We start from the raw sequence: 55,600 nt of genomic DNA on the forward strand, positions 1-55,600 counted from the left end.
CCCCCCCCCCCCCCCCCCCGACACGGAAACAGGAACAGGATCAACGCCATGACCGATACGCAGACCGAACCGTTCGACGCCGCCGGCACCGTCTGGGCGGTGTTCGGGCACCGCTTCGCCCTCGACGGGGCCGGGGGGCGGATCCTGGCGGATCTCGGCCCGAAGGGCGCCGCCGGGATCGTCCTGGCGGCCGGCGACCGGGTCTCGCTGCGGGGCACGCGCAAGCCCTCCGAGATCAAGGTCACCCGCCTTACGCTTGCGGACGGCTCGACCCGCACGATCGACTGGCCCGAAAAGGACGCCTCCAAGAAGGACGCCCGCAAGACGGGCGCCGCCAAGACGGAGGGTCACGGCCATCCGGTGGCCGATCCCGCCCTGGCGGTCCGGGCCGCGGAGGCCGCGGGCTACGCGGTCGCCGGCGCGCCGGAGCGGAAGCCCAGGCATTTCGAGCTGCAGGGCGCAAAGGACGGCGTGCGCCACACGGTCCACGTCGCGCTCGACGGGACGATCCGGAAGGCCGTGGCGCTGGCCGCGTAAAGGTCGGCGGACGCGCGGGCGCGGGTCCGGGCGCCCGCCAGAAGCCCGTCAGGCACTTGTGCCCGGCGCCTTGATCAGGCGGCAGCCGGTGATGCGCCACGTCCCATCGGCGTCCCGGGCGAGGCTGTACTCGGCGGTCCAGTCGACGCCGTACTCGTCCTGGATCGCCACCGACTGCACCACGCCCGCCTCCCCGGTGTCCCGGCCCTCGCCGAACACGAAGCTGCGGTGGCGGTAGACCGGGCGGTACTGGTTGCGCACCATGCCGATGAACAGGTCGGCGTTCGGGAACATCTCCCGGATCGCCGGGGCCGCCTGGGCGTAGGCGGTCGGCGCGTCGTCGCGCCCGAGCGCCTCGACCTGCCGGGTGATCACCGCCCGCGCCTCCGTCCGGGCGCCGTCATCGGCCGCCGCCGGCCCCGCGACGCCGGGGAGCACCAGGAGGGGGAGCAGCAGGAGGGCGAGCCACGCGCGCATCGACGGTCACTCCGATCGGGCGCCTCCCACGAGACCCCTGAGCCGACAGAACATCTAGACGGGCCCCGGCGGTCGGCAAGCACCGCGCGCGCAGGATGTGCAGATATCGCGCGCTGGTTGTGCAAGCCGCTGGAAAGAGAGGCATTTTCCGCCTCATCCCGGCGCACGGGTTTGCTTCTGTGCCCAGGTTTTGCGAGCGTCCGCTCGACCGACTCAAGCCCTGCGGGGCTCGGCCGAGCGAAGGAGAGGGCGATGGTGCAGAGCCAGGTGGACGCCGAGACCGTTCCCGTGCCTCTTCCCGACACCGTGCCGGCCGGGGACGTCGCCCCGATGAGCGTCGGGGTGTTCATCCCGATCGGCAACAACGGCTGGCTGCTGTCGGAGAACGCCCCGCAATACCGGCCGAGCTTCGCGCTCAACAAGCAGGTCACCCTCAAGGCGGAGGCGCACGGCCTGGATTTCGCCCTGTCGATGATCAAGCTGCGCGGCTTCGGCGGCAAGACCGAGTTCTGGGACCACAACCTCGAGTCGTTCACCCTGATGGCGGGGCTGGCCGCGATCACCACCCGGATCAAGCTGTTCGCCACGGCGGCGACCCTGTGCATGCCGCCGGCGATCACCGCCCGCATGGCCGCGACGATCGATTCGATCTCGGACGGCCGCTTCGGCCTGAACCTCGTCACCGGCTGGCAGAAGCCGGAATACGACCAGATGGGCCTGTGGCCCGGCGAGGCGTATTTCGCGAAACGATACGACTACTTGGCAGAGTATGCTCAGGTTCTGCGCGAGCTGTGGGAGACGGGTGCCAGCGACCTCAAGGGCACGTATTTCCAGATGAACGATTGCCGCCTGAGCCCCCGCCCGCAGGCGCCGATGAAGATCATCTGCGCCGGCCAGAGCGGGGCCGGCCTGGATTTCACGGCCCGCTACGCCGACTACAATTTCTGCTTGGGGAAAGGCCTCAACACGCCCACCGCGTTCGCCCCCGTGGTGGAGCGGCTGGCCGAGGCCAGCGCCAGGACCGGGCGGCGCGTGACCGCCTACGCGCTGTTCATGATCATCGCCGACGAGACCGACGCCGCCGCGATGGCGACCTGGGCGCATTACAAGGCCGGCGCCGATACCGAGGCGATCGCCTGGCTCGGCCTCCAGGGCGCGGCCGACACCAAATCCGGCAGCGACACGAACGTCCGCCAGCTCGCCGACCCGACCTCCGCGGTGAACCTCAACATGGGCACCCTGGTGGGCAGCTACGCCCAGGTGGCCGCGATGCTGGACACGATCATGACGATCGACGGCGTCGAGGGCGTGCTGCTGGTGTTCGACGACTTCCTGACCGGCCTCGACGCGTTCGGGACCCGGATCCAGCCGCTGATGCGGTCCCGCCGGCACGTGGTGCCGGCACCGCTCCGAGACGTGGCGTGACGAGAGAAGTGGCGTGATGGATTTGCAAGCCGGATTCCACGATCCCCAGGGCCGCCACGGCGGCGTGATCCTGCCGGCCCGGCCCGAGCCGATCGCCTTCGACCCGGCCGCGACCGCGCTGATCGTCGTGGACGTGCAGAACGCCTACGCGAGCCCGGGCGGCTATCTCGACCTCGCGGGCTTCGACGTGTCGGGCACCGGCCCGGTCATCGCCCGGATCGCCCGGGCGGTGGCCGCCGCCCGGGCGGCGGGCATCCGGATCCTGTGGTTCCAGAACGGCTGGGACCCGGACTATGTCGAGGCCGGCGGCCCGGGCTCGCCGAACTGGCACAAGTCCAACGCCCTCAAGACCATGCGGCGGCGGCCCGAGATGAACGCGCAGCTCCTGGCCAAGGGCTCGTGGGACTACGCCCTGGTCGATGCCCTGAAGCCGGAGCCCGGCGACATCGTGCTGGGCAAGCCGCGCTACAGCGGCTTCTACAACACGCCGCTCGACAGCATGCTGCGGGCCCGGGGGGTGAACACGCTGGTCTTCACCGGCATCGCCACCAATGTCTGCGTCGAGTCGACCCTGCGGGACGGCTACCACCGGGAGTATTTTGGAATTGTGCTCGCCGACGCCACCCACCAGGCAGGCCCGCGGAGCCTGCACGAGGGGGCGCTCGCCAACATCGAGACCTTCTTCGGATGGGTCTCGGACGTGGCTTCGTTCGAGACGGCGCTGAGCGCGCAGACACGCGCCGCCGCCGAATAGACCGCCCGCAATCCCCGAACCCGCACCGCGAAAGTCCCGAAACAATGCCGAAGCAGGTCGTCATCCCGCCGGGGTCGGGCAAGCCGCTCGCCCCCTACGTGCCCGGCACCCTGGCCGACGGGGTGCTGTACGTCTCGGGCACGCTGCCGCTCGATGCCGACGCCAACGTCGTCCATGTCGGCGACGCGGGCGCCCAGGCCCGGCACGTGCTGGAAACGATCAAGGGCGTGGTCGAGGCCGCGGGCGGCACGATGGACGACGTGACCTTCAACCACGTCTTCCTCAAGGACTGGGCCGATTACGCGGCGATCAACGCGGTCTACGCGGCGTATTTCCCGGGCGAGAAGCCGGCGCGCTACTGCATCCAGTGCGGCCTGGTGAAACCCGACGCCCTCGTGGAGATCGCCTCGGTGGCCCATATCGGCCGCTGATCAACGACCCCGAAGAAGCTGCGGCGCGAGGCCGGGCAGGGCGGCGGCCAAAAGTCCGGCCGCGCGCAGCACCTCCGCGGCCTCTTGCGGCGAGCGGCGGGCAAGAGCCAGGAGAAGCCGCAGCGGCACCTGCGCGCCAAAACTCGCCAGCGTGAGGGCGAGGGCCGCGACACGGCCGTGATGCTTGTGCGCATACAGGATCTGGCTGCGCAGGACGTAGAACAGCCGGCGGGCCCGCACCTGCCGGGTCGTGCCCTGGCCGACATGGTGGGCGACCGCACCGGCCACGTGCCGCACCGCGAAGCCGGCGGCGCGGGCGCGGGTGCAGAGGTCGGCATCCTCCCAGTAGACGAAGAAGCGGGGGTCGAAGCCGCCGAGCGCCGCGAACAGGTCCCGGCGGATCATCAGGAACGCACCCATCACCTGCCCGACGGCGCGGTCGTCGGCATGGTCCCATTCGACCAGAAAATGCGGCCGCACGAGTCCCAGCCGGTCGAGTGCGAGGGCGCGGCCGAGCAGGCCGAGACCCGTGGGCGCCCGGGCGCAGGAGCGCGCAGTCCGGCCGTCCGGATCGACCAGCCGGGCGCCGACGATCCCGGTGCGCGGGTCGGCCGACAGGGCGTCCAGGGCCACCCGGAGCGCGTCGGGGGCGACCTGCGTGTCCGGGTTGAGGAACAGGATCGCGGGGGCCTCCCCGGCGGCGGCGCCCTGGTCGCAGGCCCGGCCGAAGCCGCGATTCTCGGCGTTGCGGATCAGCCGGAGCGGGCGGGGCAGGGCGGGCAGGTCGTCCGCCGAGCCGTCCCGGGAGGCGTTGTCCACCACGATGACCTGCACGGCGGCGGCCTCCTGGACGGCCGCAAGGCTCGCCAGGCAGGCGCCGAGCAGGGCGCCGCCGTTCCAGTTGACGATCACCACGTCGAGGATCGGGCGCTGTGTCATACGCGATCCCGCGGGGGCCCGAGACGCCCGAGGGCGCCGTCGCGGGCGGCTCCGAGCAGCCGCAGCAGCACGGCGGGCCGCCAGCCCGAATCCGCCCAATACAGCCCGGCCTGGAGCGGCAGGTAGGCGGCCTGCGCGAGCTTCCAGCGCAGGGGCACGTGCGGCAGGCGCCAGGCATAGACCGCGTTGCGCAGGTAGGTCGCCATCCGGAACAGGGGCTGGCGCGGCATCGCGATCCCGAGGCCGCGGATCACCCCGCCGCCGACCCGGTGGGGGATCGCGACGTCCCGGGCGAGGTAGCAGCCCCAGCCCAGGCTCCAGGCGCGAAAGCACCATTCCAGCTCGACGCCGTCGATGAAGAAGTCGGCGCGGAACGGCCCGACCCGGGCGAGGGCGTCGAGGTCGATGAGCGAGCCGGAGGTCGCCAGGAACTGCACCGGAGCGAGGGCGCCGCAGGCTGGAGGGAGGGTGCCGCAGGCCGGCGCGCCGGGGCGGGCCGGGTAGGACGGCGCCTTGTGGCCGGCGGCCGGCGCGGGGGCCGGCCCCACGACGGCGACCGGAATCGCGGCCTCCCGGAGCCGGTCGCGGGCGGCGAGCAGCGCCGCGGCCAGCCCGGCGGGCGGCTCGGCATCCTGGTCGAGCAGCAGCAGGGCCTCGGCGCCGCCCGCCCGGGCCGATGCGGCGATCCGGTTGAGCGCCTCGGCGATACCGACATTGCGCCCCGCCGACAGCACGGCGACGCCGGCCCGGGCCAGGCGCTCCGCGTCCGCATCCGCCAGGCCGCCATCGTCGAAGGCGATCACCCGGGTGGATCCCAACGCGGCGTGCGCCAGCACCCGGTCCACCTGGTCCCGGCTCGGCCGGAACAGGGTGATGCCGAGCGCGAGGCGGTCCAGTCCTGGATCAGGCACGGGCCGGGCTCCGGCCGCGCACGCCCGCTCCACTGCGAAGGTCTGCCCGGCGTCGAGGGCCCCGCGGGTCGGCATTGATCGAGCGGGGGGGCCGGACTGGAAAGCCGGCGAGGCGGCGCATGGCGTCGATCCGGTCTCGAGAGAGCGCGCGCCGCCGACGTGGAGACCGGTACGGCATCAGCGAGCGCGTTGGATCAAGGGCCGCTTCGATATCGCGGACCCCGGTCCCCGACAAGCGGCCAGGCCGGATCACGCGGCCGCGCAGGCCGAGGACGGGCCGGCCCATGGTTTACGGACTCGGCCGGTTCCGTTAGTTCGACGGGCGAAGAATGCGCGGCCCGCCTCCGCGCCTCGCACGCCCCCGACGCTGCCGACCATGATCCGATCCGAGACCAGCGCCTCGACCGCGTCGACCCCGAAGGCGGCCGACGGATGCCGCGCCTCGTGACGGCGCGCGGCGACCATACCCCCGCAGAGCCCTGAGATGCGCCTCGGTTTGCCCCCGACCCTCGGGCGGTTCAAGCGCCGCCTCGGCCGGCCGGTCGCGCGCGGCGTCACGGAGTCCGCGCGCGTCCTGCGCCTCGGCTGGCGCCAGATCAGCGACCCGCTGGGCCGGCCCGGCGCGCTGCAGGCCCGCTGGGCCGACGCCGAGGCCGGAGCCGGCGACACCCTCGAGACGCGCCTGGTCGCGGCGCTGGAGCCGCATGTCGATACGGGCTTCTACGCGAGCTGGTACGGCATCACGGTCGATCCCGTGCGCGACTACTTCACGGTCGGCTGGCGCGCGGGCCGGGATCCGCGGCCCGACTTCTCGACCGACGACTACCTCGCCGCGCGGCCGTATCTGGCCGCCGCCGGCATCAACCCGTTCCTGCACTGGGTGACGGCGCAGCGCGCTAAAGGCGGCGCCCTGCCCAGGCCCGACACCGGGCAGGCCGAGCGCCTGGCCCGCCGCCTTGTGGACAGCGCGTTCTACCTCGCCAACAACCCCGACCTGCAGGCCGCCGGCGTCGATCCGGCCGGCCACTACATGGCGTCCGGCTGGCGCGAGGGCCGCGAGCCGTCGCCGCATTTCGACACCCTGGCCTACTGCCTAACCCGAAACATCTCCTACGCGACCCAGAACCCGCTGGTGCACTACGTCCTGCACGGCGGCCCGGCCCGGCTCGAGCCCAAGGATCTTTTCGCGCTTCAGGCCGAGGCGCTCGCGCCCTACTTCGACGCCGCCTATTTTCGCCAAGGGCTGGACGAGCCGGAGGAGGGCTCCGACGCGGAGCTGATGCGGGCCTACGTGGCCGGCGGCTGGCGTGCGCTGCGCAGCCCGCGCCAGGATTTCGACCCAGCCGGCTTCGTGCAGGCGCGCGCCGGCAGCCGGGCAGTGATCGGCGACCCGTTCTTCCGGTACGTGGCCGAGACCCGGCTCGCGGGGAAAAAGCCGTTCGCGGGCCCGGACAGGTTGAACGTCCCGGCCGTGGACGAGGCCTGGTACCGGGCGACCTACGCGGATGTGGGGGAGGCCGGCCCCTACCTCCACTTCGCCACAAGCGGCTGGCGGGAGCTGCGCGATCCCGGCCCGGGCCGGTCGACGCTCGACGCGCTGCTGCGCGTCTGCGGCCTGCGCCCGGCGCGTCCGCCCGTGGAGGACACGCTCTGGCTCGGCGCGGTCAGCCGGAAGCCCCTGGACCGGCCGGCGTCCCTGGACCGGAGGGCGTCCCTGGACCTGCAGGCCGGGCTGGCGGCGCTCCATTTCGACCATGCCTTCTACCGGCAGCGCTACGGCCTGGCGGAGGACGCCGACGCGATCCGCGATTATTGCGACGCCGGCTGGCGGGACGGCCGCAACCCGCGCGCCGACTTCAACGGCCAGGCCTATCTCGACGCGCATCCCTGGGTGCGGGAGACCGGGATCGCGCCCCTCGTCCACCACCTCGCCACGGCGCTGCTGCACGGCGTCGACATCGCGGCCGGGACATTCGATCCGCATTACGGCCCGGCGCCCTCCGAGGCGGACGCCCTGGCGGAACAGGCCCGGCTGATCGAGCCCTTCTTCGACGCCGCGTTCTACGCGAAGCGCAATCCCGATGTCGCCGGCGCGGCGGGCGGCCCACTCGCCCATTTCGTCGCCTACGGCCAGCACGAGGGCCGCGACCCCAGCAAGGCCTTCTCGATCGCCTTCTACGCGGAGACCTACGGCCACCTGTTCGCGCCGGGCGAACCGCCGTTCCTGCACTACGTCCGCACCGGCCGGGCCGCCGGGCTGATGGGCTGCCCGGAGGATCTCGGCAGCTGGCCGGCCATGGAGGCGCCCGAGCCGCGGGACTGGGACGGCCTGCCCCGCGCGCTCACCTTCGCCCAGGCCCGGGTCGTCGTGATCATGCCGGTCTACAAGGGCCGCGGCGAGACCCTGCGCGCCATCCACGCCTGCCTCTCGGCTCCGCAAAAAACCCCGTTCACCCTGCTCGCGGTCAACGACCGGTCCCCCGATCCGCAGCTGACCGCGGAGCTCGCCGAGCTGGCCGGCCGCGGCCTGTTCCACCTCGTCGAAAACCCAGACAACCTCGGCTTCGTGCGCTCGGTCAACCGCGGGCTGTCCCTGCGCCAGGGCCGCGCCGTGGTCCTGCTCAACTCCGATGCCGAGGTGTTCGGCGACTGGCTCGACCGGCTGGTCGCCCACGCCGAGGCCGCCGAGACGGAGGGCCGCCCGCCGGTCGGCAGCGTCACGCCGCTGTCCAGCAACGCCACGATCTGCAGCTACCCGAAGTTCAACGCCAACAACGCCATGGCGCTGGAGATCTCCCGGCCCGAGCTCGACCAGGCCGCCAAGGCGCTCAACCGCGGCCGCTCGGTCGAGGTGCCCACCGGGGTCGGCTTCTGCCTATACATGACCGCCGCCGCGCTCGATGCCGTCGGCACCCTCGATGCGGTCGCCTTCGGCAAGGGCTACGGCGAGGAGAACGACTGGTGCATGCGCGCCCGCAAGGCGGGGTTCTCCAACCTGCTGGCCGAGGACGTGTACGTCTACCATGCCGGGCAGATCTCGTTCGGGCTCGATCCGGGCGGCGAGTACGACCAGGGCCAGGCGGCCTTGCTCGCCAAGCACCCGGACTACCCGGCTTTGGTCGGCCAGTTCGTCCAGGCCGATCCGGGCCGGCGCGGCCGGGCGCGGCTCGACCTGTACCGGCTGGCCCGGCACTTCCGCGGCCGGGCGGTGCTGTTCGTGACCCACAGCTGGGGTGGCGGCATCCAGCGGCACATCGACGACATGATCGCCCGGCTGAAAGCCGAGGGCGTGGCCGTGGTGCTGCTCTCGGTCGACCGGGCCCGCAACATCCAGGTCAACGTCTCGTACCGCAGCCGGGAGTTCGTGTACCTGCCGAACCTGGACAGCCTGTACCTGCCCCGCGACGCCGAGGCGGTCTCCGCCTTCGTGGAGCAGCTGGCGCCGCTCTTGATCCACGTGCACTCGCTGGCGGGCCTGCGCTGGAATGCAGCGCGCCCCCTGATGGATCTGGTCGCCGGCTCGGGGCGGCCCTACGCCTGGACGCTGCACGACTTCTCGCCGGTCTGCCACCGCAACCACCTGGTGATGCCGGACGGGCGCTATTGCGGCCTGGCGCCGGTGCCCGTGTGCCGGGACTGCCTGGCCTCGGACGCGGACGGCTACGAGGAGCCCGATCCTGCGGAGCGCCGGGCCGTGTTCGGGCGGTTCCTGGCCGGGGCGGCGCGGGTGTTCGCGCCATCGGCCGACACGGCGGGGCGGATCGGGGCGGTGTATCCGGAGCTGGCGATCACGGTGCGGCCGCATGTCGAGCACGACCGGAGCGTGCGCTCCACCGCCCTGCGCCGGCCGGGCCGCGTGCGCCGGGTCGCGGTGCTCGGCGCGATCAGCGCCACCAAGGGCGGCCTGTTCCTCCAGGCGCTGGCGACCGACGCGCAGGACCGCAAGCTGCCGCTGCGCTTCGCGATCGTGGGCTACACCGATCCCGCGCTCACGGGCGGCCTGGAGCGGGCCGGGGTGACCCAGACCGGCCGCTATGCCGGCGACGCCGAGGCGCTGGATCTCGTCGGGCGGGTTGCGGCCGACCTGATCCTGCTGCCGGCGATCTGGCCGGAGACCTACTCGTACGCCCTGACGCTCGGGCTGCGGACCGGCCTGCCGGTGGCGGCCTTCGACCTCGGCGCCCAGGGCGACCGGCTGCGCGCCTACCCGAACGGCCATGGCCTGCCCTACGCCTTGGCTAACGATCCGGGCGCCTTCAACGACCGGCTGCTGGCGATCGACGTCTCCCCCGGCGGAGAGCTTTCGGTGCCGATCCAGGCGGCCGAATACGACGACCTGATGCGCGACTACTACGTCCTGGACCTGAATCCGGCCGGGGCGCAAAACCCACTCGACGAGGACGCCGCATGATCTCCGTCAACGAGGACATGAAGCAGGAGATGCTGCGGCGCGGCATCTCGGTGCTGCATCCGGCTCCGTTCGGCCTGCCGGAGGATTGTACCTTCGAGCCGCCGTGCAGCATCAAGTGGATGGGGATCGATTACTGCCTCACCATGGGGGCGTTCTCGTACGCGGTGAGCGGCTACTATTTCGGCGCCGACATCGCCCGCTACTGCTCGATCGGCGAGAGCGTCCAGGTCGGGCGCGGCAGCCACCCGGTGCATTGCGGCTCGACCTCGCCGCTGTTCTACACGCACCATTCGGCGGTGTTCGACCACCACGATCCGCGCGCCGAGGATTACGAGATCTGCGGGCCCTACCTGTGGCCCAAGCGCGTGCGCATCGGCAACGACGTCTATATCGGCCACGGCGCCTTCCTGATGCCCGACATCACCATCGGCGACGGGGCGATCATCGGCGCCATGGCGGTGGTGACCAAGGACGTGCCGCCCTACGCGATCGTGGCCGGCAGCCCGGCCCGGGTGGTGAAGATGCGCTTCCCCGACGCGCTGATCGAGCGCTACCTGGCGGTGCGCTGGTGGCGCTACGCCTTCTGGGACCTGCGCCAGTGCTCGATCACCGACCCCGAGAAATTCCTCGACGCCGTGGAAGAACGGATCGCCGGCGGGATGCAGGAATACCGCCCGGACCTGATCCCGATCCAGTCGCTGATCCCGGGCGCCTGAGGCTCACGCTTCCGCGTCGGCGAACCGCTGTGCGAACGCCGCCACCAGCGCGTCGGCGGCCGGCTCGCTCAGGTCGCTGAAGCAGAGCCCGTCGCCGACGAACACGGTCCACACCCCGTCATAGGTCGCTTCCTTGCGAATCCGCATGGCCGCCCTCCGGCATCGATGCGGGTCAACGGTTGGGCGCGGGGAGCGTTGCTTCGATGGTGGAGGGCCGACGCTGGCCGGCCCTCGCTCCGCCACAAGCGCCCGACGAGGACGCGGCGCTTGTCGCCGTCCTGCGCGACAGCAGCCTCACCCCGCCAGCACCCGCGCCGCCGCCGCGCCGAGCGCGCGCACGCCAAAGGCCAGGTCCGCGTCGCTGGTATCCTCCGCCCAATGATGGCTGATGCCGCCGATCGACGGGACGAACAGCATCGCGGCCGGGAGGATCCGGGCGATGTTCTGGGCGTCGTGGCCGGCGCCCGAGGGCATCACCTGCCAGTGGCCGGGACAGACCTGCTCGGCAGCCTCGGAGAGGGCCCGCATCAGGCCCGGGTCGCAGGGGGCGGGAACGGCCTTGGACAGGACCGTGAGCGTGGCGGGGCAGCGCTCGCGCCGGTTGGATTCGCGCACCAGTGCCTCGAGGCAGGCTTCCATCCGCTCCAGCACCGGCATCGATACGTCGCGGAACTGGAACGCCACCTCGGCCCGGCCCGGGATGATGCTGTAGCCGCCGGGATCCAGGGTGATCCGCCCCGTGGTCCAGGTGCTGCGCGGGCCGCAGAGTTTCGGGAATTCCCGGTCGATCGCCGCGAGCAGGCGTATCGCCGAGAGCCCCGCATCCCGGCGCTCGGCCATGGTGGTGCCGCCGGCATGGTCCTGGTTGCCGTCGAACACGATCCGGAATTGCCAGATCGCCACGATACCGCTGACCACGCCGAGATGCAGGCCGGCGGATTCGAGCTGCGTCCCCTGCTCGATATGCAGTTCCAGGAAGCCCCGGTAGCGGGCCGGGTCGATCCGCAGCCGCGGCAATCCGGCGAGCCCGGCGGCTTCGAGGGCCGCGCGGAGCGGCGTGCCGTCGGTGCGGTTGTAGGCGGCGTCGATCTCGGCCTCGGCGAGGTCGCCGATCGCCGAGCGGCTGCCCAGGAAGCCGCCGGAGAAGTGCCCCTCCTCGTCCGCGAAGGCGACAACGTCGACGGGCAGCCCGGCCCGGGCCAGGGCCAACCCGGCGACCACGCCCAGCGCCCCGTCGAGCCAACCGGCCTCGTTCTGGGTCTCGATGTGGCTGCCGACCAGGAGGTGGGGTCCGGGCCCGCGATGGCGCCCGAGCACGTTGCCGATCCCGTCGATCGACGCCTCCAGCCCGCAGGCCTCCAGACGGGCCATCAGCCAGCGGCGCGAGTCCATGTCCTGGGGCGAGAAGGTCGGCCGGTGGACGCCGGTGCGGAACCGGCCGATCGCGCGCAGGGCGTAGAGGTCGGCCAGGAAGGTTTCGGTATCGATCTCGGTCATGCGGTCCCCGGGGCTGAACGCACGGGCGGTGCAAGCGCCATGCGCGCCTGTGGGTTTCCAAAGGGCGAGCCCTTTGGCGGGGTGTCGGGGCGGAGCCCGACAGCAGGGCTCTGCCCTGCACCCGCGAAAGGTCACAGACCTTTCGAAACCATGACGTGCCGCGCTACTCGGCCGCCGCCAGCCGCCAATCCGCCACGGGGGCGCCGGCCATCCAGGCGGCGAGGTCGGCCCGGGCGCGGTCGGTGAGCGCCCGCTTCTTCAGCACGGCTTTCTCCGGGCCGCGCAGGCGGCGGCCGGTCTCGTTGCGGGGGGCCTGGGCGAGCGGCGGGAACAGGCCGAAATTGACGTTCATCGGCTGGAACGAGCGCGGCGCGTTGACCTCGCCGTCGGCCCCGACATGGCCGCCGGTGATGTGGGCGATGAGGGCGCCGAGCGCCGTGGTCTGGGGCAGGGGGCTGAGCGGCCGGCCCGCCGCCTCGGCCACCGCGAAGCGCCCCGCCATCAGCCCGACCGAGGCACTCTCGACATAGCCCTCGCAGCCGGTGATCTGGCCGGCGAAGCGCAAGGCCGGCCGGGCCTTCAGCCGGAGGGTGGCGTCCAAGAGGCGCGGACTGTCGAGATAGGTGTTGCGGTGCAGGCCGCCGAGCCGGGCGAACTCGGCCCGCTCCAGGCCGGGAATCGTGCGGAAGATCCGGACCTGCTCGGCATAGGTCAGCTTCGTCTGGAAGCCGACCATGTTGTAGAGGGTGCCCAGCGCGTTGTCCTGGCGCAGCTGCACGATCGCGCAGGCCTTGACCTGCGGGTCGCGCGGGTTGGTGAGCCCCACGGGCTTCATCGGGCCGTGCCGCAGGGTCTCGGGGCCGCGCTCGGCCATCACCTCGATCGGCAGGCAGCCGTCGAAATACGGCGTCCCCTCCCACTGCTGGAACCCGATCTTGTCCCCCGCCACCAGGGCGGCCACGAAGGCGTCGTACTGCGCCCGGTCCATCGGGCAGTTGAGATAGTCGGCCCCGGTGCCGCCGGGACCGGGCTTGTCGTAGCGGGACTGGAACCACGCCACGTCCATGTCGATCGAGTCGCGGTGCACGATCGGCGCGATGGCGTCGAAGAAGGCGAGCGACTCGGCGCCGGTGAGCGCCCGGATGCCCTCGGCCAGCGCCGGGGCGGTCAGCGGGCCGGTGGCGACGATGCAGGGCCCCCACTCCTCCGGCGGCAGGCCCTCGACCTCGCCGCGCGCGATCGTGACGTTGGGATGCTCCTCGAGGGCCCGGGTCACCGTGGCGGAGAAGCCTTCGCGATCCACCGCCAGGGCGCCCCCTGCCGGCACCTGGTTCGCGTCGGCCGCCCGCATGATCAGCGAGCTCAAGGAGCGCATCTCCTGATGGAGCAGCCCGACGGCGTTGCTCTCCGGGTCGTCCGACCGGAACGAGTTCGAGCAGACGAGCTCGGCCAGGCCGTCGGTCTGGTGGGCCTCGGTGCCGCGGACCGGCCGCATCTCGTGGATCACGGCGCGATGGCCGGCCTCGGCCACCTGCCAGGCCGCCTCGGATCCCGCCAGGCCGCCGCCGACGATGTGTAGGGTCTGTGTCATATCCCAGAATAGCGAAGGACCGTCGCCCGGATCAACGGGCGGCGGTCCTTTGAATCGAATCGCGATGGTTCAGGAGATCAGACGCGGGCGATGCCGTGGATCTCGCTACGGTTGATGCCGAGATCGGCAAGGTCGCGATCCGAGAGGCGGGACAGCTGGGAGACGGTGTCGCGGTACCGGAGATAGGCGCGGACGCGACCCAGGACGCTACGAGCGGCGGACATGGAGTGTATTGACCTCTGTTCGGGCAGTGAGTGGCGCGCCGTTGCGCATCGCTGCCTCTTGTTGGTGCAACGCACATATAAACCTCCCGCGGCGCAGCAGGAGTCGAAAGGCCAAGGATCTGGTCTGCGTGGGCCGCATACGCGGATTAAGAAACCGGCAACCTTCCCGGCTGGTCATTCTTTGTGCGCATGCGGAGACCCGGTCTGAACGCGCGAAGGGCGCCCCGCCGGCCGGCGGGGCGCCCTTCGCAGCGCAAAACGGAGGCGGCGCTCAGTAGAACGGGCGCGGGCCGTAGAAGCCGTTGGGCCGGTAGAACGGGCGGCCATAGGGGCGGTAGAAGGGACGCGGGCGGACGTAGCCGCCATAATAGACCGGCCGGCGCCCGTAATAGGGGCGGGGACCCCAGTTCGGGCGGCAGAGGCCCCAGGGATTCGGGTGGAAGCCCGGGCCGCAGCCGCCCGCCGCCTGGGCGGAGCCCGCGAGCCCGAGGCCGCCGGCGATCGCGGCGGCCACAACGAGTGCCTTCGCGCGCGATGCGCTCAGAATCGCCATGACAGATCTCCTCGAAACGTCCGGCGGATCGGTGCCGGTCGGGGGAGACTCGGCCGCGCCGCCTGAACGGATGCTGAGCCTGTGGTTGTATCCGGTGCAGGCTCCGCGCCCGGGAAACGCGGCCCCGGCGGAGACGGTTTCCCGCACCGCGCCTTCAGTGCAGCGAGGGCGTGCGCAGGAACCGCTCCCGGTCGGCCGAGACCAGGGCGAGCTTCACGCTGCGCCCGTCGCGGCGCACGGTGAGCGGGACGCGGACGCCGGCCTCGCCCAGCGCCCAGATGCTGCGGAACAGGGCGGCGAGGTCCGGGATCGGCTCGCCGGCCACCGCCTCGATCACGTCGCCGCCGCGCAGGCCTCCGGTCTCGGCCGGGCCGCCGTCGGCGAGGCCCATGACCACGATGCCCTCCTCGCTCTCGGTGGCGTAGAGGCCGAGCCAGGGCCGCGGCGGCCGGTTGGCGCGCCCGCGCGTGGCCAGGTCGTCGAGGATCGGCGGCAGCAGGTCGATCGGCACCACCATGTTGATCGGGCGGGCATTGCTGCTGCCGCCCTGCTGCAATTGCAGGGAGCCGATGCCGAGCAGCTCGCCCTGCGCGCCGATCAGCGCGGTGCCGCCCCAATGGGGGTGGGCCGGGGCGGTGAACAGGGCCTCGTCGAGGACATACTCCCAGTACCCGGCGAATTCCTGCCGGGCGACGACCTCGACGGCGACGCAGCGCTGGCGCCCGCCCGCCCCCGCCACCACGGCCCGGTCGCCGGTCTTCAGGCCGGCCGACTGGCCGAGCGGCAGGGCCGGGACGCCGAGATCGCCCAGGGCCTGGACCAGGCCGAAGCCGGTGGCGGCATCGAAGCCGAGCACGTGGCCCTGCACGGAGCGGCCCTCCCGGGTGGTGAGCCAGACGCTCTCCGCCTCCGTGACGAGGTAGCCGACCGTGAGCACCAGCCCGTCTTCCCGGATCACCACGCCGTTGCCGGCGCGCTCGGTGCCGAGGGTCTCGGCCGTGAAGGCGCTCTCGGGCACCCGCGCCGAGAGGGCGAGCACCGACGAGAGCGCCCGATCGAGATCGTAGCCGTAATCCGCAGGCCTGGGCTGGGCCTGCGCGGGGATCTTCCACTCGCCCTGCGTCGCCATGAGATTCCTTCGACTCGTTCGCTCTGCTCCGGCACCGCCGGATGCGCGAAATCAGACTAAGATAGGCTGTCGCCACGGCCTGCGACACCCGTGGCGCGGCGCCGCGCGCGGATCGGCAGCCGACGACACGTCCGCGATCCGGTGCGGGCCGGCGATGTGACAGGACACGCGGGGGCGCTTAGAGCTATCTTACGGGAGCGCGACCGGCAGGGGAACGGCGCGCGGACGCAGGAACGGATCTTGGCCGGACCGATCTTTGCCGCGGGGGCGACTCAGGACCGGGTGCCGCCGGGCCTTCATGGCGCCGACGATGCGCGGCTGCGCCGGCTGCTGTTCGAGATCGGGCGCGGCGAGGCGGCCGCCCTGGCCGAACTCTACGACCTGACCAGCCCGAAACTCTTCGGCGTGATCCTGCGTATCCAACGCGATCGGTCGCTCGCCGAGGACGTCCTGCAAGACGCGTATCTGCGGATCTGGCAGGCGGCCGGGAGCTACGACCCCGAGGCCGGACGCCCGCTCGCATGGCTGTGCACGATCGCCCGGAACCGGGCGATCGACGGCCTGCGCCGGAAGGGGGCCGCCGAGGTTCAGGGACCGGTGCGGGATGACGGAGAGGATTGGGTGGCGCGGTTGATGGACCCGCACGACGACGCCGCGGCGTTCCTGGACCGGGACGCGCTCGGGGCCTGCCTCGGCCGGCTGGAGCCGGCGCACCGGGATTGCGTGGTGCTGGCCTATTGCGAGGGCCGCTCCCGCGACGAGCTGGCCGAGCGCTACGACCGGCCGGTCAACACGATCAAGACCTGGCTGCACCGGGCGCTCGCATCGCTGAAGACCTGCCTGGAGGCGGTCACGTGACCGGCGGGCCAGGCGACCTGACCGCGGATCCCGGCTCGGATCCGGACCTGCGCGCGGCCGAGTACGTGCTCGGCACCCTCGACCGCGAAGAGCGGGCCGCGATGGCGCTCGCGCTCGCCACCGATACCGCCGCTGTCGCCCGGGTGCAGGCCTGGGAGCGGCGATTCTCGCCCCTGCTCGGTGCCATCCCGCCGGTGATGCCGTCGCCGCGGGTGCGGGCGGCGCTGCTGCGCGCGCTCCCGGTTGGGCCCGGCGGATCGACCGCTCCGCAGGGGGGCAATCCCCTCGCCGGCGATCCCGTCACTCAAGATCCCCGTCTGCGCGATCCCCTCGCCCATCTGCGGCGGCAGGTCCGGCGCTGGCGCATCGCCACCGCGGGGGCCGGGCTGCTGGCGGCCGGGCTGGCGCTGTTCGTGGCGGTGGGCCTGCGGCCGGAGCCGGAGGGCGGCCGCTACCTCGCGGTGGTGCAGGGCGGCGGCGCGCTCCCGGCGCTGATCGTGCGCGTCGACACCCGCACCGGCACCGCCCAGGTCCGGCCGGTCGGGGCCGAGGCGCCCGCGGGCCGGAGCTTGGAGCTGTGGTATGTCGGCGCCGAGGGCCCGAAGCCGCTCGGCCTCGTCGGGGGCGGTGCGACCCGGGTGACCCTGCCGCAGGGCGCCGCGCCGGACGGGGTGCTGGCGGTCTCCGTGGAGCCTCCGGGCGGCTCGCCGAGCGGCCAGCCCACGGGACCGGTGGTCTATACCGGCAAGCTGATCGCCGAGTAGCAACAGTGAGGAACCCGCAGCGCCGGAGCGGCGCCGCGGGTGGGTCGGATCACGGAATCCGGATCAGGGGGTCAGCACGGCGTTGATCACGTGGATCACGCCGTTCGACTGCATCACGTTCGGGATCGTCACCGTGGCGGTGTTGCCCTTCACGTCGGTGATCAGGACCTTCTTGCCCTGCACCGCCACGGCGAGCGGCTCGCCCTCGACCGTGGTGAGCTGGCCCTGGCCGCCGCCCTTCTTGACCAAAGCCACCAGGTCCTGCGCGGTGTAGACGCCCGGGACGACGTGGTAGGTCAGGATCTTGGTCAGCGTGGGCTTGTTCTGGGGCTGCACCAGGCTCTCGACGGTGCCCGGCGGCAGCTTGGCGAAGGCGGCGTTCGTGGGCGCGAACACCGTGAACGGGCCGGGGCCGCTCAGCGTCTCGACGAGGCCGGCGGCCTTCACGGCGGCGACCAGGGTGGTGTGGTCCTTGGAGTTGACCGCGTTCTCGACGATCGTCTTGCTGGCATACATCGGCGCGCCGCCGACCATCGGGTTCTTGGCGTAGGCCGCGCCGGTCGCACCGAGGCCGAGGGTCAGAGCGAGGGCGACCGCCCGGGCCGCGCGCCGGCCTCCGATAACGTTGAGCATCCTGGTGTTTCCTTCCCTGAGGTATCCCGGGATCGAGCGAGGACCGGGATTACGTCGCCGCTTACGGGTCCTCGGGCGGAAAGGTTTCGCAGGATCTGAATATCCGCCCGGGTCCAGGGGCATGGTCCGGCCGGGCATGAAAAAACCGCCCGGCGGTGGCCGGGCGGTTCGCCGTCCTGGCGGACGGGATGGCGGAGATCCGGGCTCCCCACCGCCTGCGCGGTGGGAACCCGGATCTCGGTTCGATCAGGACTTGTCGATCAGTACTTGCGGACCAGGGCGGTCGGGACCGGCGAGACCGGGGCCGGCGAGTACAGCGGCACGATCAGGCGGAGCCAGCCGTCCGTGGAGTAGTTGCTGCGGGTGCGGCCGAATGCGGTGGTGTACTGATCTCCGGTCACGACGTCGCGGGCGACGTAGGCCTGCACGGTGAAGACCTTGAAGTCGTAGCCGATCAGGCCGCCGATGGCGAAGCGACCGCGGTTACCGGCCGCCGCGCTGTACTGGCCGATGTCGAAATTGTAGGTGCCGTAGGCGACGGGACCGATCTCGAAGTTACCGAACTTCTTCGTCGCGGTGAGGTCGAAGTTCAGGGCGTCGGACAGGTAGAACGCGCCAAGGGTGGAGCCAACACGACCGCCGAAACGGCCGGGCGAGTCATAGATGTTGGCGGTCAGGTTACCGGTGATGTTCCAGCCGTCGCCGGTGTAACTGGCAGCGACGCCCATGCGGTAGGTGTTAGAGGAGAGCTGCGGCAGCACCGGGGTGCCAATCGGGCTGACGCCCGTCCGAGAAGTGGGGTTGGCTTGGAAACCGCCGGCGAAGAGCGAGCCGCGATCACCGTTGAGGTCGTTCAGGTACGCGCCGCCGAGCAAGCTGACGCCGAAGTTGTTGCCGAGGTCGAACGCCCAGATGCCGCCGACGAAGGTGCCGACGTTGATCGAGATGTCCTTGTTGCGCACGCCAGCCGGGTTGCGGGTGAAGGCGAACACGGTCGGGGGGGCGACGAGCAGCTCGATGCGGCCGCCGAGCGGCACCAGCGGGGTCGACCAGACCAGCACCGGGATGTTGACGGCCGTGTCAGCCGAGAACTGATTGTCCTGGCGGCGGAAGGTGAAGGTGTTGAGCGCGTAGATACCCTCGGGCAACGGCGCGCCGGTGGCAAGGCCGACCTGCTCGCCCGGAATGGTCGTGGTCTGCGCCTGAGCGATCGTCGAGGTCATGCCGACCGTGAGCGCGACCGCGCCGGCCGCGAGCCAGTTCTTCATCATTGTTTCTGTCCTTCCCAAGGTCTCAAGGCTTCCGTCCCGCATTCGGCACTACCCTGCCGGTCTGCTCGCTATTGGCGGCTGCCGACTTCCGGTGTGCCGAGCGCCCCCACGGAGCCCGCCCGTCTCAACGCCAATGACTATTCTACAGAGACCTGCGGAATGACAGTGGAATGCCGGTCGAAGCGGCAAAACCGGCCGAACCGTTGCGCAAAAGACGCATTTTTGCGGCGATGCAACACAGTCCCCAGGATTGAATAGCGGGCGGGCGGCCGGCAAAATATCGTTGAATGGTCAAGCTGTTGCCCGGGACCTCCCGGCACTTTGGCGGGAGAATCCGGCAAGCAGGGGTGGGTGAACGGGCATTCGTCCCAGCCGGGCGCCGAACCCGGAAACCCCGCTCCGGACGGCCGATCCCCGGCCGAAGACGGGCGGGAGCCGACCGAATCACGGGGCGCTGAGGCGGTCCCGAGCGGATTTTCGGGCCGCACCGGGCAGAATCTGCCGCCTCGAGCCCGGCCGGCGCCTATTCGGCGGCGGTGCGGCGGCCGGATTGCGGGGCCGGGCGACGGGCCAGCACCTCGCGCAGGAACCGGCCGGTATGGCTCGCCTTCGAGCGGGCGATCTCCTCCGGGGTGCCGAGCGCCACCACCCGGCCACCGCCGTCCCCGCCCTCGGGCCCCATGTCGATCACCCAGTCGGCGGTCTTGATCACTTCGAGATTGTGCTCGATCACCACCACCGTGTTGCCCTGGTCCACCAGCTCGTGGAGCACCTCCATGAGCTTGGCCACGTCGTGGAAGTGCAGCCCGGTGGTCGGCTCGTCGAGGATGTAGAGCGTGCGGCCCGTGGCGCGCTTCGACAGTTCCTTGGACAGCTTCACCCGCTGCGCCTCGCCCCCCGACAGGGTGGTGGCCTGCTGGCCGACATGGACGTAGTGCAGGCCGACCCGCTTCAGGGTCTCGAGCTTCTCGCGGATCGCCGGGACCGCCTTGAACAGCTCGGCCGCCTCCTCGACGGTGGAATCGAGCACGTCGGCGATGGACTTGCCGCGGTACTTCACCTCCAGGGTCTCGCGGTCGTAGCGCTTGCCCTTGCACACGTCGCAGGTGACGTAGACGTCCGGCAGGAAGTGCATCTCGATCTTGATGACGCCGTCGCCCGAGCAGGCCTCGCAGCGCCCGCCCTTCACGTTGAACGAGAAGCGCCCCGGCTGGTAGCCCCGGGCCTTGGCCTCGGGCAGGCCCGCGAACCAGTCGCGGATCGGCGTGAAGGCGCCGATATAGGTGGCGGGGTTCGAGCGCGGCGTCCGGCCGATCGGCGACTGGTCGATGTCGATGACCTTGTCGAGATGCTCCAGCCCCTCGAGTCTGTCGTACGGGGCCGGGTGCTCCAGCGCCCCGTTCAGCTTCTTTGCGACGGCCTTGTACAGGGTGTCGATCACCAGGGTGGACTTGCCGCCGCCCGAGACGCCGGTGATGCACGTGAAGGTGCCGAGCGGCACCTCGATATCCACGTCCTTGAGGTTGTTGCCCCGGGCGCCGAACACCCCGAGCTTGCCCTTCCGGCTCTTGCGCCGCGCGGCCGGGGTGCGGACCGCCATCGCGCCGGTGAGGTACTTGGCCGTGAGCGAGGCCGGGTTGGCCAGCACCTCGGCGGGGGTGCCCTGGGCGATGATCTCGCCGCCATGGATGCCCGCACCCGGGCCGACATCGACCACGTAGTCGGCCTGCAGGATCGCGTCCTCGTCGTGCTCGACCACGATCACCGAGTTGCCGAGGTCGCGCAGGCGCTTGAGCGTGCCGAGCAGCCGCTCGTTGTCGCGCTGGTGCAGGCCGATCGAGGGCTCGTCCAGCACGTAGAGCACGCCGGTGAGCCCGGAGCCGATCTGCGAGGCCAGCCGGATGCGCTGGCTTTCGCCCCCCGACAGGGAGCCGGAGCCGCGGGCCAGCGTCAGGTATTCGAGGCCGACATCCACCAGGAAGCTGAGCCGGTCGCGGATTTCTTTGAGAATTCTGACCGCGATCTCGTTTTGCTTGGCCGTCAGCTTCTCCGGCAATTCGGAGAACCAGCGATGGGCTTCCGAAACGGACAGCGCCGTCACGTCGCCGATATCGGCCATGGCGACCTTCACGGCCAGCGCCTCGGGCTTCAGCCGCTTGCCGCCGCAGGACGCGCAGGGCGTCTCGCTCATGAACCGGCCGATTTCCTCCCGCACCGCGTCGGACTCGCTCTCCTTGTAGCGGCGCTCCAGGTTCGGGATCACGCCCTCGAACGGCTTGTTGACCGCATACTTGCGCAGGCCGTCGTCGTAGGCGAAGCGGATCGCCTGCTTGCCGGAGCCGTACAGAACGACGGCGCGGGCCGCCTCCGGCAGGCTCTGCCAGGCCACGCTCGTCTTGAAGCCGTAATGCTCCGCCAGCGCGTCCAGCGTCTGGCCGTAATAGGGCGAGGTCGATTTCGCCCAGGGGCCGACCGCGCCGCGCTTCAAGCTGAGCGCAGGGTCCGAGATCACCAGTTCGGGGTCGATCCGCATCTCGTGGCCGATGCCGCCGCAGGTCGGGCAGGCGCCGAACGGGTTGTTGAACGAGAACAGCCGCGGCTCGATCTCCGCGATGGTGAAGCCCGAGACGGGACAGGCGAAACGCGACGAGAACGTGATCGTCCGGGGCTCCTCGCCCTCCGGCGCGTCGGCGAACACGATCTCGCTGATGCCGTCGGCGAGTTCCAGCGCGGTCTCGAACGAATCCGCCAGCCGCGCGGCGATGTCGGGCCGCACCACGATCCGGTCGACGACCACGTCGATGTCGTGCTTGAACTTCTTGTCGAGCTTGGGCGCGTCGTCGATCGCGTAATATTCGCCGTCGACCCGCAGCCGCTGAAACCCTTTCTTTTGGTACTCGGCGATTTCCTTGCGGTACTCGCCCTTCCGGCCGCGGACCACCGGGGCGAGCAGGTACAGCCGGCTCTTCTCCGGCAGCTCCAGCACCCGGTCGACCATCTGCTGGACGGTCTGGCTCTCGATCGGCAGGCCGGTGGCCGGGGAGTAGGGGATGCCGACCCGCGCCCAGAGCAGGCGCATGTAGTCGTAGATCTCGGTCACCGTCCCGACGGTGGACCGGGGGTTCTTGGAGGTGGTCTTCTGCTCGATGGAGATCGCCGGCGACAGCCCGTCGATCTGGTCGACATCGGGCTTGGACATCATCTCCAGGAACTGGCGGGCATAGGCCGAGAGCGATTCGACGTAGCGGCGCTGCCCCTCGGCGTAGATCGTGTCGAAGGCGAGCGACGACTTGCCCGAGCCCGACAGCCCGGTGAACACCACGAGCTTGTCCCGGGGGATCGTCAGGTCGACGTTCTTGAGGTTGTGCTCCCGGGCGCCCCGGACCGTGATCACCCGCCGGTCGGCGGCGCTCGGCGGCGCGGCGTCGAACAGGGCCTCCAGCTTGGCGTCGACGGCGGCCTCCGCGGCCGCGCTCCGGCTGCTGCCCGGGCGGACGGGGGCGGGGGCCTCGGCCTTCTTCGTACGCGCGGGCTTGTTCGTCCGCTCAGGCTCGGCCGGAACCGCCTCGGCCGGCGCTTTGGCGGACGACGCCTTCACGGGAGACGGTTTGGGGGCGGCTTTGCTGGCGCCGACGCGGGGTCCGACTCGGGTTCCGGCTTGGGCTTTGGCCATGAGGGCGGCGGTCTTTCGAGGCGTCGACGCGGTCGGGGCTGGCTTTGCGCGCGGGTCAGCCGCCGCACCCGCTCATGTCGAGCCCGGAGCGGTCGACGGCAAGGTGAGGCCGGCGGGACGCAGGCCCGACATGCAACGCCATTGCTAGAACGAAACGCGTACGCCGGCAACCGCTCGCCGGAAGCCTGTCGTTTCGCGGCCGAAAAGACGGGATTTCCAAAGGGCCTGCGGCCCTTTGGCGGGGTGTCGGGGCAGGCCCCGACAGCAGGGCGCTGCCCTGCACCCGCAAAAGGTCCGGGACCTTTTGGATCCGGGACTTCACGCGTCGGCGTTGCGCGCCATGAAGGTGGCGGGGGTGCCGTCCTCGGGGTTCACGAAGATGATGTCGGTGGGGGCCCGCCGCGGGGTGTCGATCGACAGGAACGTCACCGGCTCGCCCGGGGCGATCTCCGGCATCGCGTGCACCGTGCCCGTCTCGAAGAACAAGAGCTGGCCGGGGCCGAACGGTGTGAGGTTCGCGGGGTCACCCAGCCAGACGGTGCCGCGTCCCGACAGGCAGTACAGGTACTCGTCGCAGGTGGCGTGATAGTGCGGCGGGGTCGGGCGGTAGACCCGGAACACCCGGGCGCTCGCCGCCGCCCGGTCGGTCAGGTAGGTGTCGACCAGGAGCGTCCGCGCGCTGTCGGGCAGCGCCGCCGCGAGCGCCGCCACGTCGAAGATTCCGGTGCCCGTCCCGGTCATGGCGCCCGCCTCACGACGCAAAACCTTCGAGCACGATCTTGCCCTTGGCGCGCCCGCTCTCGATCAGCGCGTGCGCCCGCCGCAGGTTCCGGGCGTCGATCCGCCCGTAATGCTCGCCCAGGGTCGTGCGCAGGCGCCCCGCATCCACCAGCCGGGCGACCTCGTCGAGGAGCGCGCCCTGGGCGGCGATATCGGAGGTGCCGAACATCGAGCGGGTGAACATGAACTCCCAGTGCAGCGACAGGCTCTTGCGCTTGAGCAGCGCCACGTCGAGCTGCGCGGGATCGTCGATCAGGGCGAACCGGCCCTGCGGGGCGATCAGCGTCGCGATCTCGGCGAGATGCGCGTCGGTGTTGGTGGTCGAGAACACGAGGCCCGGCGCGCCGAGGCCCAGGGCCGCCACCTCGGCGGAGAGCGGCTTGGCATGATCGACCACGTGGTGGGCGCCGAGATCCCGGCACCAGACCGCCGTCTCCGGCCGGGACGCGGTGGCGATCACGGTGAGGTCGGTGAGCTGCCGGGCGAGCTGGATCGCCACCGAGCCGACGCCGCCCGCCCCGCCGACGATCAGGATCGCCGGGGCGGCGCCCGGCACCGGTTTCTTGGCGTCGAGCCGGTCGAACAGGGCCTCCCAGGCGGTGATCGCGGTGAGCGGCAGGGCGGCGGCCTGCGCCCAGTCGAGGCCGGCGGGCTTGTGCCCGACGATGCGCGCGTCGACGCAATGGAATTCGGCGTTGGTCCCCGGCCGGGTGAGGTCGCCCGCGTAGAACACCGCGTCTCCGACCGAGAAGCCCTCGGCCTCGGCACCCGTGGCGAGAACGGTGCCGGCGGCGTCCCAGCCCAGGACCTTGACCCCGCCGGCCTCGGGCTCGGCCCGCACCCGGACCTTGGTGTCGACCGGGTTCACCGAGACCGCCTCGACCTTCACCAGCAGGTCGCGGGGGCCGGGATCGGGCCGGGGCAGGTCGCAATCGACCAGGGCCTCGGCCTCGGTGATCGGCAGGGATTTTCTGTACCCGACGGCGCGCATCGCAATCTCCTCCGACTGACCCGCACGGAGATGCCGTCCGCCTTCACGGCGCGCAAGTACGCACATAAAACGCCGATAGTGCCGAGAATGATACCGCCCGACGATCGCCTTGGGATCCCGCCATGCCCCGCACCCGACACCATAGCGGCAACTGCAGCCCCGGCTGCGCCGTCGAGGCCACCCTCCGGCTCATCGACGGCAAGTGGAAGGGCGTGATCCTCTACCACCTGCTAGAGGGGACCCTGCGCTTCAACGAGATCCGCCGGCGGCTGGCGAGCGTGACGCAGCGCATGCTCACGAACCAGCTGCGCGAGATGGAGGCGGACGGCCTGATCGCCCGGAAGGTCTACGCCGAGGTGCCCCCGAAGGTGGAGTACAGTCTGACCGAGCGGGGGCGGACCCTGGAGCCGGTCATCCACGCGCTCAAGGTCTGGGGCGACCTGCATGCCGATTTGCATGAGGCCGATTTGCATGATCCCGAACGGCTTGAGGCCGAACGGCTTGCCGAGGCGGCACCGACCGTCGGGACTGCCGCCTGATTGTGCATTGCAGGCCGGGCCAAACCCCTCCACCCTAACGGTGTTTTTATAACCGTCCCGGATGATTCCGGCGAACGTTGCAGGATTCCGGGTTCCGATGGCCGTCCTCTCCTCACTCCGCGCGCGCATCCTCGCGGTGGCGCTCGCGCCCTGCCTTGCCTTCGCGGGGGCGGCCGGGTGGGCGGTGTCCGACCAATGGGCGCGGCGGGCCGAGATGGACCGGGTCGAGACCCTCGTCGGCCTCGCCTCGCGGATCAGCGCCTTCGTCCACGAGGCCCAGCGCGAGCGCGGCGCCTCCAGCCTGTTCCTGGGCGCCAGGGGGGCGCAGTTCGGGCCGGAACTCGCGGCCCAGCGCAGCCGCACCGACGCGGCTTTGGCCGGGCTCCCCGACGCGATGGCGGCCGCGACCGGCTTCGGCCCCGCCTTCGCGGCACGCGCCGAGGGCTTCGCGCAGGGGCTCACCGGGCTCGCGGCCCAGCGCCGGGCGGTCGATGCCCTGGGCCTCACCGCGCCGCAGGCGACGGGCTTCTACACCGGCCTGATCGGCGAGGGGCTGGGCGTGGTCCGGGCGATGGGCGGCGTGATCGACGAGGCCGGCATCGCGGCCCGGGCCAACGCCTACGCGGCGTTCCTGGCGCTGAAGGAGGCCGCCGGCCAGGAGCGGGCCGCCGCCTCGGCGGTGTTCGCCTCCGGCAGCCTGGACCTCCCCGCCGCGCGCCGGCTCACCACGCTCTCGGCCGATCAGGCGACCTACGGCGCCCTGTTCCGGGCCGGGGCCGTCGAGGGTCAGGCCGCGCTGCTGGACGCCGCGGAGGCGACCGAGCCGGCGCGGGAGGTGGCACGCCTGCGCAGCGCCGCGCAGGAGACGATGCCGGGCACGACCCTCGCCTTCCGCGACGCGCCGGCCTGGTTCCGGCTCGCCACCCAGCGCATCGACGCCCTCAAAGGCGTCGAGGACCGGCTGACCGCCGACCTGGTGGCCGCCGCCGGCGCGGTGCGGGCCCGGGCCGACCGGATGCTGACGGTCTGGATCGCGGGCGGGCTCGCCCTGTTCGCGCTCTCGGTCGGCTTCGCGTTCTGGCTCGGCACGGCCATCGCGCGGCCCCTGGTCCGGATGGCCCGGGTGCTGACGGCGATCGGGCGGGGCGAGGGACACGACGGGCCGGGCGCCGACCTGGCCATCCCGGCGGGGGGCCCGCGCGAGGTGCGGGCGATCGCCGACGCCGCGGTGACGTTCCGCGACAGCGTCGCCGAGCGCCGGCTCGCCCGGGCCGCGCAGCAGCGCCTCGCCGCCGAGAATGCTGCCGCGCAGCGCGCCGCCGCCCTGAGCCTCGCCGACAGCTTCGAGGGGCAGGTCGGAGGCATCGTCGCGGCGGTCTCGGCCGCCGCCGAGCAGCTGGAGGCCTCCGCCCACGGCATGGCCCGGGCCGCGCAGGACACCACCGACCTCAGCCGGGCGGTGGCCGGCGCCGCGGATTCGGCCGCCCGCTCGGCCGACACCGTGGCGGCGGCCACCGAGGAGCTCACGGCCTCGGTCCGGGAGATCGGCGTGCAGGTTGGAGCCTCGGCCGACCTCGCGGCCTCGGCGACCCGGGACGCGGACGGCATGGCCGGAGAGGTCCGCCGCCTCGCCCAGGCCGCCGGGAGCATCGGGGAGATCGTCGCGATGATCTCGGACATCGCCGGCCAGACCAACCTGCTCGCCCTCAACGCCACCATCGAGGCGGCCCGAGCCGGCGAGGCGGGCCGGGGCTTCGCGGTGGTGGCCGCCGAGGTCAAGAACCTCGCCGGCCAGACCGCCCGGGCGACCGAGGAGATCGCCGCCAAGGTCGCCGAGATCACCGGCTCCACCGAGGCCTCCGTCCGCTCGATCGGCGGCATCACCGAGGTGATCCGCACCCTCGCCCGGATCGGGGCCGAGATCGCCGCCATGGTCGAGCAGCAGGGCGCGGCCACCGCCGAGATCGCCCGCACCACCGGCCAGACCTCGCAGGATACCCGCGCGGTCTCGGGCACCATCGCCGGCGTGGGCGAGGCGGCCGGCACGGCCAGCCACGGCTCGTCCCAGGTGCTCGACGCCGCCAGCGACCTGGCCCGGCAGGCCAGCGCCCTGCGCGGCGCCGTCGGCGATTTTTTGGCCAACGTCCGGGCCGCCTGACGGCAAAGTCCCGGATTCAATAGGTCCGAGACCTTTTGCGGGTGCGGGCGGAGCCCGCTGTTTTCAAGGGCTCCGCCCCTGAACCCCGCCAAAGGGCTGAGCCCTTTGGAAACCCGGGACTAAGCCTCGGCCAGGCCGAGCCCGAGCAGGCGGTTGGCGTTGCGCCAGAGGGCGGCGTCCAGGGCGTCCTCCGACAGGCCGAGCGCGCGGAAATCCGCGACGCCCTGGCCCATCGCCCGGAACGGGAACGAGGAGCCGAACAGGAACTGGTCCTTCATGAAGCCGTTCGCCGCCTCCACGTAGAGGCCGCCGCCGGGCGCGAACGTGTACATGTCCGGGGAGACGAAGACGTTCTCGTTGCGGAAGGCCACGGTCACCATCTCGGCCACGTGCGGGTAGAACCCGTGGCAGCACACGATCGGCAGCTTCGGGAAGGTCCGGGCGACCCGGTCCACCGCCAGCGGGTCGTTGAGGCGCAGGTCCGGCGTGGTCGGGCCGGACATGACGAAGGCCGGGACCGCCAGCGTCTCGCACAGCTCGTAGAGCGGCATCAGGCGCTCGTCGTCGGCCCGCATGCCCTCGCGGTAGAAGCCGGCATCGAGGTTGATCCCCTTGAAGCCGAGCTCGGTCACGGCGCGCTTGGCCTCCGCCACCGCGGCCTTGCGGCCGAGCTTGACCGGATCCACCGAGGCGATGCCGATCAGCCGCTTCGGATCGTGCCCGGCGGCCTGCGCGAGGGCGTCGTTCGAGACCCGGACCCCCGGGACCGACCGAGCGACCATCACGGCGACGTCGATCCCGGCCCCGTCCATCTCGGCGCGGAAGCCCTCGATCGTGGCGCCGCGGGTGAAGTGCTCGACCTCGCGGCTGCCGACCCGGGCGTTCAGCCAGCGGGCGACGCCGAATTCCGGCGTGTCGGGCTCGGCGCCGAAGAACGTGTGCAGGAAGGTCGGCCGGCTGCGCATGTCCACGACGGGCATTGTTTTGGGACTCCATGGTTGTGACGGGATCCACAAGGTCGAGACCTTGTGCGGGTGCAGGGCGGAGCCCTGCTATCGGGCCTCGGGCCGTGCGCTCAAGGGCTCCGCCCCTGAACCCCGCCAAAGGGCTGAGCCCTTTGGAAACCCGATCTCGTCCCTGGCAGGCGGGTCTCGTCAATGCGAGACCGCCTCCAGCACCTTGCCGCGGGTCTCGACCCCGAGGGTGAGCACCAGGAGGGCGGCGATCAGGAAACCGCCCGCGCCGACCTGGAACGCGGTGGCCGGGCCGTAATCGCGCACCAGCACCGGCACGATCATCGGCCCCAGGATGGCGCCGATCCGCCCGAAGGCCGAGGCGAAGCCGGCCCCGGTGGCCCGGGCGCGGGTCGGGTACAGCTCCGGCGTGTAGGCGTAGAGGCAGCTCCACATGCCGAACATGAAGAACTGCATCACGAAGCCCGCGACGAACAGCCAAGTGACCGTGACGCCGGCGACGGTCAGCACGGGATCGCCGCCGGCATTGCCGTACAGCCAGGCCGCGGCCGCCGCGCAGATCAGGAACAGGGCCGTGGTCGGCTTGCGGCCGATCCGCTCGAGCAGCACGGCCGCCGCGGCGAAGCCCGGGATGCCGCCCAGGGTGATCAGGGTCACGAAGCCCACCGAGCCGACGATCGAGAAGCCGCGCTCCTTGAGCAGCACCGCGATCCAGGAATTGAGCCCGAAGAAGCCGATCAGCGCGAAGAACCACAACCCGAAGGCCATCACGGTGCGCAGCCGGTAGGCCGGCGCGAACAGGGTCGCCACCGCGCTCAGCCGGGGCCCGGGAATCCGATCGGCGACCGTCTCCGCCACCGCGGCGGCGACCTGCGGGGTGATTGGGGGCAGGGGCCGGCCGGTGGCGCGCTCGACCGCGCGCTCCATCGTGGTCATCACGGCGTCGGCTTCCGCGTGCCGGCCCGTTTCGGCGAGCCAGCGGGGCGATTCGGGCATGGAGCGGCGCACCGCGAGCACCACCAGCGACAGCAGGCCGACCACCACGAAGGCCCAGCGCCAGCCGAGATAGGGCAGCACGAAGAAGCTGATCGCCCCGGACAGGACGTAGCCCACCGCCCAGAACCCCTCCAGGATCGCGATGTATTTGCCGCGCACGGGGGCCGGGACGATCTCCGAGACCATCGCCTGCGCCACCGGCGCCTCGCCGCCGACGCCCACCCCGATCAGGAACCGGCAGGCCATCAGCACGGGCAGGCTCCAGGCGGCCGCCGCCGCGAGGCTCGCGAGGCCCCAGACCACCATGGTCACCTGGAACACCGCCTTGCGGCCGAACCGGTCGGAGGCGGTGCCGGCGACGATGTTGCCGACGAGCTGGCCCGCGAAGGTCATGGCGGCGAGCTGGCCGGCCTCCGTGGGGCTCAGCCCGAAAGCCACCACGATCGAGCCGAGCAGGAAGGTCAGGAGCGCCACGTCGATCTGGTCGACCAGCCACGCGGAGGCGATGATCGCGAAGATCTTTCGCTGGTAGCGCGACATCGGCAGCCGTTCGAGGCGCGCGGCGATGTCCGAGACGACCGGACGCCCGTCCTCCCGAGCTGTGGCGGCAAGCGGCACGGTGGATCCTTTCTCGACACCCGGACCGCCGCGCGGTCCCGTGCCGACCCCGGTACAGCAGGCCCGCCTGCCGGAACAGGCATGGCGCCGGACAGGCATGGCGCCGGACAGGCATGGCGCCGGACAGGCATGGCGCCGGACAGGCATGGCGCCGGATCGGATCCGGCCTATCTGCCCGGGCGCCCCCGGACACTGGACCCGCGATGGATGATGCTCCCTCGGCCGCGCAGCACGGCCGCTACCGCTACAGCGCCCTCCCGGACCGGCCGGTCTACGATTGGCCCGGGGGCCGGCGGCTCGCGGTCTATGTCGGGCTCAACCTCGAGACCTTCGATTTCGGGGCGGGGCTCGGGGCCGAGCTCGCCCCGGGCGGGCCGCAGCCGGACGTGCTCAATTACGGCTGGCGCGACTGGGGCAACCGGGTCGGGGCCTGGCGGCTGCGGGACACCCTCGACGGCCTCGGCCTGCCCGCGAGCGTGCTGGTCAACAGCCGGCTCTACCGGGATTGCCCGGGCCTGATCGAGGCGTTCCGGGCGCGCGGCGACGAGATCGTCGGGCACGGCCGCACCAATGCCGAGCGGCAGGGCACCCTGTCCGAAGCGGAGGAGCGCGCCCTGATCGCGGAGGCCACCGCGATCCTGACCCGGGCGGAGGGCCGGGCGCCGGCCGGCTGGCTCGGCCCCTGGATCTCGCAGTCGCGGGTGACGCCGGACCTGCTCGCCGAGGCCGGCTACCGCTACCTGCTCGACTGGTGCCACGACGACCAGCCGACCTGGATGGCGACCCGGGGCGGCGGCCGGATCCTGGCCATTCCGTATCCCCAGGAGCTGAACGACATCCCGGCGATCGTCGCCCGCAAGGAGACGGGCCGCCACTTCGCCGACGCGCTCGTCGACGCCTTCGACGAGATGCTGGAGCAATCCGCCGCGGCGCCGCTGGTGATGGGCATCGCGCTCCATCCCTACATCGTCGGCCAGCCCCACCGGCTGCGACCGCTGCGGGCGGCGCTCGCCCATATCGCGGCCCATCGGGACCGGGTTTGGATCACCACGGCGGGCGCGATCGCAGCGCACGCCGTGGCGGTGTCCGGCTGACCGGAGCCGAGACGACCCGCACCCGCACCCGCACCCGCCGATGGCCCGATCTCGAACCCGGTATTCAAGACGAGCCATCGGGTTTTCGCGCGCGCCTCAGCGCGAAAACCCGCACTCGACGTGCGCGATAACGATCCCGGTCACGATTTTCTCGCGGTCAGCCTTGCTGCCGCCATCGTTGCCCCGGAGGCGGCAGTATCCGCGCCCATCGATAACGCCGCCGCGCACGCCGCCATGTCCGACACCAGGTCCGACACCCGGGACCCGTACCGCCGCGCGGCCGTGGCCGGCGCCGTCCCCGATCCCGCGCCGGAACCGGGCTTCGAGGACCTTCTCCGCATGGCCCGCCGGGCCTGCGGGGCCCCGATGGCTCTGCTCAGCCTCGACACCGGGGACCGGCCCCGGTCCGAGGCCGCGGACGGGTTCGGGGCCGGCATCCTTTCGCCCCCAGGCATCCTTTCGCGCCCAGGCAGCCTTCCGCCCGCAGGCATCCTTGCGCCCACAGGCATCCTTGCGCCCCCAGGCATCCTTGCGCCCCCAGGCATCCTTGCGCCCACAGGCATCCTTGCGCCCACAGACGCGCTCGCCGGTATCCTCGCGCGTATCCCCGACGGCCCGGGCGTTCTGGTCATTCCCGACTTGACGGCGGATGCGCCGGCCCGCGCCGACCCGCGCCGCGCGGCCGGACCGGCGCTGGGTTTTTTCGCAGGCGCCGCGCTGGAATCCCCGGCGGGCCGGCGCCTCGGCACCCTCTGCGTGCTCGACACAGCCCCCCGGCCCGGGGGTCTCGATCCCGAGGCGGCCGAGGACCTGGCCACCCTGGCGCAGCTGGCCGCGACCCGGCTGGAGCTGCGCCAGACCCGGGCGGCACGCGACCGCCTGCTGGCCCAGCGGGCCGTGGTGGCGGATCTGGTGGCGGCCTTGCCGGGTGCCGGCGACCGCGGGGCGATCCTGGATCTCCTGGTGGCCGCCGCCCTGGCAGCCGTGCCGGAGGCCGAGGGTGGGGCCGCCGCCCTGCGCGAGGGGCCCGACCTGGTCTACCGCTCGGCGGCCGGTAGCCTCGCCCACCAAGTCGGCCTGCGCCGGCCGCTCGCCGGCGGATCGGCCGAGCCGGCGCTGCCGGCCCGTGCGGCGACCCCCGGCCCAGACCGGATGGCAGACCTGCGGACGGCGGAGCTGCCGCCGGGGGAGCTGCCGCCGGCACCCGGCATGCACGCCGCCCTCACGGTTCCCGTGCAGCTCGGCGGCGCGGCGTCGGGGATCCTCGAGCTGCGCGCCGCCCGGGCCGACGCCTTCACGCAGGATGCCTTCACACCGGATGCCTTCACACCGGATGCCTTCACACCGGATGACCTGGCGGTCGTGCAGCTGATCGCCGGCACGGTCGCGGCGAGCCTCACCGAGACCCGGGAGGTCGGCGCGGCCGAGGCCCGGCTCGCCACCGTGATGGATACGGTCCCGGTCGGGATCCTGCTCGCCGAGGCGCCCTCCGGCCGCATCGTCATGGGCAACCGGCGCATCCGGGAGGTGCTGGGCCACGACACGGTCTATGCGCCGGACAGTGCGGCGTACGGCGCCTACGTCGCCTACCACGCCGACGACAGACCGGTGGCGCCGGAGGAATTCCCGCTCGCCCGGATCTGCGCGGGCGAGGCGGCCCGGGCCGAGCTGGAGGTCCGCTACCAGCAGCCCGACGGGACGCGCCGCTGGATCGCCATCGCGGGCGAGGCGATCCGGGACCCGGCCGGCAAAGTCGTGGGCGCCGTGGTGGCGGTCTCCGACATCGAGGCGCGCAAGCGCGCCGAGGCGGACCAGAACCTGCTCAACAGCGAGCTGTCGCACCGGCTGAAGAACACCCTGGCGCTGGTGCAGGCGATCGCCGCCCAGACCCTGCGCAACGCCCCCGACATCGACACGGCCCGCGAGGCCCTGGCGGCGCGCCTGGTCGCCCTGGGCAAGGCCCACGACATCCTGCTGGCCGGCCATCTCGCCGGCCGCCCGGAGGCCGCCAGCGTCGCCGCGGTGGTGACCGGCAGCCTGGCGCTGCACCAGGACGATCCCGGCCGGTTCGGCTTCGACGGCCCCGATCTCCTGATCGGGCCGGCGGCCGCCCTGTCGCTGGCCCTGATGCTGCACGAACTCGCCACCAACGCGGCGAAGTACGGCGCGCTCTCGATGCAGACGGGCCGGGTCGACGTCGGATGGGACACGGCCCCCGATACGGCCGGGGACCCGGTCTTCACCCTGGTCTGGCGCGAGAGCGGCGGCCCGCCGGTGGCGCCGCCGACGCGCCGGGGCTTCGGCTCGCGGCTGATCGAGCGGGGGCTCGCCGGGGCGGTCGGCGGCCGGGCCGCGCTCGACTATCACCGCGACGGGCTGGTCTGCACCCTCACCGCCCCGCTCGCCGGATTCCGGGCCGGGCCGTAAAGCGGCCCGTCGGGGTTTCCGAAGGGCTCAACCCTTCGGCGGGGTTCCGGGGCGCAGCCCCTGAGGAGAGCGGGCCCCGCCCGCACCCGCGAGAGGCCGACGACCTTGCGAATCCCGGATCGTGTCCGCTCAGTCGGGGATCGCCAGTCCGATCGACAGGCACAGCGCCCCGACTGCGGTCAGGGCCACGGCAGCCTGGCGGACCTGGTGCCAGCGGGCGGTGCGGGCCCGTTCCTCCGGGCTCGCGCCCAGGCGCAGCTCGTCGTCGAACCCCTTCACGAAGGATTCGAAGCTCGGGAAGGCCCGCCGGGCGAGCCACAGCCACACGCCGACGGCGATCAGGCTGAAGGCCCCACCGCCATACGTCAAAGCATCGTCCAGCATCCGGCGCACGCCTACCAGCCCACGCCCCCCTCTACTGCCGACGTCTACGGCAGGGTGCTGGACTTGCCTAGGTCATCCCCGGAATCGGGCGGGCGAATTTTTGTTTCCGCGCCGTATCCGGCGGTCCTTCAGGCCGGCGGCCGGCCCAGGGCGTAGAGCGTGATCGCAGCCGCGTTCGAGACGTTGAGGCTGCGGATCGCCCCCGAGAACGGGATCCGGGCCAGGATATCGCAGCAGGTCCGGGTCCGCTCGCGCAGGCCCTTCCCCTCCGCCCCGAGGACGATCACCAGCGGACGGGCGACGGTGAGGGTGTCCAGGCTCGCGGGCGCATCGGAATCGAGGCCGATCCGCGTGTAGCCGCGCTCGCCCAGCTCGATCAGCGCCTCGGCCAGGTTGCGGACGGTGACGAAGGGCACGTGCTCCAGCCCACCCGAAGCGGATTTCGCCAGGACCCCGGTGGCGCCCGGCGCGTGCCGCACCGTCGTGACGATGCCGGCGACCCCGAAGGCCGCGGCCGTGCGGACGATCGCCCCGACATTGTGCGGGTCGGTGATCTGGTCGAGGGCCAGCAGCAGGGCGTCGGCCGGCAGGTCGTCGAGCCCCGGGGCGGGCAGGGGCTCGGCCTCGAGATACAGGCCCTGGTGGACCGCGTCCGGCCCGAGCAGGCGGCCGATCTCGCTCGGTCGGACCAGTTCGGGGGCGATGCGCAGGGCATCGCCGAATTCCTCGGTCAGCCGGGCCGCCGCGTTCTCGGTGGCGAGCAGCCGGTGCAGGCCGCGCTCCGCGTTGCCCAGCGCCTGGACCACCGGGTGCCAGCCGTACAGCACCGCGGCGCCATCGGGTCCCCCGGACTCGGGCCGCGGCCCGGATCCGCCGGGACGCCCGCCGGACCGGAAGCCGGGCCGAAACCCGGACCGGGGCGGGCCGCCCGGGCGGCCGTCGTTGCGGCGGCCGGTCATCGGAACGCGATCGGGGAGGGGAGCATCGGGACGGCCTTTCCAGAATGGGTCGGTCCGAGAAACCGGGCGGCACAGCCCACGTCAACCCGACGCCGTCGGAAACATCGGGTCCGGGGCGCCCCGGACCCGGATTCCCTGAATGCCAACTTCTCCCCGGGCGCCCCGGCTTGTGGATGGATCCGGGATATTCCCTTCAAACCATGTGTATGTCGATGGAACCGAGTGTGTTCTTCAGACCGAACGAGCGCCGCGTTAAGTAGGAAGATTATCAAGATGGAATCTTTCAGAGAGTCAGTTCGGAAGACTATATGGGGTGCCGAATTCATGATCTTCGTCAGAGGGTTGAGCCTGCTTTTCGTATCCGACTCTGCGCGGATGCGCATGTGACTCTGCGCGACACCGTATCGGAGTCTGCGCGGATCCAGCCGGGGGGTGCATTGGATTCTGCGCGGTTCCGTATCGGATTCGGCGCGGATTCCGGCCCGGAACGGTGGAATGCGGGGATAGACGGCCGGGACCCGGGCGTATCGAACTCTGCGTGGGGCGATGTCCCCGATCCGCCCGTATGCAACTCTGCGCCGCAACTCTGTGCCGCAACCCCGCGCGAGAACCCCGGGGAACCGTGGATTGCCGGGACAAGCCGGACCGGACCGGAGCCCCGGCCGTCGAATCGTGGCATGGCAGGATCGGGCCGCCCCTCCGCCTTCCGGGAGGGACGTGTCGGCGTGCGGCTCGGGCTGAGGGACGATGGGCATCGAGGAGAAAATCGCAGGGATCCACGACGCGGATCTGCGGGCCGAGATCGAGGCGGCGCGCGGCGGCTTCCTGTTCGCCCAGATCGTCGAGCACGTGCTGCATCGCCAGCGCGAGCGCGACGCGCAGGCCGCCGTTCTCGGGGAGCAGGAACTCCGCCGGGCCCAGCTATCGCGCGACCAGCGCCGACGCGACGCGGTCCGCCTGGTGATCGAGAACGAGCCGGCCCTGCCGTCGAGCCTGCAGCACATCCACTCGGTGCTGGCGCTCTGCGGCCTGCCCTATCGCGACCCCGGTCCGGTGCGCGAATTCTCCCGCACCTACGGGCGCAACTCGCTCAGCCTGATGGCCGGGCGGATCAAGGATCCGGAGACCGGCGCCTTCGCGCCGCAGGGGCTGCCCTACGGTCCGAAGGCCAGGCTGGTGCTGCTGCACCTCTGCACCGAGGCGGTGCGCCAGCGCAGCCCGACCGTGAAGGTCGCCGAGACGCTCTCGGGCTTCATGCGCGAGATGGGGTTTGCCGTCACGGGCGGCGAGCGCGGCACCATCCGGCAGTTCAAGGAGCAGCTGAACCGGCTGGCCGCCTGCACCATGCAGATCGGCCTCTGGGATGGGCGCGACAGCGCCACAACCCTCAACGTGCCGCCGTTCCGCAGCCTCGAATTGTGGCGTCCGCGCGCCGGCGAGGGCGACGAGGAGGCGGGGCGGACGGTCCGCTTCGATCTGGAATTCTACGAGACGCTGATCAAGCACGCGCTGCCCGTGGACGTGCGAGCGGCCCGGGCCTTCTCGGGCTCGGCGCGCAAGCTCGACCTGCTGTTCTGGACCGGCTACCGGCTGCGGTCCCTGCAGCGCCCGCTGCGGCTGACCTGGAACAACCTGCACGCGCAGTTCGGCGCCGAGAACGCCTCGATCCGCAGTTTCCGGCAGGCCTTCAAGGCCGATCTGGCGCATCTGCGCGAGGTGTTTCCGCGCCTGCCGCTCGTGCTCGACGATGGCGGCCTGACCCTGCACCCGGCCGACCCGAGCGCGCTGCTGGTGCCGCCGCGCCCCGCTTCCGCGAAGGGAATGAAGGGACGCCAGAAGGGAATTTGATCCGTTCTCTTCGTTCCCTTTGTCCCATTGGTGGGAATGCATCGCGGCGCGGCGGTTCGGAAAGAATGTTCCCTCTGCGAACGGAATGAGCTAGACGTTCCGTTCGGGTGAAGGGAACATCGGATGGGTCTGTCGGAACAGGATATCGAGGCCCGGCTCTCCGCATTGCGGCGGCAGCGCGAGGCGATCGACCGGGAGATCGCCGACCTCGTCCTCTACCTGGAACTCGGCCGGCGCCTGAGCGGTGCGCAGGGCGGCCCGGCCGTCGCCGATCTGGGGCGGGGGGACGGGCCGGATCGCGCCGTCCAGCCGCCGCTCCGGCAAGCGCCGGCCGCCCGCGCCGCCGCTGCCGAGACCGGCCGCTCGGACATCGCGCAGCCGTTTGCCCGCCCGGCCTGGACCGATCTCGAGGATGCGGAGGCCGGTCCGGTCGGGCTGCAGGCCGTGCCGCAGCGCCGGGCGTTGCAGCGCCTGGAGCCGCAGCGCCTGGAGCCGGAAGCCGGGCCGAACGGAATCCCGCCCGCGATCGCCTTCACGGAGGATGCCGCCGGCGCCCGCCGCTACGGCCGGGCGCTGGTGGAGGCGGCCTGCGGGGCGATCCTGGCGGCCGGCCGGCCGCTGCACGCGGGCGAGATCCTGGAGATCCTCCTGGCCCGCGGCTTCACCCTGCCGGGGCGCGATCCGGTGGCGGCCCTCAACACCCGCCTGTGGAAGCGGTCCGGCCCCGGAGGTCCCCTGCTCCGGGTCGCCGAGGCCACCTATGCCCTGGCCGGGCTGGAGGCCGGCGCCGGGATGGCGCGGCCCGTCCGGGGTTACGATCCGGACGCGTGAGGCCGCGGCGGTCCCGGATCGCCAACCGATCGAGCGATCCGCGGCCGGTCACGATGGCGTGACACCGCCCCCTCGGAGCGGCGCGCCGGACCCGGTTGCAGCCGGTATTCGACCCATATGGGGGAGGCGCCGGCGCACCGTCCGCGCGTAGGGTCCCGGCCCGCACCCGAGCCGGTGCGGGCCGGGCTTACCGGACGGGCGGCTCCGGTGCGGGCCGGCTTGGAGGTCGTGAAGGATGCCCAGCGCCGCGCGATCCCGCTCCGCCCTCCGGGAGGCGGCCCGATGACGATGGCGCTGGTGACACCGGCCGCTCAGGCCTGTGCCTTCGCGCTGGGCTGTGCGGTGATCCATGCCGCCCGCGGGCACGCGGAGATCCTCACGCGGGTGCTCGCCGCCGCGGCGATCGTGGCGGCATTCCTGGTGCTGCTGGTCGCGTCCCTCGACGCCCCGCAGGGGGACGCGGGTCTTCCGGATCCGCTCCCGGCCGCCGCTGCCCCCTGAGCACGCCGCCGGGTCCCGGACCGCGAGCGCGCGCCGCCGAAGGGGATACCGGTTCGGCGGCGGCGAGCGCGTCGCATCGGGAACGGCTCTAGTTGATCAGGCAGAATCCGGCCCCTGTGCCGACGCGCCGCTCCTGCGCGCACCAGGGCCTGGGGGCGGGCCTGGGAGCGGGTCCGAGCGCCTCCCGGGGCAGGTCGGCCGGGCTCTTCAGGGAGGCCGTGGTCTGGGCGGCCTCGGGCTCCGGGTGACGGAGCGCGAGGCTGTCGAGGCGGGCCCCGGGGTCCGGGAGCCGAACCTCCGGAGCGGGGCTCGCCGGCATCTGCATCGCTCCGGCCACGACGGCCTGGTCCTGCGCGGCGGCGGCTCCGGCCAGGGCCAGGCAGGCGACCGGGACCGCGAGGAACCTGAACATCGGCGACGCTCCCTGCCGAGGACGCGCGTCCGGCGGATCCCGGACAGCGGGTGGCGGGGCGAGTGTGGCGATGGCGTCTTAAGAGGGCGCGAAGATTCAGTCTTAACCGGAGGCGAAGATTGCGGATCGGAGGTCCGGTGCGGGCCAGCACAATCATCGACCCGGCCGGCGATCACGGGTCGGCCGCCATTCCTTCGCCGATACGCCGAGACGCAGCCCCCGTCGCGCCGTGCGGCGGGGGCTGCGTCTCGCCTTGCGGGAACCGCACGGTCACTGCGCGGGGGCGGCGACCGCGGCGGCGAGGCGGTCGTGCGGGAGGCCCGATCCGCCGACCACCGCGACGCGGGTCCCGGCGGCCATGCGCCGGCTCGCCCAGTCGCCGATCATCTCCAGGCAGGTATGGTCGATCGCCGCGAGGTCCCCGGTGGCGAGGCGGACCTCGCCGCCCACGGGGGTGCGCTCCAGCGCCGCCGTCAGGGTCGGCAGCTGCAGGAAGGTCGCCGCCCCGGACAGCCGCAGCTCCGGCACGCCCGGGACCTCCGGGGCCGCGGCGTGCTCGATCCGCAGCCGCCCCTTGCGCAGGCTCGGCAGGGTCTGCGCGAGGCTCAGGGCCAGCCCGGTGAGCACCCCGCTCAGCAGGTCCACCGCCACCACGGTTGCCATCGTGGCGAACCAGATCGCCGCGGTGGTCCAGCCGTAGCGGGCCCGCAGGTGCAGGCCGTGGACCGGGCTCGCCAGCCGCCAGCCGGTGACCACCAGGATGCCGGCGAGGCTCGCGGTGGGCACCAGCGCCAGCAGCCAGGGCAGGGCGACCAGGAAGGCCAGGATCCAGAGCCCGTGCATCACCGTGGCGGCCCGGGTGACCGCCCCGGCCTGCACGTTGGCGGAGGAGCGCACGATCACCCCGGTCATCGGCAGGGCGCCCAGGAGCCCGCAGATCAGGTTGCCGATGCCCTGCGCGCCCAGTTCCCGGTCGAACCGGGTCCGGGGGCCGTGATGCATGCGGTCGACGGCGGCGGCCGAGAGCAGGCTTTCGGCGCTGGCGATGACCGCGATGACCAGTGCCATCATGACGATCTCGGCCTCGGCAAGCCGCGCCCAGGCCTCCGGATTCGGCAGGGCGAGGCCGGAGAAGATCGCGTCCGGCACCACGACGCGCTTGACCGCGAGGCCGCCGAGCCCGGCCACCAGGCTGCCCGCCAGCACCCCGATCAGCGCCCCCGGCAGCAGCCGGAGCCGCTTCGGGCGCAGCCGCTCCCAGGCGATCATCGCCGCGATGGTCGCGCCCCCGACCAGCACCGCGCCGGGACGGTCGCCGGCCCCGGTGACGAAGTCGAAGAACGCGGCCGGGATCGCCACGAGGTTGTCGAGGCCGCTCGCCTGGGGCATGGCGTCGGTCAGGACGTGGACCTGGGCGAGCACGATCAGGATGCCGATGCCGGCCAGCATGCCGTGCACCACGGCCGGCGAGATCGCCCGGAACCAGCCGCCGATCCGCAGGGCGCCGGCGGCGAGCTGGACCAGGCCGGCCACCACCAGGACGGGGCCCAGGGCATCGAGCCCGTGCGCCTGCACGAACCCGTAGACGATCACGGCGAGCCCCGCCGCCGGCCCGCTGACCTGGAGCGGCGAGCCGGCGATCAGCCCGACTGCGATGCCGCCGACGAGACCGGTGATCAGGCCGCGCTCGGGCGGTACCCCGGACGCGATGGCGATGCCCATGCACAGGGGCAGCGCCACCAGGAACACCACGAACGAGGCGGGCAGGTCGCGCGCCAGGCTGGTCCGGACCGCGCTGCCCGGCCCGAGCCGGTCGCGCAGGCCGGCGAGCGACACGCCGCTCACGCCGCCTGCACCCGGTCGCCGGCCAGGACGGAGGCCGAAGCGGGAGCCTGGGCCACCGGCATGTCCGCCTCCGCGATCGGCCGGAACCGCCCGGTGGTGCCGTCATAGGCCAGCAGCGCGCCGGATTCGATCTCGAAGAACCAGCCGTGCAGGCGCAAGCGGCCCTTGGCCAGACCGGCGGCGACGCTCGGATGGGTGCGCAGGTTGGCGAGCTGCACCACCACGTTCTCCAGGGCGAGCGCCCGGTGACGCTCCTGCGGGTCCATGCCCTCGGGATAGGCCTCGCAGACGATGCGCTCGGCCGCTTCGGCGTGGCGCAGCCAGGCCGCGACGCTGGGCATCTTCTTCAGGAGCTCCGGCCTCATCAGGCCGCTCATGGCGCCGCAATCGGAATGGCCGCAGATCACGATGTCGCGCACCCCCAGGGCGACCACGGCGTACTCGATCGCCGAGGAGACGCCGCCGATCACGTCGGAGGCCGGGGGCACGATGTTGCCGGCGTTGCGGCAGACGAACAAGTCGCCCGGCCCCGCCTGGGTGATGTGCTCGGGCGAGACCCGGGAATCCGCGCAGGCGATGATCAGCGCGCTCGGGTGCTGACCGTCGCGCACGAGCTGCTGGTACATCTGGCGCTGGCCGGGGAAGACGCTGCCCTGGAAGCTGGCGATGCCCTGGATGATGCTGTTCACGTGCGGGAACTCTGCGGCTGGGGCGGGCTGGGAGATCGGGTCTAAGAGATCGGGTCTGGGAGATCGGGCCGGGACGAGGTTCGGACAGGGATCGGCGCCCGGGAGCTTGGGCGCTGCACCGTCCCGGCGCGGCGTCCGATCGGATACGGGGAGATCGCAAGGTGGCCGCCCGACCGGGGTCCGGGCGGCCCGGGGGCCTGCTCAGCGCCGGGTGCGGCGTTCCACATGGCCGGACGCCCAGTGCGGATCGACCACGCTGCCACGCGAGACCGTTGCGGTGCCCCGGTCATGCATCATCGGGGCGCCGAGGAGCTGGCCGCTGCCCAGGCGCTGCGAATGCAGCGAACGCGGATCGTGGGACGGATCGCTGACATAGGAACTCATGTGGCCGCCGCCGGCGACCTGCCGGCTGCCGCTGCCGCCCTCGCCGGCCTGGGCCGCCATCGGCAGCGCAAGGGCACCGGCCAGGAGGCCGAGGGCCAGGAAACGCTGTGTTCGGTTCCGCGTCATGGGAGGCTCCGCCTGTGCTCGTCGTGCTGGCCGGGACACCGCGTCCTGAGCCGATGCCTCGAACATAGCCGCAGTCGAACAAAGTAGATGTGCGGTTGAGCACAGTCGATCAATGTAAAATTTAATCCGTTTCAGCGATATACTTGGTGCGGGATCGCACGGCGTCGATAAAGCGTCGTCGAGGCCATGGATTAAACGGCACCGACCGCTCCATCGGACCGGTGGCAACCCGGCAGGTCGGCCGCGATCGACGGCCGGAGGTGGGGAGCGGGCGCGCCCCGGCGGGACCGGATCAGCCCGCGCCGTGCCGGATATCGACGGCCGGTCCGTCGTCATCCCGCGGGGACCCGGATTCCGGCCGGAATCCGGCGGGCAGCGGCGCCGTCGCGGTGTAGACGAGGCCGTCCGGCTCGTACGCCAGGGCGGCGCTGTCGCGGCCGGCGAGGCCGCGCTCCAGCAGGCGGGTGCCGAAGCCGCGCCGCGACGGGGCGGCGACCGGCGGGCCCCCGCGCTCGCGCCAGGCGATCCGCAGGGTCCGGCCGCCGCCGGGGCAGGCCTCCAGGGTCCAACCCAAGGACGCCCGCCCGGCCGGGACCGAGAGGGCGCCGTACTTGACCGCGTTGGTGCACACCTCGTGCAGGATCATCGTGAGCGCGAGCGCCATCTCGGGCGGCAGCCGCAGGTCCGGTCCGGCCAGGGCGATGCGCCCTGCCTCGGGCCCCTGGAAGGGACGCAGGGCCTGGCCGGCGATCCCGCGCAGGTCGGCGCTCAGCCAGCTCTCGCGGGTCAGGACGTCGTGGGCGCGGGACAGGCTGAGCAGCCGGGCCTCGAAGGCCTCGCGCCCCGCCGCCGCCCCGTCGCCGAGATCCTTCAGGCTCTGCGCCGCCATCGACTGCACGGTGGCCAGGGTGTTCTTCACCCGGTGGTTCAACTCGTCGATCAGGAGGCGCTGGGCCTCCCCGCGCCGGGCGAGCTCGTCCGCCGCCCCGGTGAGGGCGTCCGCGATCATCGCGCCCTCGCGCACGATCGCCCGGGGCAGCGGCGGCAGGGGCCCGTCGCGGCCCAGCGCCCCGGCGGCCGCGGCCAGATCCCGCAGCGGCCGGGCGATCAGGCCGGCGAGCAGCCACGCGAGGACGGCCGCGGCGAGGGCCACGGCGCTGCCCGCGGCCAGGATGTTCCAGCGCAGGGCCGCCACCGAGGCCAGGGCCCGGTCCGCGCTCTGGCGCACCACGACCCGCCAGCCGAGGCCGGGATAATCGCGCTCGCCGTTCGTGCGCGCGCTCGCGCTGAGATACCCGGCGGCGGCGTCGGGCCAGGGTCCGACCCGGCTCGTGCCCTGCGGGTCGAGGGCGCGCCCGCCGGACAGCACGGTCTCGGGCAGGCGGTTGCCCTGGAGGGGCGGCGGTCCGAGCAGCACGGTGCCGTCGTGGGACAGGATCAGGATCTCGGCGCCGCCGCGATGGCTCCGGAGCGAGCCTTCGAGGGTGCGCGCCATATCGCGCGCCCAGACCCAGTCGAGATGCGCGGCCAGCACCCCGAGGAGGCGCCCGTCCGGGTCCCTGACCGGGGCGGCGAGGTCGAGGAGGCGTAGAGGCTCGTGGATGACCGGCTCGTGGATCGCCGGATCGCGGGCCGCGGGCGCCAGCACGGCCTGCAGAAGCTTGGCCGGGTGCACGTCCCCCACGAACGGCCGCTCGCGGGCCGCCTGGAAATAGGTGCGGCCGGAGACGTCCGCCCCCTCCAGCGCGCCGATGCTGGTGACTGCGACCCGCCCGTCCGGGTCGATCAGCCCGATGATCGAGTAGGCCGGGTAGGTCTCCTGGAGGCGCCGCATCACGGCGCGCTTGGCGTCGGTCCCGGCCCCGGGATCGCGCAGGCTGTCTGAGGTGGCCGCGATCTGGATGTCGCGCCAGCGCTCGAACATGCCGAGATCGAGGCTGCGCGCCATCTGTCCGGCGATCTCGGCGAGCTGGCCGCCGACCTCGGCCTCCAGCCGGCGCGTCGCCTCGCGGCTCACCAGGATGGCCAGCGCCAGGGCGGCGAGGAACCCGAGCGTCCCGAAGCCCAGGGCCAGCGCGAGACGCAGCCGCGGCACCTTGGGTGTCCGGCGGCCGGAATCGGCCAAGCCTCCGGGACTGGCTTGCGATCCCGACGCCGCTGCAGGGCCCGACCGGGCGACCGCTCGCATCCGCTTCCCCCGGCCCGGTCGGTCCCCCCGGGTCGAGGCGGGTCGCGTCCCTGCCCGCCCGTCTCAGCACGCGCGGGAGGGCTCAGCAAGACCGTATCGCGACCTGAGCCGCGGTTCGTGCAACTGCATGTTGCGGCGATGCATCCGTGCACCGCGGCCTTTCGTGCGCTACCTTGCGCGACCTTGCGCGACCTTGCGCGACCTTGCGCGACCTTGCGCGACCGCACGCGACGCCCCGTCGCCGAGCCTCAGCCCCCGAGCAGCGCGTGCGCGGCCCGCACCAGGATCCCGTCCGGCCGGCGCAGCTCGCCCAGAACCGAGAAATGCTCGGCGCCCGGCACCGGCAGCAGGGGACCCGGCGCGTGGGCCGCGGCCCGCAGGGCGTGCAGGTTGCGGGCGTCGTGGATCAGGGCCGGCAGCTCGCGGCTCCCGTAGGCGAGGCAGAGCGGCTTGCCCACCACCGGACGGCGCAGGGGCGACAACGCCTCGACTTCCGCCTCCGTGAGGTTGAGCTTGTCGTCGAGGGTGGTCTGGCGGATCGGCGCGAGGTCGTAGACCCCCGAGATCGCGAGCCCCGCGGCGATCGCCGGATGACCGAGCTGGAGCGCGGTCAGCAGCCCGCCCGCCGACCAGCCCGCCAGGACCAGGGGGCCGCCGATCCCGTGCGCGGGGCCGTGCGCGCCGATCCAGTCCAGCGCCGCGCCGATCTCGGCCGCGATCCGGGTCAGGCTCGCCTCCGGGGCGAGGGTATAGCCGACCATCGCCACCGACCAGCCGGCGGCGTTCGGCCCCTCGGCGAAGCAGGCGAACAGCTCGCGGGCACCCCGCTGCCAGTAGCCGCCGTGGAGGAAGACCAGGCCGGGCGCCGAGGCGTCGCGGGCCGGGTAGAGGTCGAGGGCGTTGCGGGGGCCGGTTCCGTACGGGATGTCGAGGCCGGCCGGATGCCTGGCCCGGTAGGCGGCCGAGGCGGCGTCGCGGGCGGCCACCTGGGCGGCGCTGTCGGCGACCGCGCGGGTGTTGTCGTAGCAGGCGCTGCGCGCGTCCCGGTCGAGCTCGGCCCAGCGGCGGCGCGGGTCGGCTTGGGTCGGATCGTCCAGGCGGAACGTCAGAGCCATCGTGGGTTGTCTCCCAACCTCCTGCCACACCATGCCAGCCCGCCCGACCCGGGTCGAGGCCGGGTTCAGGGAGTAGTGCCGGGAGCGGTGCCGTGATCCTGCGCGCCGATCGCCCGCAGGGCGGCGCGGGCCACCGCCACGTCCTGGTCGCTGGCGCCGGACCCGACCCCGATGCCGCCCAGGCAGGCGCCGTCGATCACGATCGGCAGGCCGCCGGGCAGGTTGGTCAGCCGCCCGCCGGTGGCGAGGCCGACCGTCACGGCGAGGTTGGCGGCGAGCCCGCCGGTGGGCGCACCGTTCGAGGCGGCGGTGACCGCCTTGGCCAGCGCGCTCTCCCGGGACAGCAGCTTGGCGCCGTCCATGCGCAGGAAGGCGAGCAGGTTGCCGTCGGCATCGACCACGGCAACGACCTCCGGCACCCCGATCGCCTCCGCGTGGGCGACGGCCGCCTGGAGCGCGATGAGGGCCGCCGCGTGGGTGAGCCGGGCGGCGGGGCGGGTGATGGCGGGCATCGCGGATCCTCGCAAGCGGTCTTCTCGGCGGCACCCCGTGGAGGGGCGGGGGCGGCGGTTCGGCGTCAGCGCGCGTCGAAGCCAGGATTGGTTCTAGAAACCGGGCCCGGCCCCCGGGATCGTATCGCCGTAGCCCCAGCCGGTGAACGGTGGGGCCGCGACCCGCTCCCGGCTGGCCGGGGGCAGGGCACGCCCCGGGGGGCGCGGTTGCTGCCAGACCCGCCAGCCCCGGAGCCGGTCGCGCGCGGCCATGCGGGCCAGCGTCATGTCCATGTCGGACGCCGCCCGCAGATCGGACGCCGCCCGGTGGTGCGGTTCCCTCGGCCGCGGGCGGGCCTCGGCCGGGGTGATCGTCAGAAGCAGCGCCGCCGGCAGCAGGGCCGCGCGGATCGGGGCGGGCGCGGGGCGCATGGTGTGGGCTCGGGCTGTGCGGAGCGCGACGGCGCTGTCTCCGCCGCCTACGCCGCTGCGGGCCTCCGGTTCCGGGACGATCCCGGGGGCAGGGCGGTTTTCGCGGGTCCGGAATCCGCGAAAACCCTTTAGGATGCCCTCACCCGAGACGATGCGAGCCGCCCGATGCCGATCCCCGCCCAGAACGCCCCCGCGCAGGATCCGGTCGCGCTGCTCAAGACCCTCGTGGCCTTCGACACGGTGAGCGCCCGCTCGAACCTGCCGCTGATCGACTGGGCGGACGGCTATTGCCGCCACCACGGCGCCGCGGTCGCGCGCGTGCCCGACGCCACCGGGGCGAAGGCGGCCCTGCTCGTGAGCGTCGGCCCGTTCGAGACGCGACCGGGCTACGTGCTCTCCGGCCACAGCGACGTGGTGCCGGTCGAGGGCCAGCCCTGGTCGTCGGACCCGTTCGTCCTGCGGGAGGAGGCGGGCCGGCTCTACGGGCGCGGCACCTCCGACATGAAGGGGTTTCTCGCGGTCTGCCTCGCGCTGCTGCCCGAGATGGCGGCGGCGGAGCTCGCGACCCCGCTCCACCTCGCGATCTCGTACGACGAGGAGGTCGGCTGCCTCGGGGTGCGCCCGCTGATCGCCCGGATGCTGGAGCGGGGACCGCGCCCGCTGGGCTGCTTCGTCGGCGAGCCCACCGGCATGGACGTGGTGGTCGGGCACAAGGGCAAGTCCGCCTCCCGCCTCACCTTTCGGGGCAAGGCCAGCCACTCGGCCCTGGCGCCGGCGGGCGTCAACGCGGTGGAATACGCCGCCCGCTTCATCGAGCATGTCCGGCTGTCCGCGGAGGCGATCGCCCGGGACGGCGCCCGCGATCCGCTCTACGACGTGCCCCACACCACCGGCCTGTCGAGCGTGGTCCGGGGCGGCTCGGCGCTCAACATCGTGCCCGACAGCTGCAGCGTGGAGTTCGAGTACCGGGCGATCGGGGCCGACGATGCCGGGGCGCTGGCGGCGGCCGCGATCGCCTACGCCACCGACACCCTGGCGCCGCTGATGCGGGAGACGGACCCGGCCTGCGGCGTCGATGTCGAGCCGCTGATCGACTATCCCGGCCTCGACACCGACCCGGAGGCGGAGATCGTGACGCGCGCCAAGCGGCTGGCCGGGCGCAACGGGCACGGCAAGGTCTCCTACGGCACGGAGGGCGGGCTGTTCGAGCGGCTGGGCGGCGTGCCGGCGGTGGTGATCGGCCCGGGATCGATCGGCCGGGCCCACAAGGCCGACGAATACGTGACCCGGGACGAGCTCGCGGCCTGCGCGGACTTCGTCCGGCGGCTGATCCGGGACTGCCGGGCCTGACAGACTTCGCAGTCTGGCGCGGTCTTCGACGCGAAGAGGCTGCGAAGCGTCCGCGACGTCTGCGGCGGTCCGGCCGCCCGTCGTGGCGTCCTGCGAAGAAACGCCCGCCACGAACGAGAAACCTTTGCGCCGCTCGCGGTTTGGATGGGCGGCGGGCCGCGAGGCCGGATCGGGAATCGGCGAGAAGCGCATGGCCAGCCTCAGCGTCGCGATCGCGTTCGGCGTCCGCCTGCTCCTGGTGCTGCTGTTCCTGCCGTTCAGCGCCCTCGACAAGATTCTCAACTTCAAGGGCGCGGTCGGCCAGGCCCGGCAGGCGGTGCATGCCACCGGGCCGGCGACCCTGCTGATCCTGATCGGGCTCTGCGTCGAGATCGGGATGTCGCTGTGCGTCCTGACCGGCACCGCCGACCGGGCGGCGGCCTTCGTGCTCGCCGGCTATTGCGGCGTCACCGCGCTGCTGTGGAAACAGTTCTGGGCGCCCGGCGACTTCTGGGCAGGCGGCGAGGGCCGCGCGTTGTTCTGGGACTTCTTGAAGAATTTTGCGCTGGCCGGAGGTTTTTTGCTGATCACCTTCGGGACGGGCGCCGGGACGGTCCAGGATTTCTTCGCCGACCCGCTCGCCTCGTCGCACCCCTACGCGGTCCAGGCCCGGCCATAAGATCCGGGATCCCAAAGGACCCATGGCCCTTTGGCGGGGTACTGGGGCGCGCAGCCCCGAGACGTCAGCCCTGCGGTACGGTGGCGACCATCGAGGGCCGGCCCTCGAACACCGCGTACCAGGCGGCGGTGGCGGGGCGGCCGTCGCGCCAGGCGAGGTCGGGGAAGCGCAGGTCGAGGTAGCCGACCGCGCAGGCCAGTGCGACCGTGCCGATATCGAGCGCCGGCATGTCGGCGACCAGGGTCTCGAACCGGTCCAGCGCGGCCGTGATCTTGGCCACCTGCCCGGCCTCCCAGGCCGCCCAGCGCTGCGCCTCCGGGCGTAGGACCCGCTCGTAGCGGGTGAGCAGGGCGGCATCGAGCAGGCCGTCGGCGAGCGCCTGCCGGGTGAGCGCGTCCCAGCGCGCCGGACCCTCGGGGAACAGGCGCGGACCGGCCGACAGGCCGTCGAGATACTCGCAGATCACCCGGCTGTCGTAGAGGACGGTGCCGTCCTCCAGGACGAGGGCCGGGATCTTGCCGAGCGGGTTGTGGGCGGCGACCTCGGGGGAGGGACCGGTCGGGGAGGCTCCGGCGACGGTGACGGCGATCCTGTCGATCAGCCCGGTCTCGTGGGCCAGCACCAGCACCTTACGGGCATACGGGGAGGCGGGGGAGTAGAGGAGCTTCATCGGACCGTCCCGGTTCGTGGCGACGCATCTGGTCATGCCACGCAGACCTCGCATCGCTGCCCGCCGGAATCCAGCCCCGTCAGACCTTCCGGGACATCCCGGAGCCGGCATGCACCACCCGGCCCCGCACCCGGCCCTGGCGCTTGGACTGCCGGTGCGCCCGCCAGACGAGGATGCCGGTGGCGAGCCGGTCCAGCAGGAGCAGGGACAGGCTGCCGATGATCGCGAGCACGCAGACGGCGCCGATCACGACGCCCCAGATCCCGGGGGCCGGGATGATCATCAGGCACAGCAGGCCGAACACCGCCGCCCCGGGGATCCATCGTGCCATCGTGCCGCCTGTCTTCGATAAGGGTCTCCCCTCTTGGGTGAGGCCCGGAAAAAAGGCATTGATGTATGTTTTAATCTCTATTTGCCGATCGTTATGCTTGAAAGCATGGTTTAAATTCGATCTATTTTTTTAATTACAGATCTCATTCTCGTCTCGAGCCGTTTCGGCTCAACCGAGGCCGCGAGCCGGCCTTCCGGGGAGCGCGCGGGCTGCCCTGGAGCGTGCCGCCAGGGCCAGGGGGCCAGAGCCAGGGCCAGAGCCAGGGCCAGAGCTAGGGCCAGAGCTAGGGCCAGAGCTAGGGCCAGAGCTAGGGCCAGGGGCAGGGCAGGGGCCTCCGGAGGATTTCGGCGCGCTGGCGGCGCATGACTGCATCGGGATCCTGCGCGGCCGCCGCCTGGGCCGGGCTCGGCCTCGCGGAATTGCCGCTGTGGCTGGCGATCGACGCCCGCGCGGCCGGGCTGCCGGCCGCGCGGGAGCCCTTTACGCCGCCGGGATGAACCGCAGCGTGCCGGCCCGGCGGGTCGGCTGGCCGGTGTCGCTGGTGTGGTTGACCCCGTCCATGACCGGCACCGCGGGGAAGTCGAACGGGCTGACCCCGTCGAGGCAGGCCACGTTCACGGCGTAGAGGTTTTGGTTCGAGCGCCGCTGGTGGTGGGTGTAGATCCCGCAGCGGGAGCAGAAGAAGTGCTCCGCCGTCCCGGTGTGGAAGCGGTAGCGGGTCAGAGCCTCCGCGCCCGCCAGGATCTCGACCCCGCCGGCCTCCGCCATGGCGACGACGGCGCCGCGCATCCGGCAGTAGGAGCAGGTGCAGCGGCGGATCGAATCGAATCCGTCGCCGAGGGTCGCCCGGAAGCGCACCGTGCCGCAATGGCACTGGCCGGACCGGATGGTGGCCCGGCTGGTGGCTTGGTCGGTGACTTGGTCAGTCATGGCGCCTGTCCTGTTCCGATCGCCGCCGGGCCCGGTCCGGCCGGGCGCCTGCCTCCGGCGACCGCCCTCGCCGTCGCGCCGGGGGTAGCCCCGGGATCCGGGCCGGACAATCCCTGAAAAGCGCGCGCGTCGCGTGAGGAAAATGCACGCGGGGACCCCCGATCCAAGCTGCGCTGCCAGGTTTTCCGCGCTTCCGGGTTTTCCGCGCTTCCGGGTTTTCCGAGGGCGGGGACTCGAATTGCCATCCCGGCGTTTCTTGAATACCTACTAGTTGGTAGGTGGCACGGGCGGTGCCGCTGCGGCAACGGCTCCCGAGAGAGCCGCGTTCGGAGGAACGCCGAGATGGAGAATTGGAACGGTTACCGGGGCGAGCTGATGGCCACGCTGGGTCAGATGGGCCAGATCAGCCCGGACCTGCTGCACGCCCACGATAAGCTGGCCTCGGCCCAGCCGAAGGTGCCGCAGCTCGACGCCAAGACCCGGGAGCTCATCGCCCTCGCGGTGGCGGTGACGACCCGGTGCGACGGCTGCATCGCCTTCCACACCGACGCCGCCCGGAAGGCCGGCGCGACCCAGGAGGAGATGGTCGAGGCGCTGGGCGTCGCCGTCGCGCTGAATGCCGGCGCGGCGTTGGTCTACAGCGCCCGGGCCTTCGACGCCTTCACGCGCGATCCGGGCTGAGCGGCCCGCGACCGGGGTGCCCCCGCGCTGCCGCGGGGCACCCCGGACCCGGCCGTCGCGCGCCCTATCCCGCCACGTCGAGGCTGCGGGCCTCGCTCACGAGGTGATAGAACCGGCCGTCGAACATCTGCATCACCGCCTCGGTGGCGGCGTGGGATTCCGGCCGGATCGACGAGGCCAGGCAGGCGTCGAGCGCCGCCTGATCGGGAAAATCCATCTCCAGGATCATGGCGATCGGCCGCGCGTCGGCATCCTTGGAGACCAGGCGCTGCACCCGCACCGCTGTGACCCCCGGGAAGCGCCGCCAGAACGGCTCCAGCTCGTCCCGGACCCGGCGGAAGAACGCATCGTCCTGGCCGTCGCGCACCGTGCCCTCGTAGATCGCGGTCCTGGTCAGCATCGGGCGTCTCCCCACGTTTCGAGCGGTCAACCGGCCAGCGCCGGGTTCGCTCCCGCCGGGTGACAGCGCGGCCGCGCTGTCCGTCCGGGCGATTGCGCCGGCCTTCACCCGGGCCGGCGAATCGGGGTAACGAATCCTCAGCCCATCGCGACGATGCGGGAGAGACCGGGATTCACCCACCAGAGGGGGGCCCGGCGCCGACGGAGCAACCGCCCCGGAAACTCTCAGGCACCGGAACCGTGTCGTCAGGGCGATCTGGAGAGCGGTGCAGCGGATCGTTTCGGTCCGTGGGCACCCGCCGAAGGGGACGTCCGCGCCAGCCTCGCCAGGGCCGGCCGGATCAAACTCTCAGGCACCGGGACAGATGGGGCGCGAAAACCGGCCGACCCGCGAGGGAAGGCCTCATCGCGTCCGCACGTCCCGGAGACCCCATCATGACCCACATCGCCATCATCGGCGCCGGCATCACCGGCGTGACCACCGCCTACGCGCTCGCCCGGCGCGGCTACGACGTCACCGTCCTCGACCGGCAGCGCTACGCCGCCATGGAGACCTCCTTCGCCAACGGCGGCCAGCTCTCGGCCTGCAACGCCGAGGTCTGGAACAAGCTCTCCACCGTGCTCCACGGCGTCCAGTGGATGATGCGCCGCGACGCGCCGCTGCTGATGAACCCGGCCCCGTCCTGGCACAAGCTGTCCTGGATGGCGGAGTTCATGCGCGAGATCGCCCATTACCGGCAGAACACCGTGGAGACCGTGCGGCTGGCGCTCAAGGCGCGCACCGCCCTGTTCGCCATGGCCGAGGCCGAGGGCATCGACTTCGACCTCAAAACCCGCGGCATCCTGCATTTCTACCGGGACCGGGCGAGCTTCGAGAAGGCGCACGCCGTCAACGCCCTGCTGCGGGAGGGCGGGCTCGAGCGCGACGCCGTGACCCCGGAGGAGATCCGGGCGATCGAGCCGACGCTCGCCGGATCCTACGCGGGCGGCTTCTTCACGCCCTCGGACGCCACCGGCGACATCCACAAGTTCACCCGGGGCCTGGCGGCCGCCTGCGCCCGCAGGGGCGTCCGCTTCGTCCACGACGCCAGCGTCGAGACGATCGCGGCCGGGGCGGGGGGCTACGCCATCGGCTGGCGCAGAACCGATCAGCTGGCGGACCGCCCGGCCGGCGCCCCGCAGGCCCTGCGCGCCGACGCGGTGGTGATCTGCGCGGGCTGCGCCAGCCGGCGCTTCGCCGCGATGCTCGGCGACCGGGTCAACGTCTACCCGGTGAAGGGCTACTCGATCACCGTGAACCTGCTGACCCCGGAGGCGCAAGCTGCGGCCCCGGAGGTCAGCATCCTCGACGAGGCGGCCAAGATCGTCACCAGCCGGCTCGGCGACGCGCGCCTGCGGGTCGCCGGCACCGCCGAGTTCAACGGCTTCAACCGCGACATCCGGCACGACCGGGTGCAGCCGCTGATCGACTGGACCCGGGAGCAGTTCCCGCTGGTCGACACCGACCGGGTGGTGGCCTGGAGCGGCCTGCGGCCGATGCTGCCGAACATGCTGCCCAAGGTCGGGCGCGGCCGCCGGCCCGGCGTGTTCTACAACACCGGCCACGGCCATCTCGGCTGGACCCTCTCGGGCGCCACCGCCGAACTCGTCGCCGAGGCGGTGGCCGCCGAGCACGCCCCGGAGGCCGCGGGCCTGCCGCTCGCCGCCTGATGCGGCGTCGAGGTCCGGGGCTCCCAAAGGGCCAGCCCTCTGGCGGGTGATCAGGGCGGAGCCCCGATGGGGGTGGGGGGCTCCGCGCCGCACCCGTCAGGATCCCGGACGTCCCACGGCCGACGTGCCAAGCCGGATTATTATGTATACACTACCCGAGCCGCCCCGGATCCCCGAGCCGTGATGCGCATGCCTGCTCCCGATATGCCGCCTGCCTATATCGACCCCGCCACCGGGGCCTCCTATCCGATCGAGGTCCCGCGCTGGCGCGGCGATTCGGGCGGTCCGCTGATGATCTCGCCGCTGCCCGGGATCGACCGGGGGCAGATCGACACCGGCCAGCGCTCGCTCTGGCGGTACGGTGCGGCGCTGCCGGTGGCGGTCAAGGATCCGGTCTCGCTGGGCGAGGGCTGCACGCCGCTGGTGCGCCGGCCCTGGCGGGGGCGGCACGCCCATTTCAAGCTCGAATGGTTCGCCCCCTCGGGCAGCTTCAAGGATCGCGGCGCCTCCGTGATGCTGTCGATCCTGCGCCAGCAGGGCATCGACGCGGTGCTGGAGGATTCGTCCGGCAACGGCGGCGCCGCGGTGGCGACCTACGCGGCCGCGGCCGGGATGCGGGCCAAGATCCTGGTCCCGGCCTCGACCTCGCCGGCCAAGACCGTGCAGATGCGCGCCGCCGGCGCCGAGGTCGAACTGATCCCGGGCACCCGCCAGGACACCGCGGACGCGGCCATCCGGCAGGCCGACACGATCTTCTACGCCAGCCACAACTGGCAGGCGCATTTCCTCCAGGGCACCAAGACGCTGGCCTACGAGCTGTGGGAGGATCTGGGTTTTTCCGCCCCCGACGCGGTGATCATCCCGTGCGGGGCGGGCAGCAACGTGCTTGGCTGCGACATCGGCTTCTCGGAGCTGCTGCGCCGGGGCGCCATCGCCCGGCTGCCCCGCCTCTACGCGGTGCAGCCGGCCCGGTGCGCGCCCCTGCATGCCGGCTTCCAGGCCGAGGCCGAGGATTTCGTGCCGGTGACCCCGGGCCCGACTCTGGCCGAGGGCGCCTCCATCGCCCAGCCGGTGCGCGGCCGGGCGGTGCTGGCGGCGCTCCGCCGGTCCGGCGGCGGCACCGTGGCGGTGTCCGAGCCGGCGATCGAGGCGGCGCTGATGGAGCTCGCCCGGTCCGGCCTCTACGTCGAGCCGACCTGCGCGATGGCGGCGGCGGCGCTGACCGACCTGACCGCCAGCGGCGCGATCGGGCCCGACGAGACCGTCGTGGCGGTGCTCACCGGCACCGGCATCAAGGCGACGCCGCGCATCGCCGAGCTTTTGGGTCTCGCCCCGTGAGCCGCTGACGTGACCACGACGCCATAAACACGCGACGACCAGGAGGAAAAACCCATGCGCAACAATATTCCCGCCCGCGTCGGCATGCCGGTGGATGCGATCGACACCCCCTGCCTGATGGTCGATCTCGACGCCTTCGAGCGCAACGTCGACAAGCTCGGCCGCTTCATGAAGGAGAACGGCCTGCGCCACCGCGCCCACGCCAAGACGCACAAGTCCTCCGACATCGCGACCGTGCAGATCGAGCGGGGCGGGGCATGCGGGGTCTGCTGCCAGAAGGTCAGCGAGGCCGAGGCCCTGGTGAGCGCCGGCATCCGCGACGTGCTGGTGTCGAACCAAGTGGTCGCGCCCCAGAAGATCGAGCGCCTGGCCGCCCTCGCGAAGCGGGCGCGGGTGCTGGTCTGCGTCGACGACCTCGGCAATGTCGACGCCCTGTCGGCGGCGGCGGTCGCGTACGGCGTCACCCTCGAGGCCCTGGTGGAGATCGATGTCGGCGCCGGCCGCTGCGGCGTCGCCCCGGGCGAGCCCGCGGTGGCGATTGCGAAGAAAATCGCCGCCGCGCCCGGGCTGAAGTTCGCCGGGCTGCAGGCCTATCAGGGCCGGGCGCAGCACGTGCGCGACTACGACGAGCGCAAGGCCCTGATCCAGACGGCGATCGACGACACGAAGCGCACCGTCGACCTGCTGAAGGCCGAGGGGCTCGCCTGCGACATCGTCGCGGGGGCGGGCACCGGCAGCTTCGCCCTGGAGGGCGGCAGCGGCGTCTACAACGAGCTGCAATGCGGCTCCTACGTCTTCATGGACGCCGACTACCAGCGGGTGAAGGACGCGAGCGGCCAGCCGATCGGCGACTTCGAGAACAGCCTGTTCATCGTCACCTCGATCATGAGCAAGGCCAAGGCCGATGTCGCGATCTGCGACGCCGGCCTGAAGGCCCAGAGCATCGACAGCGGCCTGCCCCTGGTGTTCGGCCGGACCGACGTGGAATACGTCAAGTGCTCGGACGAGCACGGGGTGATCAGCGATCCCGGCAACGTGCTCAAGCTCAACGACCGCCTGAAGCTGATCCCGGGCCATTGCGACCCGACCGTCAACGTCTACGACTGGTATGTCGGGGTGCGGGACGGCCGGGTCGAGGCGGTCTGGCCGGTCACCGCCCGCGGCATGACGTTGTGACGGGGGCTGTGCCGTAACGGGTTCCCAAAGGGCGAGCCCTTTGGCGGGTGCAGGGCGGAGCCCTGATTCATCACAGCAGGGCGCTGCCCTGCACCCGCAAAAGGTCGCAGACCTTTTGAAACCATGACTTTGGAGGTCTTCACGTCATGCGCTTCATCTCGGAAGAGGAATCCGCCGCCCTGGTCGATCACGCCCTGGCGTTCGCGGCGGCCCGGGAGGCGCTGATCGCCGCGGTCGCGCCCGGCACCACCCTGTTCCCGGCGGTGCTGGGGCACGGCTCGGAGCCGGCCAACCGGTTCTCGATCAAGTCGGGGTCGACCGCCGACTATGCCGGCCTGAAGGTCGGCTCGTTCTGGCCGGGCAACCCGGACCGGGGCCTGCCGCGGCACAATTCGGTGATCCTGCTGTTCGACCAGGATGTCGGCCGGGTCGACACGGTGATCGAGGCCGGCCGCGTCAACGCCTACCGCACCGCCGCCGCCGACGCGGTGGCGGCCAGCGTCCTGGCCCGGCCGGATTCGGCGGTGCTCGCCGTGTTCGGGGCCGGCAACCAGGCGGAATTCGAATGCGCGGCCTTGGCCCGGATCCTGCCGATCCGGACCGTGCTGGTGGTGGCGCGGGATCACGACAAGGTCGCGGGGTTTGCCGAGCGCCTGCGGGGGCAGGGGGCCGCGGTCGAGGTGCGGGCGGCCTCGGCGCAGGAGGCCTGCCGGGCCGCCGACGTGATCGTCACGGCGACGCCGGCCCGGGCGCCTCTGTTCGAGGCCGATTGGGTCCGCCC

53 protein-coding genes and 2 riboswitches (1 of these 55 cut by a window edge) are annotated in these 55,600 nt (G+C 72.3%); of the genes, 23 read left to right on the forward strand and 30 right to left on the reverse strand.

Translation table 11 applies throughout. The features are described 5' to 3' along the window. Positions 1–48: 48 nt before the first annotated feature. A complete protein-coding gene (locus tag AC0IY0_RS24230; RefSeq protein WP_147910881.1) occupies positions 49–537 on the forward strand; it encodes a hypothetical protein in 489 nt (162 codons plus the stop codon). 48 nt (positions 538–585) lie between these two features. Here the strand turns inward: AC0IY0_RS24230 and AC0IY0_RS24235 are convergent, their stop codons facing one another. Beyond that, positions 586–1,014, reverse strand: a complete 429-nt coding sequence (locus tag AC0IY0_RS24235) for a DUF4864 domain-containing protein (RefSeq protein ID WP_147910882.1) — start codon at positions 1,012–1,014, stop codon at positions 586–588. A gap of 330 nt (positions 1,015–1,344) precedes the next feature. On the opposite strand from AC0IY0_RS24235, the gene rutA reads away from it, so the two are divergent. From rutA to rutC, 3 genes are read left to right on the forward strand one after another with little or no spacing between them, the layout of a single operon-like run. After that, the gene (gene rutA, locus AC0IY0_RS24240; RefSeq protein ID WP_419828551.1) at positions 1,345–2,439 is read left to right on the forward strand and encodes a pyrimidine utilization protein A; all 1,095 of its coding nucleotides are present in this window, start codon (positions 1,345–1,347) and stop codon (positions 2,437–2,439) included. 16 nt (positions 2,440–2,455) lie between these two features. Next, positions 2,456–3,193: a pyrimidine utilization protein B gene (gene rutB / locus AC0IY0_RS24245; protein ID WP_147941817.1), complete on the forward strand. Its 738-nt coding sequence runs from the start codon at positions 2,456–2,458 to the stop codon at positions 3,191–3,193. Between the two features lie 44 nt (positions 3,194–3,237). Further along, positions 3,238–3,624, forward strand: a complete 387-nt coding sequence (rutC, locus tag AC0IY0_RS24250; protein WP_147910883.1) for a pyrimidine utilization protein C — start codon at positions 3,238–3,240, stop codon at positions 3,622–3,624. Here the strand turns inward: rutC and AC0IY0_RS24255 are convergent, their stop codons facing one another. Then, positions 3,625–4,563, reverse strand: coding sequence for a glycosyltransferase family 2 protein (locus AC0IY0_RS24255; RefSeq protein ID WP_147941815.1), 939 nt, complete (start codon positions 4,561–4,563; stop codon positions 3,625–3,627). Continuing rightward, on the reverse strand, positions 4,560–5,474 hold the full coding sequence (locus tag AC0IY0_RS24260; RefSeq protein WP_471765869.1) for a glycosyltransferase family protein: 915 nt from the start codon (positions 5,472–5,474) through the stop codon (positions 4,560–4,562). The genes AC0IY0_RS24255 and AC0IY0_RS24260 overlap by 4 nt, the downstream gene beginning before the upstream one ends. Before the next feature lie 484 nt (positions 5,475–5,958). Between AC0IY0_RS24260 and AC0IY0_RS24265 the strand changes: the two genes are divergently transcribed. Next, complete coding sequence (locus tag AC0IY0_RS24265; protein WP_471765871.1) at positions 5,959–9,885, forward strand: glycosyltransferase; 3,927 nt, start codon at positions 5,959–5,961, stop codon at positions 9,883–9,885. After that, positions 9,882–10,601 carry a CatB-related O-acetyltransferase gene (locus AC0IY0_RS24270; protein WP_147910474.1) on the forward strand — a complete coding sequence of 240 codons (720 nt, stop codon included), beginning with the start codon at positions 9,882–9,884 and terminating at the stop codon, positions 10,599–10,601. Before AC0IY0_RS24265 ends, AC0IY0_RS24270 begins: the two co-directional genes overlap by 4 nt. A gap of 3 nt (positions 10,602–10,604) precedes the next feature. On the opposite strand, the gene AC0IY0_RS24275 is transcribed toward AC0IY0_RS24270, so the two are convergent. The 6 genes from AC0IY0_RS24275 to AC0IY0_RS24300 all read right to left on the reverse strand — a co-directional run bounded on the left by AC0IY0_RS24275 (position 10,605) and on the right by AC0IY0_RS24300 (position 15,595). Next, positions 10,605–10,748: a hypothetical protein gene (locus tag AC0IY0_RS24275; protein ID WP_187193614.1), complete on the reverse strand. Its 144-nt coding sequence runs from the start codon at positions 10,746–10,748 to the stop codon at positions 10,605–10,607. Between the two features lie 147 nt (positions 10,749–10,895). Continuing rightward, positions 10,896–12,098: a hydantoinase/carbamoylase family amidase gene (locus AC0IY0_RS24280; protein ID WP_471765873.1), complete on the reverse strand. Its 1,203-nt coding sequence runs from the start codon at positions 12,096–12,098 to the stop codon at positions 10,896–10,898. A 163-nt stretch (positions 12,099–12,261) separates the two neighbouring features. Continuing rightward, positions 12,262–13,689, reverse strand: coding sequence for a methylenetetrahydrofolate--tRNA-(uracil(54)-C(5))-methyltransferase (FADH(2)-oxidizing) TrmFO (gene trmFO / locus AC0IY0_RS24285; RefSeq protein WP_471765875.1), 1,428 nt, complete (start codon positions 13,687–13,689; stop codon positions 12,262–12,264). A 77-nt stretch (positions 13,690–13,766) separates the two neighbouring features. Beyond that, positions 13,767–13,913, reverse strand: a complete 147-nt coding sequence (locus tag AC0IY0_RS24290) for a DUF1127 domain-containing protein (RefSeq protein ID WP_147857367.1) — start codon at positions 13,911–13,913, stop codon at positions 13,767–13,769. A gap of 271 nt (positions 13,914–14,184) precedes the next feature. Beyond that, positions 14,185–14,466: a GCG_CRPN prefix-to-repeats domain-containing protein gene (locus AC0IY0_RS24295; RefSeq protein ID WP_147910471.1), complete on the reverse strand. Its 282-nt coding sequence runs from the start codon at positions 14,464–14,466 to the stop codon at positions 14,185–14,187. A gap of 154 nt (positions 14,467–14,620) precedes the next feature. Continuing rightward, the gene (locus tag AC0IY0_RS24300) at positions 14,621–15,595 is read right to left on the reverse strand and encodes a S1C family serine protease (protein WP_147910470.1); all 975 of its coding nucleotides are present in this window, start codon (positions 15,593–15,595) and stop codon (positions 14,621–14,623) included. Between the two features lie 252 nt (positions 15,596–15,847). Here AC0IY0_RS24300 and AC0IY0_RS24305 point away from each other — a divergent pair, with 252 nt between their 5' ends. Continuing rightward, entirely contained in the window at positions 15,848–16,453 is a 606-nt protein-coding gene (locus AC0IY0_RS24305) for a sigma-70 family RNA polymerase sigma factor (protein WP_419828550.1), read from the forward strand. Continuing rightward, positions 16,450–17,217, forward strand: coding sequence for an anti-sigma factor (locus tag AC0IY0_RS24310; protein ID WP_147940173.1), 768 nt, complete (start codon positions 16,450–16,452; stop codon positions 17,215–17,217). The genes AC0IY0_RS24305 and AC0IY0_RS24310 overlap by 4 nt, the downstream gene beginning before the upstream one ends. Positions 17,218–17,280: 63 nt before the next feature. Here AC0IY0_RS24310 and AC0IY0_RS24315 read toward each other — a convergent pair whose 3' ends face one another. From AC0IY0_RS24315 to AC0IY0_RS24335, 5 genes are all read right to left on the reverse strand, one after another. Continuing rightward, positions 17,281–17,850: a fasciclin domain-containing protein gene (locus tag AC0IY0_RS24315; protein ID WP_147857251.1), complete on the reverse strand. Its 570-nt coding sequence runs from the start codon at positions 17,848–17,850 to the stop codon at positions 17,281–17,283. A gap of 260 nt (positions 17,851–18,110) precedes the next feature. Further along, positions 18,111–19,121, reverse strand: coding sequence for a transporter (locus AC0IY0_RS24320; protein WP_471765878.1), 1,011 nt, complete (start codon positions 19,119–19,121; stop codon positions 18,111–18,113). Between the two features lie 523 nt (positions 19,122–19,644). After that, positions 19,645–22,794, reverse strand: a complete 3,150-nt coding sequence (uvrA, locus tag AC0IY0_RS24325; protein WP_461231437.1) for an excinuclease ABC subunit UvrA — start codon at positions 22,792–22,794, stop codon at positions 19,645–19,647. Between the two features lie 318 nt (positions 22,795–23,112). Beyond that, a complete protein-coding gene (locus AC0IY0_RS24330) occupies positions 23,113–23,535 on the reverse strand; it encodes a cupin domain-containing protein (protein ID WP_147910578.1) in 423 nt (140 codons plus the stop codon). A gap of 10 nt (positions 23,536–23,545) precedes the next feature. Continuing rightward, positions 23,546–24,565 (reverse strand): zinc-binding alcohol dehydrogenase family protein, encoded by a 1,020-nt coding sequence (locus tag AC0IY0_RS24335; protein WP_471765880.1) that lies wholly within the window; start codon positions 24,563–24,565, stop codon positions 23,546–23,548. Between the two features lie 122 nt (positions 24,566–24,687). Between AC0IY0_RS24335 and AC0IY0_RS24340 the strand changes: the two genes are divergently transcribed. Both AC0IY0_RS24340 and AC0IY0_RS24345 read left to right on the forward strand, forming a co-directional pair. After that, on the forward strand, positions 24,688–25,104 hold the full coding sequence (locus AC0IY0_RS24340) for a winged helix-turn-helix transcriptional regulator (RefSeq protein ID WP_147940177.1): 417 nt from the start codon (positions 24,688–24,690) through the stop codon (positions 25,102–25,104). A 97-nt stretch (positions 25,105–25,201) separates the two neighbouring features. Then, complete coding sequence (locus AC0IY0_RS24345; RefSeq protein WP_419828448.1) at positions 25,202–27,262, forward strand: methyl-accepting chemotaxis protein; 2,061 nt, start codon at positions 25,202–25,204, stop codon at positions 27,260–27,262. Between the two features lie 119 nt (positions 27,263–27,381). On the opposite strand, the gene AC0IY0_RS24350 is transcribed toward AC0IY0_RS24345, so the two are convergent. Both AC0IY0_RS24350 and AC0IY0_RS24355 read right to left on the reverse strand, forming a co-directional pair. After that, complete coding sequence (locus AC0IY0_RS24350; protein WP_419828447.1) at positions 27,382–28,242, reverse strand: amidohydrolase family protein; 861 nt, start codon at positions 28,240–28,242, stop codon at positions 27,382–27,384. A gap of 174 nt (positions 28,243–28,416) precedes the next feature. Next, positions 28,417–29,850 (reverse strand): MFS transporter, encoded by a 1,434-nt coding sequence (locus AC0IY0_RS24355; RefSeq protein ID WP_471765882.1) that lies wholly within the window; start codon positions 29,848–29,850, stop codon positions 28,417–28,419. 203 nt (positions 29,851–30,053) lie between these two features. On the opposite strand from AC0IY0_RS24355, the gene AC0IY0_RS24360 reads away from it, so the two are divergent. Then, the gene (locus AC0IY0_RS24360) at positions 30,054–30,944 is read left to right on the forward strand and encodes a polysaccharide deacetylase family protein (protein WP_147940181.1); all 891 of its coding nucleotides are present in this window, start codon (positions 30,054–30,056) and stop codon (positions 30,942–30,944) included. Positions 30,945–31,178: 234 nt separating this feature from the next. Continuing rightward, entirely contained in the window at positions 31,179–33,371 is a 2,193-nt protein-coding gene (locus AC0IY0_RS24365) for a sensor histidine kinase (protein ID WP_471765883.1), read from the forward strand. A gap of 129 nt (positions 33,372–33,500) precedes the next feature. Here the strand turns inward: AC0IY0_RS24365 and AC0IY0_RS24370 are convergent, their stop codons facing one another. Both AC0IY0_RS24370 and AC0IY0_RS24375 read right to left on the reverse strand, forming a co-directional pair. After that, entirely contained in the window at positions 33,501–33,755 is a 255-nt protein-coding gene (locus AC0IY0_RS24370; protein WP_147857733.1) for a hypothetical protein, read from the reverse strand. Positions 33,756–33,883: 128 nt separating this feature from the next. Then, on the reverse strand, positions 33,884–34,714 hold the full coding sequence (locus AC0IY0_RS24375; protein WP_471765885.1) for a TrmH family RNA methyltransferase: 831 nt from the start codon (positions 34,712–34,714) through the stop codon (positions 33,884–33,886). Positions 34,715–35,461: 747 nt separating this feature from the next. Here AC0IY0_RS24375 and AC0IY0_RS24380 point away from each other — a divergent pair. The 3 genes from AC0IY0_RS24380 to AC0IY0_RS24390 all read left to right on the forward strand — a co-directional run bounded on the left by AC0IY0_RS24380 (position 35,462) and on the right by AC0IY0_RS24390 (position 37,894). Then, positions 35,462–36,562, forward strand: a complete 1,101-nt coding sequence (locus AC0IY0_RS24380; RefSeq protein WP_147910863.1) for a replication protein RepA — start codon at positions 35,462–35,464, stop codon at positions 36,560–36,562. Positions 36,563–36,685: 123 nt separating this feature from the next. Further along, positions 36,686–37,393 (forward strand): hypothetical protein, encoded by a 708-nt coding sequence (locus AC0IY0_RS24385; RefSeq protein ID WP_471765887.1) that lies wholly within the window; start codon positions 36,686–36,688, stop codon positions 37,391–37,393. Between the two features lie 282 nt (positions 37,394–37,675). Beyond that, positions 37,676–37,894, forward strand: coding sequence for a hypothetical protein (locus AC0IY0_RS24390; RefSeq protein WP_147910805.1), 219 nt, complete (start codon positions 37,676–37,678; stop codon positions 37,892–37,894). Between the two features lie 88 nt (positions 37,895–37,982). Here the strand turns inward: AC0IY0_RS24390 and AC0IY0_RS24395 are convergent, their stop codons facing one another. From AC0IY0_RS24395 to AC0IY0_RS24430, 8 genes are all read right to left on the reverse strand, one after another. Further along, the gene (locus tag AC0IY0_RS24395) at positions 37,983–38,306 is read right to left on the reverse strand and encodes a hypothetical protein (protein ID WP_471765888.1); all 324 of its coding nucleotides are present in this window, start codon (positions 38,304–38,306) and stop codon (positions 37,983–37,985) included. A 270-nt stretch (positions 38,307–38,576) separates the two neighbouring features. Continuing rightward, on the reverse strand, positions 38,577–40,142 hold the full coding sequence (locus tag AC0IY0_RS24400; RefSeq protein ID WP_419828549.1) for a SulP family inorganic anion transporter: 1,566 nt from the start codon (positions 40,140–40,142) through the stop codon (positions 38,577–38,579). Positions 40,143–40,147: 5 nt separating this feature from the next. After that, positions 40,148–40,840 carry a carbonic anhydrase gene (locus tag AC0IY0_RS24405; RefSeq protein ID WP_471765890.1) on the reverse strand — a complete coding sequence of 231 codons (693 nt, stop codon included), beginning with the start codon at positions 40,838–40,840 and terminating at the stop codon, positions 40,148–40,150. Between the two features lie 201 nt (positions 40,841–41,041). Next, positions 41,042–41,350, reverse strand: a complete 309-nt coding sequence (locus AC0IY0_RS24410; RefSeq protein ID WP_147910802.1) for a hypothetical protein — start codon at positions 41,348–41,350, stop codon at positions 41,042–41,044. Positions 41,351–41,642: 292 nt separating this feature from the next. Next, positions 41,643–43,445: a sensor histidine kinase gene (locus AC0IY0_RS24415; protein WP_471765891.1), complete on the reverse strand. Its 1,803-nt coding sequence runs from the start codon at positions 43,443–43,445 to the stop codon at positions 41,643–41,645. Positions 43,446–43,786: 341 nt separating this feature from the next. Beyond that, entirely contained in the window at positions 43,787–44,653 is an 867-nt protein-coding gene (locus AC0IY0_RS24420) for an alpha/beta hydrolase (RefSeq protein WP_147910812.1), read from the reverse strand. A gap of 65 nt (positions 44,654–44,718) precedes the next feature. Further along, positions 44,719–45,165: a GlcG/HbpS family heme-binding protein gene (locus AC0IY0_RS24425; protein WP_471765893.1), complete on the reverse strand. Its 447-nt coding sequence runs from the start codon at positions 45,163–45,165 to the stop codon at positions 44,719–44,721. Between the two features lie 93 nt (positions 45,166–45,258). Beyond that, complete coding sequence (locus tag AC0IY0_RS24430) at positions 45,259–45,576, reverse strand: hypothetical protein (protein ID WP_147910810.1); 318 nt, start codon at positions 45,574–45,576, stop codon at positions 45,259–45,261. A 165-nt stretch (positions 45,577–45,741) separates the two neighbouring features. Here AC0IY0_RS24430 and argE point away from each other — a divergent pair, with 165 nt between their 5' ends. Next, positions 45,742–46,926, forward strand: coding sequence for an acetylornithine deacetylase (argE, locus tag AC0IY0_RS24435; RefSeq protein WP_471765895.1), 1,185 nt, complete (start codon positions 45,742–45,744; stop codon positions 46,924–46,926). 190 nt (positions 46,927–47,116) lie between these two features. After that, positions 47,117–47,584 carry a DoxX family membrane protein gene (locus AC0IY0_RS24440; RefSeq protein WP_147910808.1) on the forward strand — a complete coding sequence of 156 codons (468 nt, stop codon included), beginning with the start codon at positions 47,117–47,119 and terminating at the stop codon, positions 47,582–47,584. A 64-nt stretch (positions 47,585–47,648) separates the two neighbouring features. Here AC0IY0_RS24440 and AC0IY0_RS24445 read toward each other — a convergent pair whose 3' ends face one another. Then, positions 47,649–48,254 carry a glutathione S-transferase gene (locus AC0IY0_RS24445; RefSeq protein ID WP_147957808.1) on the reverse strand — a complete coding sequence of 202 codons (606 nt, stop codon included), beginning with the start codon at positions 48,252–48,254 and terminating at the stop codon, positions 47,649–47,651. A gap of 79 nt (positions 48,255–48,333) precedes the next feature. After that, positions 48,334–48,585 (reverse strand): hypothetical protein, encoded by a 252-nt coding sequence (locus tag AC0IY0_RS24450; protein ID WP_147941208.1) that lies wholly within the window; start codon positions 48,583–48,585, stop codon positions 48,334–48,336. Positions 48,586–48,947: 362 nt separating this feature from the next. Between AC0IY0_RS24450 and AC0IY0_RS24455 the strand changes: the two genes are divergently transcribed. Beyond that, the gene (locus tag AC0IY0_RS24455; protein WP_281407109.1) at positions 48,948–49,082 is read left to right on the forward strand and encodes a hypothetical protein; all 135 of its coding nucleotides are present in this window, start codon (positions 48,948–48,950) and stop codon (positions 49,080–49,082) included. On the opposite strand, the gene AC0IY0_RS24460 is transcribed toward AC0IY0_RS24455, so the two are convergent. Next, complete coding sequence (locus tag AC0IY0_RS24460) at positions 49,066–49,515, reverse strand: GFA family protein (RefSeq protein WP_461231447.1); 450 nt, start codon at positions 49,513–49,515, stop codon at positions 49,066–49,068. The two genes, AC0IY0_RS24455 and AC0IY0_RS24460, sit on opposite strands and share 17 nt — an antisense overlap. Before the next feature lie 342 nt (positions 49,516–49,857). Here AC0IY0_RS24460 and AC0IY0_RS24465 point away from each other — a divergent pair, with 342 nt between their 5' ends. Continuing rightward, complete coding sequence (locus AC0IY0_RS24465; RefSeq protein ID WP_147941209.1) at positions 49,858–50,196, forward strand: carboxymuconolactone decarboxylase family protein; 339 nt, start codon at positions 49,858–49,860, stop codon at positions 50,194–50,196. A gap of 64 nt (positions 50,197–50,260) precedes the next feature. Here AC0IY0_RS24465 and AC0IY0_RS24470 read toward each other — a convergent pair whose 3' ends face one another. Beyond that, on the reverse strand, positions 50,261–50,596 hold the full coding sequence (locus AC0IY0_RS24470) for a hypothetical protein (protein WP_147910501.1): 336 nt from the start codon (positions 50,594–50,596) through the stop codon (positions 50,261–50,263). Positions 50,597–50,742: 146 nt separating this feature from the next. Next, positions 50,743–50,846, forward strand: a riboswitch (glycine riboswitch). Positions 50,847–50,849: 3 nt separating this feature from the next. Further along, positions 50,850–50,962, forward strand: a riboswitch (glycine riboswitch). Positions 50,963–51,030: 68 nt separating this feature from the next. Here AC0IY0_RS24470 and AC0IY0_RS24475 point away from each other — a divergent pair. The 4 genes from AC0IY0_RS24475 to AC0IY0_RS24490 all read left to right on the forward strand — a co-directional run. Continuing rightward, positions 51,031–52,305: a D-amino acid dehydrogenase gene (locus AC0IY0_RS24475; RefSeq protein ID WP_471765897.1), complete on the forward strand. Its 1,275-nt coding sequence runs from the start codon at positions 51,031–51,033 to the stop codon at positions 52,303–52,305. A 204-nt stretch (positions 52,306–52,509) separates the two neighbouring features. Next, positions 52,510–53,643: a pyridoxal-phosphate dependent enzyme gene (locus tag AC0IY0_RS24480; RefSeq protein ID WP_147910505.1), complete on the forward strand. Its 1,134-nt coding sequence runs from the start codon at positions 52,510–52,512 to the stop codon at positions 53,641–53,643. 54 nt (positions 53,644–53,697) lie between these two features. Further along, the gene (locus tag AC0IY0_RS24485; RefSeq protein WP_471765899.1) at positions 53,698–54,819 is read left to right on the forward strand and encodes a DSD1 family PLP-dependent enzyme; all 1,122 of its coding nucleotides are present in this window, start codon (positions 53,698–53,700) and stop codon (positions 54,817–54,819) included. 146 nt (positions 54,820–54,965) lie between these two features. After that, on the forward strand, positions 54,966–55,600 hold the 5' portion of the coding sequence (locus AC0IY0_RS24490) for an ornithine cyclodeaminase family protein (RefSeq protein WP_471765900.1). It continues 295 nt past the right edge of the window; the window shows 635 of its 930 coding nt (coding positions 1–635); the start codon lies at positions 54,966–54,968; its stop codon lies beyond the right edge, outside the window.

The organism is Methylobacterium sp. AC315, assembly GCF_979253755.1.

Bases quoted from the DNA above. Each gene is read 5' to 3' on its own strand.
- AC0IY0_RS24230 (WP_147910881.1), top strand. From the start codon at position 49: ATGACCGATACGCAGACCGAACCGTTCGACGCCGCCGGCACCGTCTGG.
- AC0IY0_RS24235 (WP_147910882.1), bottom strand. From the start codon at position 1,014: ATGCGCGCGTGGCTCGCCCTCCTGCTGCTCCCCCTCCTGGTGCTCCCC.
- rutA (WP_419828551.1), top strand. From the start codon at position 1,345: ATGAGCGTCGGGGTGTTCATCCCGATCGGCAACAACGGCTGGCTGCTG.
- rutB (WP_147941817.1), top strand. From the start codon at position 2,456: ATGGATTTGCAAGCCGGATTCCACGATCCCCAGGGCCGCCACGGCGGC.
- rutC (WP_147910883.1), top strand. From the start codon at position 3,238: ATGCCGAAGCAGGTCGTCATCCCGCCGGGGTCGGGCAAGCCGCTCGCC.
- AC0IY0_RS24255 (WP_147941815.1), bottom strand. From the start codon at position 4,563: ATGACACAGCGCCCGATCCTCGACGTGGTGATCGTCAACTGGAACGGC.
- AC0IY0_RS24265 (WP_471765871.1), top strand. From the start codon at position 5,959: ATGCGCCTCGGTTTGCCCCCGACCCTCGGGCGGTTCAAGCGCCGCCTC.
- AC0IY0_RS24270 (WP_147910474.1), top strand. From the start codon at position 9,882: ATGATCTCCGTCAACGAGGACATGAAGCAGGAGATGCTGCGGCGCGGC.
- AC0IY0_RS24275 (WP_187193614.1), bottom strand. From the start codon at position 10,748: ATGCGGATTCGCAAGGAAGCGACCTATGACGGGGTGTGGACCGTGTTC.
- AC0IY0_RS24280 (WP_471765873.1), bottom strand. From the start codon at position 12,098: ATGACCGAGATCGATACCGAAACCTTCCTGGCCGACCTCTACGCCCTG.
- trmFO (WP_471765875.1), bottom strand. From the start codon at position 13,689: ATGACACAGACCCTACACATCGTCGGCGGCGGCCTGGCGGGATCCGAG.
- AC0IY0_RS24290 (WP_147857367.1), bottom strand. From the start codon at position 13,913: ATGTCCGCCGCTCGTAGCGTCCTGGGTCGCGTCCGCGCCTATCTCCGG.
- AC0IY0_RS24295 (WP_147910471.1), bottom strand. From the start codon at position 14,466: ATGGCGATTCTGAGCGCATCGCGCGCGAAGGCACTCGTTGTGGCCGCC.
- AC0IY0_RS24300 (WP_147910470.1), bottom strand. From the start codon at position 15,595: ATGGCGACGCAGGGCGAGTGGAAGATCCCCGCGCAGGCCCAGCCCAGG.
- AC0IY0_RS24315 (WP_147857251.1), bottom strand. From the start codon at position 17,850: ATGCTCAACGTTATCGGAGGCCGGCGCGCGGCCCGGGCGGTCGCCCTC.
- AC0IY0_RS24320 (WP_471765878.1), bottom strand. From the start codon at position 19,121: ATGATGAAGAACTGGCTCGCGGCCGGCGCGGTCGCGCTCACGGTCGGC.
- uvrA (WP_461231437.1), bottom strand. From the start codon at position 22,794: ATGGCCAAAGCCCAAGCCGGAACCCGAGTCGGACCCCGCGTCGGCGCC.
- AC0IY0_RS24330 (WP_147910578.1), bottom strand. From the start codon at position 23,535: ATGACCGGGACGGGCACCGGAATCTTCGACGTGGCGGCGCTCGCGGCG.
- AC0IY0_RS24335 (WP_471765880.1), bottom strand. From the start codon at position 24,565: ATGCGCGCCGTCGGGTACAGAAAATCCCTGCCGATCACCGAGGCCGAG.
- AC0IY0_RS24340 (WP_147940177.1), top strand. From the start codon at position 24,688: ATGCCCCGCACCCGACACCATAGCGGCAACTGCAGCCCCGGCTGCGCC.
- AC0IY0_RS24345 (WP_419828448.1), top strand. From the start codon at position 25,202: ATGGCCGTCCTCTCCTCACTCCGCGCGCGCATCCTCGCGGTGGCGCTC.
- AC0IY0_RS24350 (WP_419828447.1), bottom strand. From the start codon at position 28,242: ATGCCCGTCGTGGACATGCGCAGCCGGCCGACCTTCCTGCACACGTTC.
- AC0IY0_RS24360 (WP_147940181.1), top strand. From the start codon at position 30,054: ATGGATGATGCTCCCTCGGCCGCGCAGCACGGCCGCTACCGCTACAGC.
- AC0IY0_RS24365 (WP_471765883.1), top strand. From the start codon at position 31,179: ATGTCCGACACCAGGTCCGACACCCGGGACCCGTACCGCCGCGCGGCC.
- AC0IY0_RS24370 (WP_147857733.1), bottom strand. From the start codon at position 33,755: ATGCTGGACGATGCTTTGACGTATGGCGGTGGGGCCTTCAGCCTGATC.
- AC0IY0_RS24375 (WP_471765885.1), bottom strand. From the start codon at position 34,714: ATGACCGGCCGCCGCAACGACGGCCGCCCGGGCGGCCCGCCCCGGTCC.
- AC0IY0_RS24380 (WP_147910863.1), top strand. From the start codon at position 35,462: ATGGGCATCGAGGAGAAAATCGCAGGGATCCACGACGCGGATCTGCGG.
- AC0IY0_RS24385 (WP_471765887.1), top strand. From the start codon at position 36,686: ATGGGTCTGTCGGAACAGGATATCGAGGCCCGGCTCTCCGCATTGCGG.
- AC0IY0_RS24390 (WP_147910805.1), top strand. From the start codon at position 37,676: ATGACGATGGCGCTGGTGACACCGGCCGCTCAGGCCTGTGCCTTCGCG.
- AC0IY0_RS24395 (WP_471765888.1), bottom strand. From the start codon at position 38,306: ATGTTCAGGTTCCTCGCGGTCCCGGTCGCCTGCCTGGCCCTGGCCGGA.
- AC0IY0_RS24410 (WP_147910802.1), bottom strand. From the start codon at position 41,350: ATGACGCGGAACCGAACACAGCGTTTCCTGGCCCTCGGCCTCCTGGCC.
- AC0IY0_RS24420 (WP_147910812.1), bottom strand. From the start codon at position 44,653: ATGGCTCTGACGTTCCGCCTGGACGATCCGACCCAAGCCGACCCGCGC.
- AC0IY0_RS24425 (WP_471765893.1), bottom strand. From the start codon at position 45,165: ATGCCCGCCATCACCCGCCCCGCCGCCCGGCTCACCCACGCGGCGGCC.
- AC0IY0_RS24430 (WP_147910810.1), bottom strand. From the start codon at position 45,576: ATGCGCCCCGCGCCCGCCCCGATCCGCGCGGCCCTGCTGCCGGCGGCG.
- argE (WP_471765895.1), top strand. From the start codon at position 45,742: ATGCCGATCCCCGCCCAGAACGCCCCCGCGCAGGATCCGGTCGCGCTG.
- AC0IY0_RS24440 (WP_147910808.1), top strand. From the start codon at position 47,117: ATGGCCAGCCTCAGCGTCGCGATCGCGTTCGGCGTCCGCCTGCTCCTG.
- AC0IY0_RS24445 (WP_147957808.1), bottom strand. From the start codon at position 48,254: ATGAAGCTCCTCTACTCCCCCGCCTCCCCGTATGCCCGTAAGGTGCTG.
- AC0IY0_RS24450 (WP_147941208.1), bottom strand. From the start codon at position 48,585: ATGGCACGATGGATCCCCGGGGCGGCGGTGTTCGGCCTGCTGTGCCTG.
- AC0IY0_RS24455 (WP_281407109.1), top strand. From the start codon at position 48,948: ATGACTGCATCGGGATCCTGCGCGGCCGCCGCCTGGGCCGGGCTCGGC.
- AC0IY0_RS24460 (WP_461231447.1), bottom strand. From the start codon at position 49,515: ATGACTGACCAAGTCACCGACCAAGCCACCAGCCGGGCCACCATCCGG.
- AC0IY0_RS24465 (WP_147941209.1), top strand. From the start codon at position 49,858: ATGGAGAATTGGAACGGTTACCGGGGCGAGCTGATGGCCACGCTGGGT.
- AC0IY0_RS24470 (WP_147910501.1), bottom strand. From the start codon at position 50,596: ATGCTGACCAGGACCGCGATCTACGAGGGCACGGTGCGCGACGGCCAG.
- AC0IY0_RS24475 (WP_471765897.1), top strand. From the start codon at position 51,031: ATGACCCACATCGCCATCATCGGCGCCGGCATCACCGGCGTGACCACC.
- AC0IY0_RS24480 (WP_147910505.1), top strand. From the start codon at position 52,510: ATGCCGCCTGCCTATATCGACCCCGCCACCGGGGCCTCCTATCCGATC.
- AC0IY0_RS24485 (WP_471765899.1), top strand. From the start codon at position 53,698: ATGCGCAACAATATTCCCGCCCGCGTCGGCATGCCGGTGGATGCGATC.